General features: G+C 73.0%; 51 protein-coding genes and 1 pseudogene. 22 read left to right on the top strand and 30 right to left on the bottom strand.

The genetic code is table 11. The features are described 5' to 3' along the window. Positions 1-216: 216 nt before the first annotated feature. Positions 217-666, top strand: coding sequence for a GNAT family N-acetyltransferase (locus AB0I42_RS10665; RefSeq protein WP_357536138.1), 450 nt, complete (start codon positions 217-219; stop codon positions 664-666). Between the two features lie 73 nt (positions 667-739). On the opposite strand, the gene hemQ is transcribed toward AB0I42_RS10665, so the two are convergent. Genes hemQ through hemE form a run of 3 tightly spaced genes read right to left on the bottom strand, consistent with a single transcriptional unit; the run spans position 740 to position 3,967 of the window. Then, positions 740-1,444 carry a hydrogen peroxide-dependent heme synthase gene (gene hemQ, locus AB0I42_RS10660; RefSeq protein ID WP_357536136.1) on the bottom strand — a complete coding sequence of 235 codons (705 nt, stop codon included), beginning with the start codon at positions 1,442-1,444 and terminating at the stop codon, positions 740-742. Next, positions 1,441-2,868: a protoporphyrinogen oxidase gene (hemG, locus tag AB0I42_RS10655; RefSeq protein WP_357536134.1), complete on the bottom strand. Its 1,428-nt coding sequence runs from the start codon at positions 2,866-2,868 to the stop codon at positions 1,441-1,443. Before hemG ends, hemQ begins: the two co-directional genes overlap by 4 nt. 1 nt (position 2,869) lies before the next feature. Further along, a complete protein-coding gene (gene hemE / locus AB0I42_RS10650; protein ID WP_357536432.1) occupies positions 2,870-3,967 on the bottom strand; it encodes a uroporphyrinogen decarboxylase in 1,098 nt (365 codons plus the stop codon). 182 nt (positions 3,968-4,149) lie between these two features. On the opposite strand from hemE, the gene AB0I42_RS10645 reads away from it, so the two are divergent. After that, the gene (locus AB0I42_RS10645) at positions 4,150-4,722 is read left to right on the top strand and encodes a DUF3000 domain-containing protein (RefSeq protein ID WP_357536133.1); all 573 of its coding nucleotides are present in this window, start codon (positions 4,150-4,152) and stop codon (positions 4,720-4,722) included. 43 nt (positions 4,723-4,765) lie between these two features. On the opposite strand, the gene AB0I42_RS10640 is transcribed toward AB0I42_RS10645, so the two are convergent. Next, the gene (locus AB0I42_RS10640) at positions 4,766-5,464 is read right to left on the bottom strand and encodes a hypothetical protein (protein WP_357536131.1); all 699 of its coding nucleotides are present in this window, start codon (positions 5,462-5,464) and stop codon (positions 4,766-4,768) included. Between the two features lie 83 nt (positions 5,465-5,547). Next, on the bottom strand, positions 5,548-6,663 hold the full coding sequence (locus AB0I42_RS10635) for a trypsin-like peptidase domain-containing protein (protein ID WP_357536129.1): 1,116 nt from the start codon (positions 6,661-6,663) through the stop codon (positions 5,548-5,550). Positions 6,664-6,942: 279 nt separating this feature from the next. On the opposite strand from AB0I42_RS10635, the gene AB0I42_RS10630 reads away from it, so the two are divergent. Further along, positions 6,943-8,301, top strand: a complete 1,359-nt coding sequence (locus AB0I42_RS10630; protein ID WP_357536127.1) for a ribonuclease D — start codon at positions 6,943-6,945, stop codon at positions 8,299-8,301. 96 nt (positions 8,302-8,397) lie between these two features. Here AB0I42_RS10630 and galE read toward each other — a convergent pair whose 3' ends face one another. Beyond that, on the bottom strand, positions 8,398-9,402 hold the full coding sequence (gene galE, locus AB0I42_RS10625; protein ID WP_357536126.1) for a UDP-glucose 4-epimerase GalE: 1,005 nt from the start codon (positions 9,400-9,402) through the stop codon (positions 8,398-8,400). A gap of 151 nt (positions 9,403-9,553) precedes the next feature. Here galE and AB0I42_RS10620 point away from each other — a divergent pair, with 151 nt between their 5' ends. The 3 genes from AB0I42_RS10620 to AB0I42_RS10610 all read left to right on the top strand — a co-directional run bounded on the left by AB0I42_RS10620 (position 9,554) and on the right by AB0I42_RS10610 (position 14,403). Further along, entirely contained in the window at positions 9,554-10,750 is a 1,197-nt protein-coding gene (locus tag AB0I42_RS10620) for an acetyl-CoA C-acyltransferase (RefSeq protein WP_357536124.1), read from the top strand. Then, on the top strand, positions 10,747-12,813 hold the full coding sequence (locus AB0I42_RS10615; protein WP_357536123.1) for a 3-hydroxyacyl-CoA dehydrogenase NAD-binding domain-containing protein: 2,067 nt from the start codon (positions 10,747-10,749) through the stop codon (positions 12,811-12,813). The genes AB0I42_RS10620 and AB0I42_RS10615 overlap by 4 nt, the downstream gene beginning before the upstream one ends. Positions 12,814-13,353: 540 nt before the next feature. Beyond that, on the top strand, positions 13,354-14,403 hold the full coding sequence (locus AB0I42_RS10610) for a ricin-type beta-trefoil lectin domain protein (protein WP_357536122.1): 1,050 nt from the start codon (positions 13,354-13,356) through the stop codon (positions 14,401-14,403). A 109-nt stretch (positions 14,404-14,512) separates the two neighbouring features. On the opposite strand, the gene AB0I42_RS10605 is transcribed toward AB0I42_RS10610, so the two are convergent. The 3 genes from AB0I42_RS10605 to AB0I42_RS10595 form a co-directional block, all read right to left on the bottom strand. Next, positions 14,513-16,993, bottom strand: coding sequence for a M14 family metallopeptidase (locus tag AB0I42_RS10605; RefSeq protein WP_357536121.1), 2,481 nt, complete (start codon positions 16,991-16,993; stop codon positions 14,513-14,515). A gap of 356 nt (positions 16,994-17,349) precedes the next feature. Further along, positions 17,350-18,576, bottom strand: coding sequence for a HAMP domain-containing sensor histidine kinase (locus tag AB0I42_RS10600; protein ID WP_357536119.1), 1,227 nt, complete (start codon positions 18,574-18,576; stop codon positions 17,350-17,352). Positions 18,577-18,595: 19 nt separating this feature from the next. Next, a complete protein-coding gene (locus AB0I42_RS10595; RefSeq protein ID WP_357536430.1) occupies positions 18,596-19,267 on the bottom strand; it encodes a response regulator transcription factor in 672 nt (223 codons plus the stop codon). 142 nt (positions 19,268-19,409) lie between these two features. Here AB0I42_RS10595 and AB0I42_RS10590 point away from each other — a divergent pair, with 142 nt between their 5' ends. After that, a complete protein-coding gene (locus tag AB0I42_RS10590; RefSeq protein WP_357536117.1) occupies positions 19,410-20,735 on the top strand; it encodes a C39 family peptidase in 1,326 nt (441 codons plus the stop codon). 3 nt (positions 20,736-20,738) lie between these two features. Here the strand turns inward: AB0I42_RS10590 and AB0I42_RS10585 are convergent, their stop codons facing one another. The 3 genes from AB0I42_RS10585 to AB0I42_RS10575 form a co-directional block, all read right to left on the bottom strand. Beyond that, positions 20,739-22,400 (bottom strand): hypothetical protein, encoded by a 1,662-nt coding sequence (locus AB0I42_RS10585; RefSeq protein ID WP_357536428.1) that lies wholly within the window; start codon positions 22,398-22,400, stop codon positions 20,739-20,741. A gap of 282 nt (positions 22,401-22,682) precedes the next feature. Next, positions 22,683-24,557 carry a hypothetical protein gene (locus AB0I42_RS10580; RefSeq protein ID WP_357536116.1) on the bottom strand — a complete coding sequence of 625 codons (1,875 nt, stop codon included), beginning with the start codon at positions 24,555-24,557 and terminating at the stop codon, positions 22,683-22,685. Between the two features lie 80 nt (positions 24,558-24,637). Next, on the bottom strand, positions 24,638-26,509 hold the full coding sequence (locus tag AB0I42_RS10575) for a hypothetical protein (protein WP_357536114.1): 1,872 nt from the start codon (positions 26,507-26,509) through the stop codon (positions 24,638-24,640). 212 nt (positions 26,510-26,721) lie between these two features. Here AB0I42_RS10575 and AB0I42_RS10570 point away from each other — a divergent pair, with 212 nt between their 5' ends. After that, positions 26,722-27,909: a hypothetical protein gene (locus AB0I42_RS10570; RefSeq protein ID WP_357536112.1), complete on the top strand. Its 1,188-nt coding sequence runs from the start codon at positions 26,722-26,724 to the stop codon at positions 27,907-27,909. Between the two features lie 49 nt (positions 27,910-27,958). On the opposite strand, the gene dxs is transcribed toward AB0I42_RS10570, so the two are convergent. Beyond that, positions 27,959-29,911: a 1-deoxy-D-xylulose-5-phosphate synthase gene (gene dxs, locus AB0I42_RS10565; protein WP_357536110.1), complete on the bottom strand. Its 1,953-nt coding sequence runs from the start codon at positions 29,909-29,911 to the stop codon at positions 27,959-27,961. Positions 29,912-30,131: 220 nt separating this feature from the next. Between dxs and AB0I42_RS10560 the strand changes: the two genes are divergently transcribed. Then, positions 30,132-30,350 (top strand): hypothetical protein, encoded by a 219-nt coding sequence (locus tag AB0I42_RS10560; RefSeq protein ID WP_357536108.1) that lies wholly within the window; start codon positions 30,132-30,134, stop codon positions 30,348-30,350. Between the two features lie 172 nt (positions 30,351-30,522). Here the strand turns inward: AB0I42_RS10560 and AB0I42_RS10555 are convergent, their stop codons facing one another. From AB0I42_RS10555 to AB0I42_RS10545, 3 genes are all read right to left on the bottom strand, one after another. Beyond that, positions 30,523-31,149, bottom strand: a complete 627-nt coding sequence (locus AB0I42_RS10555; RefSeq protein ID WP_357536107.1) for a PT domain-containing protein — start codon at positions 31,147-31,149, stop codon at positions 30,523-30,525. Between the two features lie 306 nt (positions 31,150-31,455). Next, entirely contained in the window at positions 31,456-32,697 is a 1,242-nt protein-coding gene (locus AB0I42_RS10550; RefSeq protein ID WP_357536426.1) for a TRAM domain-containing protein, read from the bottom strand. An 8-nt stretch (positions 32,698-32,705) separates the two neighbouring features. After that, entirely contained in the window at positions 32,706-34,787 is a 2,082-nt protein-coding gene (locus AB0I42_RS10545; RefSeq protein ID WP_357536106.1) for an APC family permease, read from the bottom strand. Between the two features lie 179 nt (positions 34,788-34,966). Between AB0I42_RS10545 and AB0I42_RS10540 the strand changes: the two genes are divergently transcribed. Both AB0I42_RS10540 and AB0I42_RS10535 read left to right on the top strand, forming a co-directional pair. Further along, the gene (locus AB0I42_RS10540) at positions 34,967-35,629 is read left to right on the top strand and encodes a TrkA family potassium uptake protein (protein WP_357536104.1); all 663 of its coding nucleotides are present in this window, start codon (positions 34,967-34,969) and stop codon (positions 35,627-35,629) included. Further along, positions 35,626-36,321 (top strand): TrkA family potassium uptake protein, encoded by a 696-nt coding sequence (locus tag AB0I42_RS10535; protein WP_357536102.1) that lies wholly within the window; start codon positions 35,626-35,628, stop codon positions 36,319-36,321. The genes AB0I42_RS10540 and AB0I42_RS10535 overlap by 4 nt, the downstream gene beginning before the upstream one ends. A 9-nt stretch (positions 36,322-36,330) precedes the next feature. Here AB0I42_RS10535 and AB0I42_RS10530 read toward each other — a convergent pair whose 3' ends face one another. From AB0I42_RS10530 to dut, 4 genes are all read right to left on the bottom strand, one after another. Then, complete coding sequence (locus AB0I42_RS10530; RefSeq protein WP_357536100.1) at positions 36,331-37,014, bottom strand: DUF3159 domain-containing protein; 684 nt, start codon at positions 37,012-37,014, stop codon at positions 36,331-36,333. Positions 37,015-37,092: 78 nt separating this feature from the next. Next, positions 37,093-37,470 (bottom strand): OB-fold nucleic acid binding domain-containing protein, encoded by a 378-nt coding sequence (locus AB0I42_RS10525; RefSeq protein WP_357536098.1) that lies wholly within the window; start codon positions 37,468-37,470, stop codon positions 37,093-37,095. A gap of 125 nt (positions 37,471-37,595) precedes the next feature. Further along, positions 37,596-38,363, bottom strand: a complete 768-nt coding sequence (locus tag AB0I42_RS10520; RefSeq protein ID WP_357536096.1) for a DUF3710 domain-containing protein — start codon at positions 38,361-38,363, stop codon at positions 37,596-37,598. Next, positions 38,360-38,863, bottom strand: a complete 504-nt coding sequence (gene dut, locus AB0I42_RS10515) for a dUTP diphosphatase (RefSeq protein WP_357536094.1) — start codon at positions 38,861-38,863, stop codon at positions 38,360-38,362. Before dut ends, AB0I42_RS10520 begins: the two co-directional genes overlap by 4 nt. 141 nt (positions 38,864-39,004) lie before the next feature. On the opposite strand from dut, the gene AB0I42_RS10510 reads away from it, so the two are divergent. Next, the gene (locus AB0I42_RS10510; RefSeq protein WP_357536425.1) at positions 39,005-39,493 is read left to right on the top strand and encodes a DUF3093 domain-containing protein; all 489 of its coding nucleotides are present in this window, start codon (positions 39,005-39,007) and stop codon (positions 39,491-39,493) included. A 10-nt stretch (positions 39,494-39,503) separates the two neighbouring features. On the opposite strand, the gene AB0I42_RS10505 is transcribed toward AB0I42_RS10510, so the two are convergent. Together AB0I42_RS10505 and AB0I42_RS10500 are read right to left on the bottom strand one after the other, a co-directional pair. Beyond that, positions 39,504-40,286, bottom strand: coding sequence for a hypothetical protein (locus AB0I42_RS10505; RefSeq protein WP_357536421.1), 783 nt, complete (start codon positions 40,284-40,286; stop codon positions 39,504-39,506). A gap of 299 nt (positions 40,287-40,585) precedes the next feature. Continuing rightward, entirely contained in the window at positions 40,586-40,882 is a 297-nt protein-coding gene (locus tag AB0I42_RS10500) for a DUF4193 domain-containing protein (protein ID WP_121159124.1), read from the bottom strand. Between the two features lie 405 nt (positions 40,883-41,287). Here AB0I42_RS10500 and AB0I42_RS10495 point away from each other — a divergent pair, with 405 nt between their 5' ends. After that, positions 41,288-41,815, top strand: a complete 528-nt coding sequence (locus AB0I42_RS10495; protein ID WP_357536420.1) for a LytR C-terminal domain-containing protein — start codon at positions 41,288-41,290, stop codon at positions 41,813-41,815. A 97-nt stretch (positions 41,816-41,912) separates the two neighbouring features. Here AB0I42_RS10495 and AB0I42_RS10490 read toward each other — a convergent pair whose 3' ends face one another. Further along, entirely contained in the window at positions 41,913-42,734 is an 822-nt protein-coding gene (locus AB0I42_RS10490; RefSeq protein ID WP_357536092.1) for an inositol monophosphatase family protein, read from the bottom strand. Positions 42,735-42,995: 261 nt separating this feature from the next. Here AB0I42_RS10490 and AB0I42_RS10485 point away from each other — a divergent pair, with 261 nt between their 5' ends. Continuing rightward, complete coding sequence (locus AB0I42_RS10485) at positions 42,996-44,624, top strand: RNA polymerase sigma factor (protein ID WP_357536090.1); 1,629 nt, start codon at positions 42,996-42,998, stop codon at positions 44,622-44,624. Between the two features lie 247 nt (positions 44,625-44,871). Next, positions 44,872-45,105 (top strand): hypothetical protein, encoded by a 234-nt coding sequence (locus tag AB0I42_RS10480; protein WP_344141869.1) that lies wholly within the window; start codon positions 44,872-44,874, stop codon positions 45,103-45,105. 196 nt (positions 45,106-45,301) lie between these two features. Here the strand turns inward: AB0I42_RS10480 and AB0I42_RS10475 are convergent, their stop codons facing one another. The 3 genes from AB0I42_RS10475 to AB0I42_RS10465 form a co-directional block, all read right to left on the bottom strand. Then, positions 45,302-47,020, bottom strand: a complete 1,719-nt coding sequence (locus tag AB0I42_RS10475) for a DEAD/DEAH box helicase family protein (protein ID WP_357536088.1) — start codon at positions 47,018-47,020, stop codon at positions 45,302-45,304. Positions 47,021-47,314: 294 nt separating this feature from the next. Further along, positions 47,315-48,055, bottom strand: a complete 741-nt coding sequence (locus tag AB0I42_RS10470) for a trimeric intracellular cation channel family protein (RefSeq protein WP_357536087.1) — start codon at positions 48,053-48,055, stop codon at positions 47,315-47,317. Positions 48,056-48,086: 31 nt separating this feature from the next. Further along, positions 48,087-48,305 (bottom strand): DUF3039 domain-containing protein, encoded by a 219-nt coding sequence (locus AB0I42_RS10465; RefSeq protein WP_357536085.1) that lies wholly within the window; start codon positions 48,303-48,305, stop codon positions 48,087-48,089. A gap of 140 nt (positions 48,306-48,445) precedes the next feature. On the opposite strand from AB0I42_RS10465, the pseudogene AB0I42_RS10460 reads away from it, so the two are divergent. Next, positions 48,446-49,336: pseudogene (locus AB0I42_RS10460) on the top strand (pseudouridine-5'-phosphate glycosidase); the annotation flags it as partial. A gap of 92 nt (positions 49,337-49,428) precedes the next feature. Continuing rightward, positions 49,429-50,397 carry a PfkB family carbohydrate kinase gene (locus AB0I42_RS10455; protein ID WP_357536084.1) on the top strand — a complete coding sequence of 323 codons (969 nt, stop codon included), beginning with the start codon at positions 49,429-49,431 and terminating at the stop codon, positions 50,395-50,397. A 96-nt stretch (positions 50,398-50,493) separates the two neighbouring features. Here AB0I42_RS10455 and AB0I42_RS10450 read toward each other — a convergent pair whose 3' ends face one another. Continuing rightward, positions 50,494-50,847 (bottom strand): DUF3099 domain-containing protein, encoded by a 354-nt coding sequence (locus AB0I42_RS10450; protein ID WP_357536082.1) that lies wholly within the window; start codon positions 50,845-50,847, stop codon positions 50,494-50,496. Positions 50,848-50,970: 123 nt separating this feature from the next. Here AB0I42_RS10450 and AB0I42_RS10445 point away from each other — a divergent pair, with 123 nt between their 5' ends. Both AB0I42_RS10445 and AB0I42_RS10440 read left to right on the top strand, forming a co-directional pair. Beyond that, entirely contained in the window at positions 50,971-51,270 is a 300-nt protein-coding gene (locus tag AB0I42_RS10445; protein ID WP_357536080.1) for a hypothetical protein, read from the top strand. A 1-nt stretch (position 51,271) separates the two neighbouring features. Next, complete coding sequence (locus tag AB0I42_RS10440; protein WP_357536078.1) at positions 51,272-51,583, top strand: hypothetical protein; 312 nt, start codon at positions 51,272-51,274, stop codon at positions 51,581-51,583. 70 nt (positions 51,584-51,653) lie between these two features. Here the strand turns inward: AB0I42_RS10440 and rfbB are convergent, their stop codons facing one another. The 3 genes from rfbB to AB0I42_RS10425 all read right to left on the bottom strand — a co-directional run bounded on the left by rfbB (position 51,654) and on the right by AB0I42_RS10425 (position 53,580). Next, positions 51,654-52,649, bottom strand: a complete 996-nt coding sequence (gene rfbB / locus AB0I42_RS10435) for a dTDP-glucose 4,6-dehydratase (RefSeq protein ID WP_357536077.1) — start codon at positions 52,647-52,649, stop codon at positions 51,654-51,656. Between the two features lie 130 nt (positions 52,650-52,779). Further along, complete coding sequence (locus tag AB0I42_RS10430; RefSeq protein ID WP_212816535.1) at positions 52,780-52,944, bottom strand: hypothetical protein; 165 nt, start codon at positions 52,942-52,944, stop codon at positions 52,780-52,782. 48 nt (positions 52,945-52,992) lie between these two features. Continuing rightward, a complete protein-coding gene (locus AB0I42_RS10425; RefSeq protein ID WP_357536075.1) occupies positions 52,993-53,580 on the bottom strand; it encodes an HhH-GPD-type base excision DNA repair protein in 588 nt (195 codons plus the stop codon). A 152-nt stretch (positions 53,581-53,732) separates the two neighbouring features. Here AB0I42_RS10425 and AB0I42_RS10420 point away from each other — a divergent pair, with 152 nt between their 5' ends. The 3 genes from AB0I42_RS10420 (at position 53,733) to AB0I42_RS10410 (ending at position 56,284) form a co-directional block, all read left to right on the top strand. After that, positions 53,733-54,218, top strand: a complete 486-nt coding sequence (locus AB0I42_RS10420) for a BlaI/MecI/CopY family transcriptional regulator (protein WP_357536074.1) — start codon at positions 53,733-53,735, stop codon at positions 54,216-54,218. Then, positions 54,215-55,114: a M48 family metalloprotease gene (locus tag AB0I42_RS10415; protein WP_357536072.1), complete on the top strand. Its 900-nt coding sequence runs from the start codon at positions 54,215-54,217 to the stop codon at positions 55,112-55,114. Before AB0I42_RS10420 ends, AB0I42_RS10415 begins: the two co-directional genes overlap by 4 nt. Before the next feature lie 108 nt (positions 55,115-55,222). Then, a complete protein-coding gene (locus AB0I42_RS10410; RefSeq protein ID WP_357536071.1) occupies positions 55,223-56,284 on the top strand; it encodes an iron ABC transporter substrate-binding protein in 1,062 nt (353 codons plus the stop codon). Positions 56,285-56,328 lie beyond the last annotated feature (44 nt).

Genomic DNA, 56,328 nt, shown 5'->3' with positions numbered 1-56,328 from the left:
TGATCGTCTGCTGCTCCGGCAGTCGACACGCCGACAAGGCACCGCCTGGACAGCAGACGATCATGGTGCGACCGGTTGGCGGCCTCCCCCACCGGCCGGGGGGGCGCACTGGCCACCGCACGGCCGGCGGGCCGCAATGGCCACCGCACCGGCCGCGGCAGGGGCCGGCACCCACCGGCCGGCGGGAGCCGGCGCGGGCGTGCCTACGATCGCGGAATGCAGCCGCAGACGACCGAGACGCGCGTGGCGTCCTTCGCCGACCTGGACACCCGTACCCTCCACGATTTGCTGCGCCTGCGGGTCGACGTGTTCGTGGTCGAGCAGGAGTGCGCGTATCCCGAGCTCGACGGGCGGGACACCGAACCCGGCACCCGGCACCTGTGGCTGGCCCGGGCCGGCACCCCCGTCGCGTACCTGCGGATCCTCGCCGACCCGGACGGCGTCGAGCGGATCGGCCGGGTCCTGGTCGCCCGCGCGGCCCGGGGCGACGGTCTCGCCGGCCGGCTCATGACCGAGGCGCTGCGGGTGGTCGGCAACCGGCCGTCGGTGCTCGACGCGCAGGCGCACCTGGCCGGCTTCTACGCCCGCTTCGGCTACACCCCGACCGGCCCCGAGTACGTCGAGGACGGTATCCCCCACGTCCCCATGCGCCGCGACCCCCGGTAGACGGCGTTGATCTGGGCGAAAACCACCCTACCGCCAGTGAATAACGTGGTTTTCGCTCAGATCAACTTGATGGCTACGGCAGGGCGGTCACCAACTCGGCCACGGAACGCCGGCGGCCGGTGTAGAACGGGATCTCCTCGCGGACGTGCCGGCGGGCCGTCGACGCCCGCAGGTCACGCATCAGGTCGACGATGCGGTGCAACTCGTCGGCCTCGAAGGCCAGCATCCACTCGTAGTCGCCGAGGCCGAACGACGGGACGGTGTTGGCGCGTACGTCCGGGTAGGGGCGGGCCATCCGGCCGTGTTCGGCCAGCATCTCGCGGCGCTCGGCGTCGGGAAGCAGGTACCACTCGTACGAGCGGACGAACGGGTAGACGCACACATAGGCGCGGGCCTCCTCGCCGGCGAGGAACGCGGGTACGTGGCTCTTGTTGAACTCGGCCGGCCGGTGCAGCGCCATCTGCGACCACACCGGGGTCAGCGCGCGGCCGAGGGCGGTGCGGCGCAGCAGGCCGTACGCCTCCTGGAGCGCGTCCGGCGAGGCGGAGTGCCACCAGACCATGATGTCGGCGTCGGCGCGCAGGCCGGAGACGTCGTAGGTGCCGCGTACGGTGACGTCCTTGGCGGCGAGGCCGTCGAAGAGCGAGTCGACCTCGGTGGTGACGCCGTCGCGCAGGGCTGGCAGTTGACCGCTGTACCGGAACACCGACCACATGGTGTAGCGGATGGTCGCGTTGATCTCGCGGAGCCGCGCGGCGTTGGTCTGCTCGCTGGTCATGCCGGCCTTCCTTCCAGGGACTTGATGATCTCTTCGGCTGCCGTCTCGCCGGAGCGGACGCAGACCGGGATGCCGACCCCGTCGTAGCCGGCGCCGGCCAGGGCGAGGGTGGGGTGGGTGGCGCGCAGCCGGGTCCGGGCCGCCGCGATCCGGTCCAGGTGGCCGGGGGTGTACTGCGGCAGGGCGCCGCCCCACCGCTGGACCCGGCTGTCGACGGGGGCCGGCACGGCCGCCCGCAGCACGGTGGACAGGTCCCGGTGTACGGCGGCGACCAGTTCGTCGTCGGGGCGCTGGAGCAGGTGTTCGTCGCCGTGCCGGCCGACCGAGGCGCGGACGACCGCGAGCCCGTCGGCGCGGCGCTGGTGGGCCCACTTGGTGGTGAAGAAGGTTGCCGCCTTGATCAGGGTGCCCTCGGTGGCCGGTACGAGGAAGCCGGACAGGTCGGGCAGTGGCGGGTCGGGCAGGGCGAGGCTGACCAGGGCCACGCTGGCGTAGTCGAGCACGCCGACGAGGCGGGCCGCGTCGGCGTCGACGGCGGCGAGCAGCCGGGCGGCGGGCCGGGCCGGCAGGGCGAGCACGACCGCGTCAACGTCGACGGTCTGCGGGGCGGGGGTGGGGCCGACGACGAGCCGCCAGCCGGTCGGGGTCGGGGCGAGTTCGCGTACGGTCGCGTCCAGCCGCAGTTCGGCGCCGCTGTGCGTGGCGGCGGCGGCGACCAGGGTGCCGAGCCCGGTGTCGACGGTGCCGAAGACGGGGGCGCCGGTCGGTCGGGGGGCGGCCGCCTGCGCGGCGCGTACGGCGCCGACCAGGGTGCCCTCGTGGCGGGCGGCGCGGGCCAGGCCGGGCATGGTGGCGGCGAGGGACAGGGTGTCGGCCCGGCCGGCGTAGACGCCGCCGAGCATCGGGTCGACGAGCCGGTCGACGACCTCGTCGCCGAGCCGCCGCCGGACCAGGGCGCCGACCGAGACGTCCTCGTCGGGGTCGAGCAGCGGGCGGCCGGCGTCGTGGTCGAGGTCGGCGGCCGGGTGGGCGATCCCGGTCACGGCGGCCAGGTCGCCGGGTACGCCGACCAGGGTGCCCTTCGGCATCGGCCGCAGTTGCCCGCCGACGGCGATGGCGGCCTGCCCGACGGCGGGATGGGTGATCCGGTCGCCGAGGCCGAGCCGGCGGGCCAGGGTGACGGCGGCGGAGTCGCCGCCGGCGGGGTCGCGCATCAGGAACGTCTCGGCGCCGGCCTCGGTGGCCGATCCGGCGAAGTCACCGGTGCGCAGCTTGCCGCCGAGTGCGCCGGAGCGTTCGAAGACGGTGATCCGGGTGTCGCGGGGGGCGCGGTCGCGCAGCCGTGCGGCGGCGGCCAGTCCGGCGATGCCGCCGCCGACGACCGCGACGTGCCAGCCGCGTCCGTCGCCTCCCGGTGTGCCCATGTCAGCGGGCGGATGCCTGGTGCACCAGGTCGACGACCCGGGTGAGCACGTCGGGGTCGGTCTCGGGCAGGACGCCGTGGCCGAGGTTGAAGACGTGGCCGGGGGTGGCCCGCCCCTCGGCGAGGATCCGCCGGACCTCGGTCTCGACGACCGGCCACGGCGCGAAGAGCACGCACGGGTCGAGGTTGCCCTGTACGGCCTTGTCGGCGCCGATCCGGCCGGTGGCGACGTCGAGCGGCGTGCGCCAGTCGACGCCGACCACGTCGGCGCCGGCCTGCGCCATCGCGGGCAGCAGTTCGGCGGTGCCGACGCCGAAGTGGATGCGGGGTACGCCGGCGTCGGCGAGCCCGCCGAGGACGCGGGTGGAGTGCGGCTGGACGTAGGTGCGGTAGTCGGCGGCGGACAGCGCGCCGGCCCAGGAGTCGAAGAGCTGCACGGCGCGGACCCCGGCGGCGATCTGGACGCGCAGGAACTCCAGGGTGATGTCGGCGAGCCGGTCGCACAGCGCGTGCCACAGGTCGGGGTCGCCGTACATCAGGGCCTTGGTCTTGGCGTGGGTGCGCGACGGCCCGCCCTCGACGAGGTAGCTGGCCAGGGTGAAGGGTGCGCCGGCGAAGCCGATGAGCGGGGTGGTGCCGAGTTCGGCGACGAGCAGGCGGATGGCCTCGGCGACGTACGACACGTCGTCGGCGGTGATCCGCCGGATGCGTTCGACGTCGGCGTGGGTGCGTACCGGCTCGGCCACGACGGGGCCGGTGCCGGGGACGATGTCGAGGTCGACGCCGGCGGCGGCGACGGGGACCACGATGTCGCTGAAGAGGATGGCGGCGTCGACGCCGTGCCGGCGGACCGGCTGGAGGGTGATCTCGGTGACCAGGTCCGGCCGGCGACACGACTCCAGCATCGGGATGCCGGCCCGGATCTCGCGGTATTCCGGCAGCGACCGGCCGGCCTGGCGCATGAACCAGACCGGGGTGTGCGGCACCGGCTCGCGGCGGCAGGCCCGCAGGAACGCCGGCTCTTCGGTGGTGTCCTGGTCGTGGGCGGTGCCGCGGTCGGGGGCCGCGTTGCCCGGCATCGTCGTCGTCATCCCCGCCATCGTGCCACGCGCCCCGGCGGGGGTACCGGGCCGTCCGGCCCTGGCGAGCCGGGTCACCCGGACCGGGTCGCGCACCTTATGTCTGGCTTGTCGCGAAAGCGGGGTCCGGTTCCCGGTCCGGCGGCAGGGATGATCGGCGCGCCGATCATCCGGCCCGGGGGCTGCCGGCTTAGGCTGCGGACATGGCAGCCCCCACCGCGGTTCCCGAGGTGTTCGCGAACGCGGTGGCCGGCCTGCGCGCGGCATCGCCCCGGCGGGAGATCGTGCTCAAGGAGATCGGGCCGCCGCAGCGGCTGGCCCCGTACGCTTTCGCGCTCGCCGCGACCGTCCTGCGCGGTGGCGAGGAGGTGGCCACCGGCCGGCTGATCCTGCTGCACGACCCGGCCGGCCACGACGCGTGGGACGGCACGCTGCGCCTGGTCACGTACGTGTCGGCGGATCTCGAACTGGAACTGGCCGCCGACCCGCTGCTGCCGTCGGTGGGCTGGAGCTGGCTCGTCGACGGGCTCGACGCCCACCACGCCGGCCACCGGGCGATGGGCGGCACGGTGACGCAGACCATGTCGACCAGGTTCGGTGACCTGGCCGGCGAGCCGGCCGCCGCCGACATCGAGATCAGGGCGTCGTGGACGCCGGCCACCGACGACTTCACCGCCCACCTGCACGGCTGGTGCGCGCTGCTGGCCTCCACCGCGGGGCTGCCGCCGCCCGGGGTCACCGCGCTGCCCGACCGCCGGTCGACGGCCGGCCGCTGACCGCCAGCCGGGGCGCCCGTCGCAGGACGCCCCGCCGGATGGTTCAGAGGTACTTGTTGGCCTCGTCGCAGGTCTTGTCGAGGTCCTTCACCGCCGCGTCGTAGGCGGACTGGTTGCCGGCCGCCGCGGCGGTCAGCGCGGTGCTGAGCAGTTCGAGGCACTTGGAGATGATCTGCTTCTGCCGGACCTGCTCGTCACGGTCGTTCTGGGTGCCGGTCAGGTTCTGCTCGGCGGTGTCGGCCCGCTTGGTCGCCGCCGACAGGTCGGTCTTCAGCTTCTCCAGCTCGGTGTTCTTGGTGGTGATCGTGGTGTCCCGCTCCTTCACCTGGGCGGTCAGCGTGCCCCTGGTCTCGGAGAGCTCGTTGGACTTGGCGACGTAGAGGCCGGTCATCACCCCGCCGAGCACGAAGAGCAGGCCGGCGACGATCCCGAGGATCAGCACCGTCTGGCTCTTCTTCGGCGCGGCGGGCGGCGCCGGGCTGGCCGACACCGGCGGGCCGGACATCTGCTCGCCGAACGGCGGGCCGGACATCTGCGCCCCCGGGTACGGCTGCTGGACCGGCGGCTGCTGCTGGTAGCCCGGGTCGTACGCGACCGGCGACCCGAACCCGCCCTGCGGCGGCGGCGGGGAGCCCTGGTACGGCTGGTAGGGGCCGCCCTGGTCACCGGCGGGAGGCCCGTACGCGTTCGGGTCGTAGCCCTGCTGCGGTGGCCCGTCGGGGCCGGTCGGCGGGTAGGACATTGCTTCCTCCAGGTGGGTGGCCGCCGCCCGGCGGTGTCGGTAAGCGGCGGGGCGGGCGAGCGGGTGGTGGGCGGTCGAGCGGGTCAGCAGATCTGGAATCCGTCGCAGGCGGTGGCGATCGGGATGGCGAGCCCGACCCCCTCGGCATCGGCGACCTTGGCGGTGGCGATACCGACCACCTGCTTGGCGCCGTTGATCACCGGTCCGCCGGAGTTGCCGGGGTTGATCGGGGCGTCGAACTGGATCATTGATGGGCCACCGCCCGGCATGGTGCGGAAGGCGCTGACCACGCCGGTGGTGACGCTGTCCTCCAGGCCGAGCGGGGCGCCGACCACCACGACCTGCTGGCCCGACTTGACCGGCTCGGTGGCGGTCACCAGGCCGGTGAACGCGCCGGTGGTCACGAGCTGGGCGACGTCGTTGCGCTCGTCGACCCGCACGATCATGGCCGGGAAGCGCTGGTCGCGGCGCTCGATGAAGACCTCGCGGCCACCGCTGGTCCACACCGACTCGACCACGTGGTAGTTGGTGAGGAGGTTGGTGCCGCCGCCCTCGGCCGGCTTGCCGACGGCGAAGGCGGTGCCGCCGGAGTTGCCGGCGCTGACCCGGAAGACGCTGGGCAGCGCCACGGTCGAGATGGCCTCCGGGTTGAAGACGTCGCCGGCCTGCTTCTCCAGCTCGCCGGTCCGGCCCTCCAGGCCCTCGAACCGGCTGCCGTCACTGGCCTGCGCGTCGGCGAGCCGGTCGTCGGCGGCGGCCAGCTGGTCGGCCAGGTTGTTGATCTGGACCGCCTGCAACCCGGCCACCACGGCGAGGAAGAGCGCCAGGACGAGCGCGACCACGCCCGGCCAGGAGACGCGCCGGCGGGCGGCGGGCGGCGGCGCGGCGCCGGGGAAGCCCGCCGGCGGGTGCACCGGCGGCGCCGACCTCGGCTGCGGCGCGGCCACCACCGGCGAGCCCGGGGTGGGCCACGACTGGGTGGCCGGTGATCCGGGGCCGGACCATGGCTGGGGCGCCGCCGGCGGCGGCGGTGCCAGTTGCGGCGGCTCCATCTTGGGCGGCAGCGGTCCCGGCCGGGCCGGGGCGCCGGCCTCCGGGGCGGGCGGCTGTCCGGTTTCCGACCCGTCTGCCGGGGGCGGGCTCGGCGCGGGCTGCTGGTTGCCCGGCTGTCCGGCGTACGGGTCGTAGCCAGCGGTCATCGTTACACGCCTCCCAGGGACGCTGTCTCATGTCTTTTGTCTGCGTCGGCGGCGCACGGCCGACTCCACTGTCCAACGGTCGCACGACCGGACAACCCCACCGACTCGATCTCGCGGCAGGGTGGACCGTACCTGCATGAAAGGGGTTTGTCTGCCCTGATGTCCGGGCCGTGACAAACCACGCTCACCTCCGCGTGGAAGGTACCGGCGGGCGGATCACGGTCGACTCGCCGGGCCGGCTGTTCGATGCGGCGAGCGCGCGCCGACTAGGGTTGCCAGGTGACCGACGAACCACCCCTGCGCCGTCGGGCCCACGAACGCCAAGCGGGGAACGAGCCACACAGCCGCCCGGCGGGTTCGCCGGCGTCAGATGGAGCCGCCACGTCGGCGTCAGATGCAGTGGGGCCCGACCCGAAGCCTGGTGGGCCCGTTCCGCTCATCGCCCCCCGCGACGGCACCCCCGTCCCGGTCGAGACACCCGACGAATTGGCCGAACTGGTGGCCCGCTTCGCCGCCGGCACCGGACCGGTGGCGATCGACGCCGAACGCGCCTCCGGCTACCGCTACAGCCAGCGGGCCTACCTGGTCCAACTGCGCCGGGCCGGCGCCGGGACCGTGCTCATCGACCCGTTGCCCCTGGGTGACCTGCGTACCCTCGACGCGGCGATCGCCGACGCCGAGTGGGTGCTGCACGCCGCCAGCCAGGACCTGCCGTGCCTGGCCGACCTGGGGCTGCGGCCGCGGCGGCTGTTCGACACCGAACTCGCCGCCCGGCTCGCCGGATTCGAGCGGGTCGGCCTGGCCGCGCTGACCGAGTCGCTGCTCGGCTACACGCTCGAGAAGCACCATTCGGCGGCGGACTGGTCGAGCCGCCCGCTGCCGGAGTCCTGGCTGACCTACGCGGCCCTCGACGTGGAGATGCTCACGGACCTGCGCGACGCGCTCGCCGCCGAGCTGGTGACCCAGGGCAAGGACGGCTGGGCCGCGGAGGAGTTCGCCGCGGTGGTCGCGTGGGGCCTCGTGCCGCCCCGGCAGCGACCGGACCCGTGGCGGCGCACCTCCGGCATCCACCGGGTCCGCGGGGCGCGGGCCCAGGCCCGCGTACGCGCCATGTGGTACGCCCGGGACCAGATCGCCGCCCGGCGCGACTCGGCGCCCGGCCGGGTGCTGCCCGACGCGGCGATCATCGCGGCGGCCGAGACCGATCCGCGCGACGAGCGCACGCTGCTGACCCTGCCCGGCTTCGGCGGCCGGTCGGTGCGCCGGCTGGCCCGGGTCTGGTTGGAGGCACTCGGTGAGGCGCGGGGCCTGGCCGACAGCGAACTGCCGGTCAACCCGCCGGTCGACGGCCCGCCGCCGCCGCACCGCTGGGCCGAGCGCGACCCGGCCGCCGCGGCCCGGCTGGTCCGGTGCCGCGAGGCGGTGACCCGGATCGCGGCGGAGCACCGGCTCCCGCCGGAAAACCTGATCACCCCGGATTCGGTACGCCGGCTGGCCTGGACCCCGCCCGAGGAGGTCACGGTCGAGACGGTGACCCAGACCCTGCGCGGGTACGGCGCCCGCTCCTGGCAACTCGGCCTGGTCGGCGAGGACCTGGCCACCGCCCTGCAGGACCCGCCGCCACCGCCACCGTCCTGACGCCGTGCCCGATCGCCCGCGATCTTGCGGTTGTCTCCCCCCTTCGTACCGGTTCGGGGGGCGCCAAATGCAAGATCGCGGGATGAGGGGTGGCGGTCAGGAGGCGGCGAGCCGCTCGTCGCGGATCTCGGCCCACTGCAGCGAGTGGCGGATGCCCTCGGCGACGGTGAACTCCGGCTTCCAGTCCAGCAGCCGGCCGGCCTTGTCGATCCGGGTGTAGGTGCCGGCCGAGTCGCCCGGCCGGGGGCCGGTCTCGCCGACCCGCAACGGCCGGCCGGCCACCGACTGGAAGGCGGCCACCAGCTCACGCACGGTGGTGCCGTCCCCGGTCCCGAGGTTGATCACCTCGTGGGAGCGGTCGCCGCCGGCCGGCAGGATCGCGTCGAACCGGCGCAGCGCCTGCACGTGCGCCCGGGCGAGGTCCCAGACGTGGATGTAGTCGCGGATGCCGGAGCCGTCCCGGGTCGGCCAGTCGACGCCGGTGATCAGGAACTCGTCGTCGTTCTCGTGCGCGGTAATGATCTTGCCGAGGGCGTGCGACGGCTGGCGGAGTTGCAGGCCGGTACGCAGCTTCGGGTCGGCGCCGATCGGGTTGAAGTAGCGCAGGGACAGCACCCGCAGGTCGGTGGCGACCGCCGCGTCGGCGAGGATCGCCTCCATCATCGCCTTGGTGCGCGCGTACGGGCTCAGCGGGTCGAGGCCCGACGTCTCGTCGACGGAGAAGTCGTCGCTGGGCCGGTAGATCGCCGCCGACGAGCTGAAGAGCAGGCGCTGGCAGCCGTTGCGCACCACGTGCTCGACCAGGTCGACCGACTTGGCGACGTTTTCCCGGTAGTAGCGCAGCGGCTGCTCGACCGACTCCGGGACCACGATCAGCGCGGCGGCGTGCACGACGGCCTCGATGTCGGGGTGCTCGGCGAAGATCCGGTCGATCAGCGCGCCGTCGGCGATGTCGCCCTGGTAGAAGATCCGGTCGCGGGTGAACTCGATCCGCCCGGTGCACAGGTTGTCCAGCACGACGGGAACGATGCCGTCGTCGAGGCAGGCCGAGACGATCGTGCTGCCGATGAATCCCGCGCCGCCCGCGACGAGTACCTTCACGCGTCCACCCTCCGGGTTGTCCGATTACGTCCGCGCTCAACGTACCGGAAACGGGCATCTGTGGTCCGCGCCACAGACCCGACGCTGACGCCGATAGTTACCGGCGAGTAGCATCCGGGGTACACCACCGTGCCGGCAAGGAGGCTCACAAGTGCCCCGTGAAGTCCGCGATGTCGTCTTCGTCGACGGCGTCCGCACCCCGTTCGGCAAGGCGGGCGGCATGTACGCCAACACCCGCGCCGACGACCTGGTGATCCGCTGCATCCGCGAACTCCTGCGACGTAACCCGCAACTCCCGCCGGACCGGGTCGAGGAGGTGGCCATCGCCGCCACCACCCAGATCGGCGACCAGGGGCTGACCCTCGGGCGGACCGCCGCGCTGCTCGCCGGCCTGCCCAAGACGGTTCCCGGCTACGCCATCGACCGGATGTGCGCCGGTGCGATGACCGCGGTGACCACGGTCGCCGGCGGCATCGCGATGGGCGCGTACGACGTCGCCGTCGCCGGCGGCGTCGAGCACATGGGCCGGCACCCGATGGGCGAGGGCGTCGACCCCAACCCGCGCATCCTCGCCGAGAAGCTCGTCGACCCGTCCGCCCTGGTCATGGGCGCCACCGCGGAGAACCTGCACGACCGGGTCCCGCACGTCACCAAGGAGCGCACCGACGCGTACGCGCTCGCCTCGCAGCTCAAGACCGCCAAGGCGTACGCCAACGGCAAGCTCCAGGACGACCTGGTGCCGGTCGCCGTACGCGACCCGGAGACCGGCTGGGGGCTGGCCACCGTAGACGAGGCGCCCCGCGACACCTCGCTGGAGAAGCTCGGCACGCTGAAGACCCCGTTCCGCCCGCACGGCAAGGTGACCGCGGGCAACGCGGCCGGGCTCAACGACGGCGCCACCGCCAGCCTGATCGCCGCCGAGGAGGTGGCCCGCGAACTGGGCCTGCCGATCGGTATGCGACTGGTGTCGTACGCCTTCGTCGGCGTCGAGCCGGAGGTGATGGGCGTCGGCCCGATCCCGTCCACGGAGAAGGCGCTGCGGATCGCCGGACTGTCCATCGAGGACATCGGCCTGTTCGAACTCAACGAGGCGTTCGCCGTGCAGGTGCTCGCCTTCCTCGACCACTTCGGCATCGCCGACGACGACCCGCGGGTCAACCAGTGGGGTGGCGCGATCGCCGTCGGACACCCGCTCGCCTCGTCCGGCGTACGGCTGATGACGCAGCTCAGCCGGCAGTTCGCCGAGCACCCCGAGGTGCGCTACGGCATCACCGCCATGTGTGTCGGCATCGGCATGGGCGGGACCGTCATCTGGGAGAACCCCAACTGGGAAGGTGCGCAGAAGTGACCCTGAACAACCCGAACGAGGTGGTCACCAGGGCGCTGCTGCGGCAGGTCGCCGTACCCGGCCTGGAGAAGCCGGCCGCGCTGATCACCCTCGACAACGGCCACGACCACACCAAGCCGAACAGCTTCGGCCCGGCCGGACTGGCCAGCCTCGACGAGGCGATCACCGCCGCGCTCGCCGCCGACCCGGCGTTCATCGCGGTCACCGGCAAGCCGTACATCTTCTGCGTCGGCGCGGACATCACCGGCGTACCGCTGATCCAGGACCGGGAGCAGGCGGTCGAACTGGGCCGGCTCGGCCACCGGATCTTCGCCCGGCTGCGGGACTGCGCCGTACCGACGTTCGCGTTCGTCAACGGGGCGGCGATGGGTGGTGGCCTGGAACTGGCCCTGCACTGCCACTACCGCACCGTTTCCGGCGGCGCCGCCGCGCTGGCCCTGCCCGAGGTCGGCATCGGCCTGGTGCCCGGCTGGGGCGGCACCCAACTGCTGCCCAACCTGATCGGCATCGCCGGCGCCGCCCAGGTCATCCTGCAGAACCCGCTGACCCACAAGACGCTCAGGCCGGCCCAGGCCCGCGAGCTGGGCATCGCCGACGAACTCTTCGCGCCGGCCGACTTCCTGGAGCGGTCGCTGGAGTGGGCGGCCGGCGTGGTCCGCGGCACGGTCACCGTGGAGCGCCCGGAGGTCGACCGGGAGATGTGGGACGGCGTGCTGTTCTTCGCCAGACACACCCTGGACGAGAAGCTGCACGGCGCGGTCCCGGCGGCCAACAGGGCCCTCGAACTGCTGGCCCTGGCCAAGGAGACCGACTTCGCCGCCGGCACCGCCGCCGAGGACGAGGCGCTCGCCGACCTGATCATGGGTGAGGAACTGCGCAGCAGCCTCTACTCGTTCGACCTGGTGCAGCGGCGGGCCAAGCGGCCGGCCGGTGCGCCGGACCCGGCGCTGGCCCGCGAGGTCACCAAGGTCGGCATCGTCGGCGCCGGCCTGATGGCCTCGCAGCTCGCGCTGCTCTTCCTGCGCCGGTTGCAGGTCCCGGTGGTCCTCACCGACCTCGACCAGGCCCGCGTCGACAAGGGCGTGGCCTACGTCCACGCCCAGGTGGACAAGCTGGTCGGCAAGGGCCGGCTTCCCGAGGGTACGGCCGCCAAATTGCGCGGCCTGGTCTCCGGCTCGGTCGACAAGTCGGTCTTCGCCGACGCGGACTTCGTCATCGAGGCGGTCTTCGAGAACCTGGAGATCAAGAAGCAGGTCTGGGCCGAGTTGGAGAAGATCGTCTCGCCGGAGGCGATCCTGGCCACCAACACCTCGTCGCTGTCGGTCACCGCGATGGCCGCCGACCTGGAGCACCCGCAGCGGGTCGTCGGCGTGCACTTCTTCAACCCGGTGTCGGTGATGCCGCTGGTCGAGATCGTACGCGCGGAGCGCACCGACGACGTGGCGCTGGCCACCGCGTTCGCGGTCGGCAAGAAGCTGCGCAAGTCGTGCGTACTGGTCAAGGACGCGCCGTCGTTCGTGGTCAACCGGCTGCTGACCCGGTTCCTCGGCGAGACGTTCGCCGCCGTCGACGCCGGCACCCCGCTCGACGTGGCCAACACCGCGCTCGACCCGCTGGGCCTGCCGATGCGGCCGCTGACGCTGCTCACCATGGTCGGCCCGGCGGTCGCGCTGCACGTCGCCGAGACGCTGCACGCGGCGTTCCCGGACCGGTTCGCGGTCAGCCCCAACCTGGCCCGGATCGTGCAGGCGGGCAAGCCGCTCACCGACCGGGACGGCGATATCGACCCCGAGGTCGCCGCACTGCTTCAGGTCGGGTCGGCGCCGCTGACGGCCGAGGAGGTACGCCAGCGGGCGCTGGACGCGCTGGCGCAGGAGGTCCGGCTGATGCTCGACGAGGGCGTGGTCGCGCAGCCGCAGGACATCGACCTGTGCATGATCCTGGGTGCCGGCTGGCCGTTCCACCTCGGCGGCGTGACCCCGTACCTGGACCGCACCGGCACCTCCGAGTCCGTGACCGGCACCCGCTTCCTCCCGAAGGGCGCGGCCAGCCTCCCCGCCTGACCGCCCCCACTCCCCACCCCATGATCCGCGTGATCAGGGACCAGATCGCGCCGCGCGACGAGGTCCCTGATCACGCGGATCCTGCTGTTCCCCGGCAGCCGCCGAGCCGGCTGATCGGCCGAACGGTAGGCGGCTCCCAACCGGACGCCGATGCCCGAACGTCGCGGACTGTGGCAGGGTCGGTCGGGCTCGGACCTGACAGCCCGGCAGACCTCGTCGGATCAGGCACGTCCGGCATGCACAGGCACGACGGCCGGCACCGGCGCGGACCTGGCAGGCGACGGCGCAACCCCGGACGGACCGCCGGCAGGCAGCGGCGCAGCGTCGACACGGGACCTGGCCGGCGGGCAGCGGCACGGCACCGACGGGACGCCGGCGCTGACGGGATGCCGGCCCGGCCGACGGCACCACGGCACGAAGCGGATGGCACAAGGCACGGTCGGGACCGGACGCTGCGAAGCGGGGGCATGGAACGGGTGTGGCGGCGATGACGGCGGCTGTGACGCGCACTGGTGTGGCCGGACCCGGACGGGGTCGAGGATGAGCGACAGCCGCCGATGCCGGGCCTGCGACGAGCCGTCGGCCCAGCCGACCTGCGGCAGATGCACCGCCGGCAGCGACCCGCTGCTGGTCCGGCCCTACGTCGACCGGGCGGCCGCCGTGGCCGGACCGCCGAAGCCCGTCGACAGCATGACCATGACGTGGGAGTTCCCGGCCGCGGCCGTACCGGCGCTCGACCCGGTCCCGCCGGGCCACCCGCGACCGGTCACGGGTGACGATGCCGGCGCCGGGCAGGGAAACACCCCGGGTACGGCCACCGGCGGGTTGGTCGGGCGGGTCCGCGGCCGGATGACCCGGCTCCGCACCCGCGACCGGATGGTGCTGGTCGGCGCCGCCCTGGTCCTCGTGGTGGCCGCACCCGTCGCGCTGGCCCGGGGCGGCGGCCAGGATGCCCCGGAGCACGGGCCGACGATCGACGCCGGGCCGGTCTGGGTGCCCCCGACCACCGCCGACCTCCCGACCGGCGAACCGTCGGCGCTGCCCGACCCGGCCCGTACGGCCGGCCCGCGAGCCACCTCGTCGGCGATCGCCGCCAGCCCACCCGGGCGCAGCGTTACGCCGGGCCCGTCGGCGACCGCCGGCAGCGCCGGTCCGACGACGCCGGCCGCGACCACGCCCTCCGTACCGTTCACGGCCCCACGCACCGGACGGATCATCGGTACGTCCGGCTTGTGCGTCGACAACATGTACGACAACCGCAACCACGGCAATCCGATCACCATGGCGTCCTGCAACGACTCCGGCGCGCAGCGTTGGAGCTTCCGCGAGGACGGCTCGCTGCAGATGCACCGCATGTGCATGGGGCCGGCCGGCCACGGTGCGAGCAGTCCGGTTCAGCTCAGGCGGTGCGGGCGGGGCTCGCGCCCGGCCTGGCAGTTCCGGTCCGACGGGACGATCCTGCACGTGGCGTCCCGGCTGTGCCTGCACGACCGCGGCGGTACGGGTGGACCGACGGCACCCAACGGCGCACCACAGCTGAGCATCACCTCGTGCTCGGGTGCCCCCGGTCAGCGCTGGACGTTCCGCTAGGACCGGGGTCGGCGAGCACGGTCCACGTCGGCGAGCACGGTCCGCCGAGAACACGTCATCGCCCCGTCAGCACGGGCGAACCCGTGCCGACGAGGCGATGCGCGCCGGGCTACTTCTTGCCTACCGTGATCGTCGCCGATCGGTAGTTGTTGCGGTTGCCGTTCTCCGGGTCGTAGTTCTTCTCGACGTTGCCGGCGGTGTCGACCGAGAACCAGCGGAACGTGGTGGTCTCGGTCACGTGGAACACCTGCCCCGGCTCACGGAAGTCGGTCGACTCGTAGCGCGGCGACTGGAGCGTGGGCCGGCTGCCGTCCGTCGTGTAGTAGATGGTCGCCGGCTCGCTCGTCTCGAAGCGCACGTCGACCGGCCCGGAGTACTTCCCGCCGCCGGGAACGAGCTCGGACGTCGGCTTCTTCTTGTCCTTGCCCCACTCCGCCGCGATCCGGAACATCTCCATGATCCCGTTGGCGTACTCCATCGTCTCCGAGTGGCCGCTGACGAGCGCCGGATCACCCACCCACGGCGGCTGGAAGGAGCCGCCCTGCCAGTTGCCGGTGGCCGGGTTGTAGATGGAGCCACCGACCTCCCAGCCGAAGGCGTAGATCCCGTAGGTGTGGTACAGATCCTCGCGCACGTTGCCCGCGGAGGAGTAGAGGACGTCCGACGAGCCGCCGACGTTCTCCGGCGTGACGACGGTCTCCCGGTACGCCTTGACCTGCGACAGGATCCGGCCGGCCGACTGCCAGTAGAACGCCTCGTCGCCCATCGGCGGGCGCGGCGTGGTGACCCGCCCGTCCGCGATGTAGGCGCCGGGCTGCCAGAACAACTGGCCGCCGTTGGAGTGCACCGACATCATGAACTTGATGTTCGAGTACGTCTCGACCAGCCAGACGATGTTCGCCGCCTCCGGCTCGGACAGCTTCTCCGGCCCCTGGTAGGTGCCGCTGACGCAGCTGAACGACCCGCCCGCGTAGCCGTCGTGGGCCGACCCGACCCGGTAGTTCCGGTTCAGGTCGACGCCCCAGGAGTTGCGCCGGGCCGGATCGGCGTCCTCGTCCGGGCAGTGGTTCGTCAGGTTCTTACGCTGCGAGGCGAAGTTGTAGAAGCTGTAGTTCGCCCCGTCGGGGTTGTTCGACAGGATGAGGAAGATGTCGGTGTCGTTGACGATCTTCTTCGTGTCCTTGTCGGTCTTGTAGTTGCGCACCAGGCGCTCGGCGGTCTCCAGCGTGGTCGTCGCCGGCACCCACTCGCGGGCGTGGTCCTGCGCCTGGATCAGGACACCGGGGTTCCGGCCGTCGCGGTGCTTGCCGATGCGCAGGACGGGGACCGTGGCCGGGCCGCGGGGCACCTCGCCCTCCGGCGCGCCGACCCGCTTCTCGTCGAGGAAGTCGGTCAGCGCGACCGGGCCGGCCGTCGGCGCGACGATGCCGGTGCCGGCGTTGGTGCGGTACGGGTGCGCCCGGTCGATGAGGCCCTGGGACCGGGTCTCCACCGCCGCCGCCACCTCCGCGGCGGTGCTCGCGAGCGCGCCCGCGGCATCCTTCGCGAGGAGGACGCGGACCGCCCTGCCCGCCACCTCGACGGTCAGCGGGAGGTTGGCCCCCGGCCGCTCCACGAACTCGACGGTGACGTCGTTGCCGCCCTCGTGGCCCCATGCCGCCGAGCTGACGACGACCGCGGCCTGCCCGGTGCCGCCGATCGTGGCCTGCGCCTTGCGCTGGTAGCCGTTCGTCTTGTTCGGCAGGTAGATGATCTGGGCGATGTCCGGGTACTGCCGGGCGATCTCCTCGGCACGGCTGTAGAGCTGCTGCGGGTGCTTGTAGCCGTCGATGAAGTCGTACTTGTAGCCCGGGTTGTCCGTCAGCGGCGGCGGAGCGCCCTCGAGCCAGTTGGAGACGCTGCCGGTGGTGACGCCCCCGGTCGAGCTCGTGACCTTGATCTCGCTCGGGCGGGTGTCGAGTTTGAACAGGTTCCGGTGGAACATGTACTGCCCGGAGTCGACGAAGCGGCTCATCGTCCGCGCGAAGCCGAACGAGCTGCCCCGGCCCGAGTCGTTCTCGAGCTGCATCATGACGACCGGGTTGGCCTGCTGCCCTTCGGTGGTCCGCGCCTCGACGTAGAGGAAGCCCTGGCCCTTCGTGGTGAACCAGTCGGCGCGGACCACCCGTACGGTCTGCGCGTGGCTGAGCGGCTGGACGGTCCGGGCCGCGGCGGCGGCGCCGAGGCCGCCGTCGGCCTCTTCGGACCATTCGAAGCCCTCGTCGTCGGCGAGGATCTTGACGCCCATCGCCTCGAGTTCGGTGATCTGCTCGGCGGTCACCACCGCCTCGCCCTCGATGCCGTTCGGCACCCGCTTGAGGCCGTGATCGATGTCGAAGCCGGCGTCGACCACCTTGTCCAGCATGTCGGAACCGGTCAGCTCGATGCGTACGAGCTGTGCCGACTCGTCGTGCTCGTGGTGGGATCGCTCCGAGCCGGCCGGGACCGTGGCCTCCACAGGATCCGCGCCCGCGGGCGGGGGACCTATGAGGACGCTCCCCAGCAGGGCGGGTAGCGCGAGAAATGCGATGCGCATTCGTCTGCGTCGCATGCCCTCTCCTTCTGTGTGTGGCATGTGGTGGATACCGTGGCCGGCCCGGTCGCGGGCTGTGGGCAGCGGTGCGGCGAGCGTATGCGCATCCATCGCATCGAAGATCGTGCGATCCGGGGGACTTGAGCGAACCTTGAGTTTGCTGGTCGCGGCCACGAGGAACGCGCCGGCCCAGGGGCCCGGAACGTCCGGATGGGCCGCAGAGACCGGCAGCGGATCCCGGCGGTGCCGGGCCGCGGGTCAACCGCGAGCGGGTCGCCCGGGCCGACCCGTCACCGTCCCGGTCGCACCCGCCGAACGCGGGCCGGCCATGCCCGACCGGCCCGCCCTGGAGGGTCGCCGGGAAGCCGGTCGGGTCAGACCGGGTCGGCGGGCGAGGTGGTCGGTGGGCTCACCACCGCGGAGGCGGTGACGACCGGGGTGGTGTCGGCGGCCGGCAGCGTCACCGTCACCTCCAGGCCGCCGCCGGGCTGCGCGACCGCGCCGACCGTGCCGCGGTGCGCGTCGCAGACCGCCCGTACGATCGACAGCCCCAGCCCGGACCCCCGCGCGCCGGTGCGTTCCCGGCCGCCCCGCCGGAACGGTTCGAACAGCCCGGGTACGTCGGCGGGGTCGACCTCGAAACCGGTGTTGCCGACCACCAGGTAGACGTGCCCGTCGGCGGACCCGGTCCGGACCCACAGCTCGCCGTGCAGGTGGTTGTACCGTACGGCGTTCTCGACGAGGTTGCCGGCGAGCCGCTCCAGCAGGCTGGGGTCGCCGACCACCTGGGCCGGCCCGAGCGTGGCGGTGACCCGCAGTTTGAGCCGTTGCGCCTCGGCGCTGGTCGCCGACAGCGCGGCGCTGACCCCGCAGGCCAGGTCGGTCGGCACCTTGCGGCTGAGCCGGCGACCGGACTGCGCCTCGCTGCGGGCCAGCACCAGCAGCGCGTCCACCAGCCCGTTCGCGCGTTCGGAGGCGTCGCGGACCACGGTCGCCATGCGCCGGAACTCGGCGACGTCGGCCTCGTCGTCGGCCAGCGTCACGTCGATCTCGGTACGCATCACCGCGAGCGGCGTACGCAACTCGTGGGAGGCGTTGGCGACGAACCTCTTCTGCGCCTCGAACGCCTCGCCGATCCGGTCCAGCATCGCGTCGAAGGTGGCGGCGAGTTCGGCGACCTCGTCGTCGGCGCCGGTGTAGCGGATCCGTTCCTCGAGGGTCTCCTCCCGCAGCCGCTGGGCGGTGGCGGTGACCTGGTGCAGGGGGCGCAGCGCCCGGCCGGCGACCACGTACGCCCCGGCGACGCCGACGATGCTGATGGCCAGCAGCGCCACCAGCCCCTTGGCGAGCAGTTCGCCGGAGACGGCGTCGACGACGTGCTCCTGCCAGACCCGGGCGTCGAGGGTCTGCCCGTCGGCGAGCACGACCGTGGTGCCGGGCAGGAGCTGGTCGGCGGGGTGCAGCGCGTCGTCGACCAGCAGCCAGGCGAGCACCATCAGCACGGCACCGGCCCCGACCAGCAGGACGCCGTTGAGCAGGGTGAGCCGCAGCCGCAGGGTGGGCCGCAGCCGGGACCGGCGCCCGGTGAGATAAACGGTCATGGTCCTTCCCACGCCCGGGTCAGGGCAGGTAGGGGTCGGGCATCCGGTAGCCGGCGCCGACGACGGTCTCGATCAGCGGTGGGTCGCCGAGCTTCTTGCGCAGGGTCATGACGGTGACCCGTACGGTCGTGGTGAACGGGTCGGTGTTGGCGTCCCAGACCCGCTCGAGCAGTTCCTCGCTGGAGACGACGGCGCCGCGGGCCTTGAGCAGTTCTTCCAGCACACCGAACTCCTTGCGGGTGAGGTCGACCGGGATGCCACCGCGGCTGGCGACCCGCCGGGCCGGGTCGACGACCAGGTCGGCGAGGGTGAGCACGGGCGGGGCCGGTGGGGTGGCCCGCCGGCCGAGGGCCTGCACGCGGGCGACGAGTTCGTCGAAGGCGAACGGTTTGGGCAGGTAGTCGTCGGCGCCCAGGGACAGGCCCTCGACCCGGTCGGCGACCGTGCCGCTGGCGGTGAGCATGAGCACCCGGGTCAGCGCCCCGGAGGCGGCGAGGTCGGCGCAGATCTGGTCGCCGTGCACGCCGGGCAGGTCGCGGTCGAGGACGATCACGTCGTAGCGGGTCACGAACGCCATCTCGTGGCCGGTGTTGCCGTCGTGGGCGACGTCGACGGCCATGCCCCGGCGGCGCAGGCCGCGGGCGATCGCGTCGGCGAGGTTGTGCTCGTCCTCGACCACCAGCACCCGCATCAGCGCCTCCTTCCGGAACGCCGCCATCCGGCGGATTCAACCTACTGCCGCGGGACAACATGTGGCGGTACCGCGGGCGTTGCAAAGAACCTTCCGGTACGACAGACTTTCCGGCAAGGATCTTCACCGCCAGGAGTCGTTCGTGCAGCAGACCGGCCCGGACATCGCCTACCGGGGCTTCCACGGTGCGGCGCGGCTGGCCACCGGCACCATGACCGGAGCCGTCCCCCGGGGCGACGGGATCGCCTTCGACTCCCCCGCCGGCACGCTGACCCACACCGATCCGCACACCGGGGTCACCGCGACCTACGAGCTGGCCACCTGGACCTCTCCCCTGGTCGAGCCCGGCTTCCCGGTCGCCGAACTGGTGCCGTCGTGGACCGCCGACACCCCGGCCGGGAGCTGGATCCGGGTCGAGATGCGCGGCGCCGACCGGACCGGCCGACCGACCCGCTGGTACGACCTGGGCAGTTGGGCCGCCGACGACGAGGGCGTACGGCCCACCTCCCGGCCGGACCAGGCGGACCCGGACGCGCGGGTCGACGCCGACGTGCTCACCGCCGCCTTCGGCCGGGAGTGGACCGGCTGGTGGCTACGGGTGACCCTGCTGCGGCCGGCCGGCGGCGACGCCACCCCGGCGCTGCGGTCGGCCGGCGCGGTCGCCACCGCGCCGGCTCCGGCCGCGCCCCGACCGCCCGGCCCCGCACCACACGGCGCCACACCGCACCCCGCCGCACCACACCGCCCGGCGCCGCACGGCTCCTCCGCCCCGCACCCCGCGGCGGCGGCCGCCCCGGCAGCGCCCGCGCCGGCGCCGCCGGCCACCTCACCCCGCCGGTCCGGCACGGTCCCGGCGTGGGGCGTCGTGCTGGACGTACCCCGCTTCTCGCAACGGCTGCACCACGGCCACCACCCGCACCTCGACGGTGGCGGCCTGACCTGGTGCAGTCCCACCTCGACGGCGATGGTCCTGGCCTTCTGGGGCGCCGGACCGGCGGCGGCCGACCACGCGTGGGTGGGACCCGACGACCCGGCACCGTGGGTCGACCACGCCGCCCGGCGCTGCTACGACCACGCCTACCGGGGCACCGGGAACTGGCCGTTCAACACCGCGTACGCCGGCACCTTCGGGCTGGACGCGTTCGTCACCCGGCTGCGCGGCCTGGCCGAGGCGGAACTCTTCGTCGCCGCCGGCATCCCGCTGGTGATCTCGGTGTCGTTCGCGGCCGGGCAGGTGCCCGGCCTCGACTACGGCACCCGCGGGCACCTGCTGGTGCTGGCCGGTTTCACCGCCGGCGGCGACCCGGTGCTCAACGACCCCAACTGGCCGACCGACGAGGCGGTCCGCCGGACCGTGCCCCGGGCCGCGCTGGAGGCCGTCTGGCGCGGCGGCAGCGGCGGCCTGGCGTACGTGATCCGGCCCGCCGGCCGGCCGCTGCCGGCGGCACCGCCGCAGGCGAACTGGTGACGGTCAGCGGGTGGTGAGCGGGCGTACGTCCCACAGCCAGACGTCGTCGACCCGCTGTGCCGGGCCGAGGATCTCCTCCACCGTGGTGCGCAGGGGGTCCGCCCGCCGGTGCTCGACCGGCAGCACGATGATCGCCGCGTTCCAGTAGCGCAGGTCGTCCTCGACCCGCCGCCTGGTCTCCTCACCGACCGACCTGGGCTGGCCGGACGAGGCGACCCGGTTCAGCAGGGTGGAGGTGACGGTCGGCGGCGCGCCGAAGCCGCCGGGGTCGCCGTCGACACCGTTTCGCGGGCCGAGGAAGTAGCCGCGCGGGATGGCGAACTCCAGGTTCTGCGACGCCGCCCAGCGCAGGCCGTCGGAACTGCCGAGGTCGGGCAACGGCAGCGGGACCAGGGTCTGCCCCGGCGCGACGTACGGCCGCCACTGGCCGGAGGTGATGAACGCCGGTACCGGTGGCCGGCCGACCTCGCGGTAGGGCAGCGGGGTGAGCGGGACCAGCGCGATCAGCAGCGCCGCGACCCAGGCCCGCCGGCGCAGCCGGCGCTGCGGTTCGGCCACCCGGTCGGTCAGTGCCCGGTCGGTGGCCACCGCGAGCAGTACGCCGACGACGGCCGACGTGATGAGCCCGAAGCGGGTGGGCACGACCGAGTCGAGCAGCGGTACGTGCACCAGCAGCGCCCACGGGCCGGGGAAGAGGTCGTGCCCGCGCCAGCGCAGTTCCTCACCGAGCGACAGCACCGCGAAGATCAGCCCGGTCGCGGCGAGCGAGCGCACCAGCACGTCCCGGCGCAGCCAGGCCACGGTGACCACGAGCAGGACGACCAGCGGCCAGCCGAAGAACGCGTTCTCCTCGGAGTAGTTGGGCGCGAGCCCCTTGTTGGCCTCGGCGTCGCCGCCCAGCGTGGTCGAGCCGGCGTTGAAGTAGGCGGCGATGTCGTTGCCGTGGTCCGGCACCGCCTCCTTCAGCCCGCTGTAGCTCTGCGGCCCGGAGAACTGGACGTAGAGCGGGTAGGCCAGCAGCGCGCCGGCGACGACGGCGCACACCGCCAGGCCGGCGAGCAGCGGCTTCCAGGCCGGGCGCAGCAGTTCCCGCCGCTGCGCGACGTAGATCAGCAGGAAGACGCCGCTGGCCAGCGCGGTGAAGAGCAGGATCTCCTCGTTGATGAACACCTGGTAGACCACCAGGGCGGCGAGGATGAGCCCGTCGCGTACCGGGCGGGTGCCGGGCCGGCACATGACCAGGACCCGCCACACGATGAACGGCACCAGGAACTGCGAGACGATGTTCGGGTGCCAGTTGCCGTGGCTGAGCATCGCCGGGCAGAAGCCGCAGAAGGCGCCGCCGACGGCCGCCGCCACCCGCGACGACACGATGTGCCGGGAGAGGACGAAATACCAGGCGGTGGCGGTGCCGGCCAACCCGAGGGTGATCATGACGGCGAACGAGACCGGCGGCCCGAGGAGCATGGTCACCGGCACCATCGGCACGGTCAACCCGTACATCGACGTGTTGGCCATCAGGTTGACGCCGTCGGGATAGTTCATCAGGTCGGTGAAGAACGGGTAGCGGCCCTCGGTGACGACGCGTACGGCGTGGGCGAGGAAGAACTGCCCCTGGGCCGGGTCGCTGGCGTGCTCCGGCCCGACCCGGCCGGCCGGGTCCATCCAGAGCCGGCCGGTCACCCACACCGCGGTGGCCAGGTAGATGCCGACGACGAGCAGGTCGGCGTACCGGCGGGCGTAGGTGGTCAGGAGGCGGCCCAGCGGCCCACCGGTCGCCGGGCCGGAGCGCGATCCCGGCGCGGATCCGCCGGCCCGGCCCGCGCCCTCGGCGTCCGGCGAGGCATCGACGTCCACGGCGGCGCGGGCAGGATCGTTCGGGGAGGCCATGATGGCTCGAATCGTAGTCGAGAAGGGGATTAGTCCGGATTACTTAGCTCTAGTCGATCATCGGACTGTTTCGTCCCGGCGCGGCGTGGCGAGTTCCCGGACGTCCCAGACCCAGACGTCGTCCACCCGCTGCCCGGGTCCGAGCAGGTCCTCGACGGTGTGCCGGAGCGCCGGCGCCTGGTCGTGCCGGACCGGGAGCACCACGATCGCCGCGTTCCAGTAGCGCAGGTCGTCGCGGAACAGCCGGCGCTGCCGGTCGTCGACCTCGACGGGCACCCCGGACGACGCCACCCGGGCGAGCAGTCCGGCGCCGTGGCTCGGCGGGGCGCCGAACGCGGCCAGGTCGCCGTCCTGGGCGTTGCGCGGCCCGAGGAAGTAGCCGCGCGGCACCGACATGTCCAGCCGGGTCGCGGCGGCCCAGCGCAGCCCGTCGGCGTTGCCGTTCTCGGTGACCGGGACCGGGACGACCGTCTGCCCCTCGGCGACGTACGACCGCCAGGTGCCGGAGGTGACGAAGTCCGGCACCGGCGGGCGGTTGTGGGCCGGCAGGGCGACCGGGATCAGCGGCACCAGCGCCATCGCGAGGCCGAGCGCCCACGCCTGCCGGCTGATCCGTGGTACGCCGACCGCCTGGCCGCGCAGCACCCGGTCGGTGGCGATCGCCAGCATGACGCCGACCACGGCCGACGCGATCATGCCGAACCGGGTGGGTACGACGAAGTGCAGCAGCGGCAGGTGCACGAAGACGGCCCACGGCCCGGGGCCGATCTCGGTCCCCTTGTACGACACGACGGTGCCCAGCGACAGCAGGGCGAAGAAGAGGCCGGTGAAGGCGAGTGCCCGGACGACCGCGTCCCGCCACAGCCAGACGGTGGTGACGACGAGCAGCAGGACCAGGGGCCAGCCGAAGAATGAGTTCTCCTCCGACGGGTTGGGGGCGAGGTTCTGGTTGGTCAGCTCGTTGCCGCCCAGCGTCGGCGTGCCGAAGCTGGTGAAGGCGGCCAGGTCGTTGCCGAAGTGGGCGACCTCGATCCCCTGGTAGTTCTGCGGCCCGGAGAACTGCACGTAGAGCGGGTAGGCGAGCAGCGCGCCGGCGATGACCGCGCAGACGGCGAGCCCGCCGAGCAGGCGGCGCCACGCCCCGGCCCACAGTTCCCGCCGTTGCAGGACGTACGCCAGCAGGAAGACCCCGCAGGCGATCGCGGTGAAGAGCAGGATCTCCTCGTTGATGAAGGCCTGGTAGGTGACCAGCAGGGCGAGGATGATCCCGTCGCGGACCGGTCGGGCGCCGGGCCGGCACAGCACCAGCACCCGCCACACGATGAACGGGACCAGGACCTGGCCGATGATGTTCGGGTGCCAGTTGGCGTGCGCCAGCATCGCCGGGCAGAAGCCGCAGAACCAGCCGCCGACCGCGGCGGCGACCCGGGACGAGACCAGGTGGCGCGACAGCACGAAGTACCAGGCCGCCGCGGTCAGCGACAGCATCAGCGTCACCAGCGCGACGAACGAGACGGCCGGCCCGAAGAGCATGGTGACCGGCACCATCGGCACGCTCAGCCCGAGCATCGGCGTGTTGGCCATCAGGTTGACCCCGTCGGGCACGTTCATCCGCTCGGTGAAGAGCGGGTTCTCGCCGTGGGTCACCACCCGCACCGCGTGGGCCAGGAACCACTGCATCAGCGACGGGTCGCTCTCCAGCGTCGGGGCGACCCGGCCGGGCGGGTAGGCCCACAGCCGGCTGGTCACCCACACCGCGGTGAGCAGGTAGAACCCGACGACCACGAAGTCGGCGTGCCGGCTCGACCACCGTCGCAGTCGCGCTGTCACCGACCTGACCCGGCCGGGTGCGATGCGGTCGGAGACGTCGTCCGCCGGGGGTGACTTCGGCCGGTCGAGCAGGAATTCAGGTGAACTGTCCGCGACGGTCATAGTGCCTCGGATCGTACTCATCGGCGGGGCGACGATCTGGACCAGCCGCCCATTCCATACCCCTGGCGCAGGATCTGTCATCAATCGCGCGGCGGAACCGGCAGGTCGCGTACGTCCCACAGCCACACGTCGTCGACCCGCTGCGGCGGTTCGCCCATGAGTTCGGTCATCGCCGTCCGCAGCGCGTCGACCCGGCGCTGCTCGCCGAGGACCACGACGGCCGCCCGCCAGTAGATCAGGTCTTCGCGGGCCGCCTGCCGTTCCGCCTCGCCGATCGGCGGGACCACGCCGTTGCGGTAGACGTCCTGCAACAGCGCCGAGGTGGGCCGCTGCGCCTGCCCCCAGGATCCGTCGATGTTCCCCGGCGGGTCGGCCGGGCCCATGAAGTAGCCGCGCGGCGCCTGGAACTCCAGATCGGACAGTGCCGACCAGCGCATGCCCAGCCTTCCCCGGGTGACGTCGGCCAGCGGCACCGGCACCAGGGTGCGGCCCTCGGGGACGTACGGCCGCCACTGCCCGGAGGCGATGAAGTCGGGCAGCGGCTCCACCCCGCGTACCGGGGCGGGCAGCGGGGCGACCGGGACGAACGCGGCGACCAGGGCGACCCACCAGGCGATCCTCGCCGGCCGGGCGACGCGGTGCCCGGCGACGGTGGTGTCCGGCGCGAGGCTCATGATCCGGTCGGCGGCCAGCGCCAGGACCACGCCCGCGGCGAACGTGGCGACGATCGCGAACCGGGTCACGCTGACCAGGTCGATCACCGGCACGTTGCTGATCAGCCAGAACGGCAGCTTGATCCCGGTGTCCTCGCCCTTGTAGACCAGCGTCGGGCCGAGCGAGATCACCGCGAAGAACAGGCCGGTGATCAGCAGCGCGCGGGCCGCCACCGAGCGCCAGAGCAGCGGTACGGCGACCGCCAGCAGGATCAGCACGGGCCAGCCGAAGAACGAGTTGTCCTCGGTCGGGCTGTTGCTGAGCCCCTCGACGGTCGCCGGGTCGCCGGCGAGCGACTGGCGGGCGAACGCCGGGTAGGCCGCCAGGTCGGTGACGAAGGCGTCCGGGTCGTACGGCAGGCCGCGGTAGTGCCCGGGGCCGAAGAACTGCCACCACAGCGGGTAGGCCAGCACCACGAACGACAGCGCGGCGGCGACGCCGAGCCCGGAGAGCATCGGCCGGAGCGCCGCCTTCGCCTCCGCCGGCCGCATCGCCGCGTACGCCACCACGAAGATGCCCAGCGCCATCGCGGCGAACAGCAGCGCCTCCTCGTTGATGAAGATCTGGAGCACGATGAAGACGGCGAGGATCGCCCCGTTGCGCACCGTCCGGCCGGGTTCGCGTAGCTTCAGCGCACGCCAGACGATGAACGGGATGAGGAAGTGCGCGACGAAGTTGATGTGCCCGTTGGCGTGCGAGATCATCGTCGGCGCGAACCCGCACCACAGACCGCCGATGTAGGCCGCCGCGCGGGACCGGACGAAGTGCCGGCTCAGCACCCAGTACCAGGCGGCCGCGGTGCCGGCCAGGCTGAGGGTGAGCAGCAGGACGACCGAAACCGCCGCGCCGAAGAAATGGGTGACCGGCGAAACGGGGATACCGAGTGCCATCATCGACGTGTTGGACATCATGTTCACGCCGTCGGGCACGCCGAGCCGTTCGGACCACAACGGATTCTCGAAGTGGAAGACCACCCGCTCGGAGTGCGCGATCAGGAACATGTGCAGCCCGTGGTCGTCCTCGTTACCGGTCAGCACCCGGTTGTACGGGTCGAGCCACAGCCGGCCCATCACGAGCACGCCGAGCGCGAGATAGGTGCCGTACGCGACCAGGTCGACGAGCCGCTCGCGGCTGATCCGCAGGAGCTGGAGGAAACGACGGGAATGGTCCGGGCTGTGGGACGCGGTGCCGCCATTGCGGCCGGCAGCGGCGTCCACGTTGGGTTCCGCGGAGGTCATGATGGCTGGCATGTTAGCCGATCCGATCGGTCGCCGAGCCGGGCGGGAAGATATCCGCCGGCCGCCGTCCTGACCCGCACTTATACCCGTCGAGACAACGGAACAACGCGAAACGAATTGATGAACGTCTTATTCAGATGTGCCGCCTCGGCCCACCTTCCGGGTCCCGTACGATGTGGCACCGGGCATCAGGGTCGACAGGGGGACCTCACATGATCTCGCTCCGGCGCGGTCTGCTGGGCATCGGCCTGGCGGCCGTCATGGTGGGCGGCGCCGCCTGCGGCGGCGCCGAAGAGGTGCCGCCGGAGCGGGCGCTGCCGGTGGGTCACTACACACTCGACGGTGGGCTCCAGGTCTGGCCCGCGCGCGGTGGGCTGTCCGGCGACGAGGAGGCCCACCGGGCGGTGGCGCAAGCCGTCGACGCCTGGCGCACCCCCGCCGGTGACCGGCCCCGGCTGGAGACCTCCGGCATCCTCTGGCTCGGCGAGACCGACGGGCGGACCCTCGCCGTGGTCGCCGCCGACGTGCCGGTCTACGGCGCGTCGTGGCTGCTCCAACTCGACGGCGCCGGCGACGGGCTGGCGGTGACCAGCGCGGCGCAGTACACCGACCCGGGCTACCTCGTCTATTCCGACCTGCTCCCGGTCCGGCTGGGCAGCACCACCCGCTACCTGACGTCGGCCCGGGTCGAGCAGGTCACCGGCCCGAACGGGCGCCCGGTGCGGGTGAGCGAAGGGCTGACCGACCCGGTCGACGTGGCGCGGTGCACGGCGAGCCCGATCGCCCTGCGGCTGCGGGCCACCGAGTCGCAACCCCGCGGCACCGCCAACGACGAACTGCTCGACCTCGGCACCGCAGTCGAGCAGCCCCGCTACCCGGTCGTCCCGGACCGGGACGGGCGCGGCGCGACCGCGCTGGAGGACCTCGACACCTGCGCGCTGGCCGGCGAGGACATCGCCTTCGGCAGCATCGACCCGAGCCCGGCCGACGGCCGCTCCTACCCCCAGGTGCCGACCTCGTGGCCGATCGAGTCGATCTACCAGGTCAACCTGGGCGAGGTCGGGTCCGGCCCGCTCGCCGGGCGGTTCGACCGGCTCACCTGGCGCAGCCAGGAGGGCACCACCTACGCGGCGGTGTTCCGGCCGGACAACGGCACGCCGGCGGTCTCGAAGGCCGACCGGGTCGCCGCAGTACAGGCGTACGAGATCGACATCCAGGGCCGCGAGTACGTGGTGCTGAGCTGGGACGACGAGGACGACGACGCCGTGCTGCAACTGCCCGAGGGGGTCCAGCCGGTGCTGGAGCAGCGAGGGCTGGCGGTGGTGCCGAAGGCCGACCGGTCGCAGACCTACCGGGTGAGCGTCGGCGGCCGGCTGGAGACCCGTACCGTCGAGAAGTAGACCGCGCGAGAGCCCCGGACCCTGCGGTCCGGGGCTCTCGGCCACGGGATCACTTCGCCTTCACGCCCCACGCGTCGGGCACCGGCAGCTCCCGGTCGCCGGCGTCGTCGAGCCGGGACACCCAGCCGGTCACCTGGCGGGCCACGTCCTGGGCGGTCAGCCCGATGTCGGCGAGGATCTGGGCACGGGTGCCGTGCGGATGCCACTGGGCCGGCACGCCGAGGTCGCGCAGCGGCACCCGGACGTCCGCGTCGCGCAGCTCCTTGGCCAGCGCGTCGCCGACGCCACCGTTGCGTACGCCGTCCTCGACGGTGACCACCAGCCGGTGGCCGGCGGCCAGGGTGACCAGCTCGGCCGGCACCGGCCGCACCCAGCGCGGGTCGACCACGGTCACGCCGTAGCCGTGCTCGGCGACCCGGGCGGCGACCTGCGTGCCGAGCTGCCCGAAGGCGCCGACCGCGACGAGCAGGACGTCCTTGCGCTCGGCCTCGGCGAGCACGTCGACCGGCCCGACCCGGCGCACGGCCGGCAGGTCGGCGGCGACCGAACCGGTCGGGAAGCGCAGGATGGTCGGTCCGTCGTCGACGGCGACCGCCTCGCGCAGTTCCTCGCGCAGCGTGGCGGCGTCACGGGGGGCGGCGATACGCAGGCCCGGCACCACCCCGAAGACCGACATGTCCCAGATGCCGTAGTGGCTCGGCCCGTCCGGTCCGGTGATGCCGGCCCGGTCGAGCACGAAGGTCACCGGCAGCTTGTGCATGGCGACGTCGAGCAGCACCTGGTCGAAGGCCCGGTTGAGGAAGGTGGCGTAGACGGCCACGACCGGGTGCAGGCCACCGAGCGCCAGCCCGGCCGCCGAGGTGGCGGCGTGCTGCTCGGCGATGCCGACGTCGTACGTGCGCTCGGGATACTTGCGGGCCAGCGCGGCGATCCCGGTCGGCTCGGCCATCGCGGCCGTGATGCCGACGACGTCGGGGCGCTCGTCGGCGATGTCGACCAGTTCCTCGGCGAAGACGTGGGTCCACTTGACGCTCGGCTTCGCCAGCAGCTTGCCCGTCTCCGCGTCGAAGGCGCCCGGGCCGTGCAGGCAGTCGGCCTCGTCCTCCTCCGCCGGCCGGTAGCCGTAGCCCTTGCGGGTGACCGCGTGCACGATCACCGGGCCACCGAAGCCCTTGGCCTTGCGCAGCGCCGACTCGACGGCGGCGACGTCGTGGCCGTCGATCGGGCCGACGTACTTCAGGCCGAGGTCCTCGAACATGGTCTGCGGGGAGACCGCGTCCTTGATCCCCTTCTTGACCGCGTGGAGCACCTCGTACATCGGCTTGCCGACCAGCGGCGTCGAGCCGAGCGACTCCCGGACCAGGTCGAGGACCTTCTCGTAGCCGGGGTTGAGCCGCAGCGCCGACAGGTGGTCGGCCAGCCCGCCGATGGTCGGCGCGTAGGAGCGGCCGTTGTCGTTGACGACGATGACCAGCGGGTTGCGGGCGCCGGCGATGTTGTTCAGCGCCTCCCAGCACATGCCGCCGGTCAGTGCGCCGTCGCCGACCACCGCCACGACACTGCGCTGCTCGCCGCGCAGGGCGAACGCCTTGGCGAGCCCGTCGGCGTAGGACAGCGCGGTCGAGGCGTGCGAGTTCTCGATCAGGTCGTGCTCGCTCTCGGCCTGGCTCGGGTAGCCGGACAGGCCACCGCGCTGACGGAGCTGGTCGAAGCCCTCCTGCCGGCCGGTCAGCATCTTGTGCACGTACGCCTGGTGGCCGGTGTCGAACAGGAACTTGTCGCGGGGCGAGTCGAAGACCCGGTGCATCGCGATGGTCAGCTCGACGACGCCGAGGTTGGGTCCGAGATGGCCGCCGGTGCGCGAGACCTTCGCCACCAGGAAGTCCCGGATCTCCGCGGCGAGGATCTCCAACTCCTCGGCCGACATGCGTTTGACGTCCTGCGGGCCGTGGACCGTGCTCACCAGACGACCGTCGCCGGCCGGACCTTCTTCAACGCTCATGACCGGACAGTCTATCGGTGCCGGCCACGCGCGCAGCCTGAGACAAGATCGACGGATGGCCCCCCGGCCGGGCCCGGCGCCGCCGGGCGCCAGTTTCGACAAGGCTGTCGTTCCGGGGTGATTCCACCCACGGGCCGTCACCCGATCGGTCAACAAAAACGGCGGAATGCCGCGACCGCCGTACGCTGAGGGTAACTACGCCCTTCCCGAAGGTAACGCCATGTCGTCGCTGCCGTCCGTCCCCCGGCACCCCGTCCGTCCCGGCGCCGCCGCCGCCGGCCAGGTTCTCGCCCTGGCCGTCGTGGCCCTGGTCGCCCTGCCCCTGTTGCCCGTGGTCCTGCTGGTCGCCGCCTGGATCAGGCTGCGGGACCGGTTCGACCGCCCGGCACCCGCAGTCCGGCCGGTCTCCGCCCCGCCCTCCGCGGCCCACGCCGCCTGACCGCCGCCGCGCGGCCCCGCGGACCGGCCCGCCGCCAGCCACTGACGGTCCGGCCGCGGACCGGCCCGCCGCCAGCGCTGTCGGTCCGCCGGCACCGGTCCAGGTCCGCCGCCGGACGCCGCGGGTCCCGCGGGCGCGTCGCCCGCGGGACCCGGAAACGCCCGGCTACGGGTCACTCCACCCGGCGCCGGAAACGGCCGAGGAGCAGGACGACAGCGCCCGCCCCGAGCAGGGACAGCCCGACACCCGCCACGGTCGCGGTCGAGTCACCGGTCTTCGGCAGCTCGTCCTTCTGCGTCGGCGTGGCGGTCGGCTTGTGCGTCGGCTTGTGGGTGGGCGTGTGGGTCGGCTTGTGCGTGGGCTTGTGGGTCGGTTTGTGGGTCGGCTTGTGCGTGGGCCGGTGGGTCGGCTTGTGGGTCGGCTTGTGGCCCAGCGTCTCGCTGTACTTGAAGCCGGCGATCCACAGCGTCCAGGTCGTACCGGGCTCCCACTTGACCCGCTGGTAGTCGTAGTCGTCGGCCCGGACGTAGCCCTCGATCTTCTTGTCCTTGTCCTTGTCGCTGGACAGGACGTAGCGTTCGCCCTTCTCCGATCCGTTGCGGATCCGCAGGACGGCGTACTCGTCACCCTTGTCGTGCTTGACCGACAGACCGTAGTCCTTGCGGTCGGGCCGGCAGCGCTCCCGCTCCTCGCCGCCGGTGGTGCTGTTCTCGCCTCCCTCCCACGGCCTGCACGTGGGCGTCGACGCGACGTTCACCTCGGCCCCGTATGCGGCCGGCGCGGCAGCCAGCCCCATCATCCCGATGGCTCCCAACAGACCCGCCGTGACGGCGGCTGACAACGTACGAAGCACAACGTCCTCCAAGGAAGTTGCAAAAAAAGGACCCCATTGTCGATGGGCTTCACCGGCGGACGGTGGGCACGATGTGCGTCCCGACCAGCTAACGAGGCATCCATCAACGGGGCGCGCCCACCGGACACAACTACGTCCGGTGGGCCTGGCGATGACACCGGGTAGTCGCGGATGGCCGGCCGATCGGACCACCCCGGGCGCTGTCCGGCCGAGCCGGACATCGATAGATCCGCCGCGACGGCGGGTGGGGGGTCAGCCCGGGAGGAGCAGGCCGACGCACTCCACGTGCTGCGTCATCGGGAACAGGTCGTACGCCCGCAGGGCCGCCAGCCGCCAGCCGGCGGACCGGAACGTCGCCACGTCACGCGCGAAGGCCGCCGGGTCGCAGGCGACGTACGCGACCGCCCGCGGCGCCGCCCCGACCAGGGCGCGCACCACCCCGGCCCCGGCACCGGCCCGGGGCGGGTCGAGCACCACCAGGTCGACCGGGCCGGTGATCCGGCGCCGGGCCAGCGCGGTCTCGACCCGGGCCGCGACGATCTCGACCCCGGGCAGGTCGCCCAGGTTGTCCCGGGCCGCCGCCACACCCACCGGCGCCGCCTCGACCAGGGTGATCCGGGCCGCCGGCCCGACCCGGTCGGCCAGCGCCGCGGCGAAGAGCCCGGCACCGCCGTACAGGTCCCACGCCGACTCCCCCGGCGCCGGTTCGAGCAGGTCGACCACGGCCCCGGCCAGCGTGTCGGCCGCCGCCGGGTGCACCTGCCAGAACGCCTCCGCCGGCAGCCGCCAGTCCCGGCCGACGGCCCGTTCGGTCACCGTCGCCGGACCGTCCACGACGGTCGCGGCGCCGTCTGCGAGGGCGCGTACGGTCACGTCGCCGCCGGACGACGCGACCGTCTCCACCACCTCGGCCGCCGGCCAGCGCCGGCCGCCGGCCGCCAGCACCGGCAGGTCCCGTACGCCGGGGTGCGCGATCAGGCAGCGGTCGACGGGTACGACCTGGTGGGTGCGGTGGCGCAACAGCCCGGCCCGGCCGGCCGCGTCGACGGCGTACCGCACCCGGGACCGCCAGCCGAGCGGCCCGCCCGGCAGCGCCTCGACGGTCACCCCGAGGTCGGCGACCTCGTCGGGGCTCAGCCCGCCGAGCCGGTGCAGTTGCTCGCGTACGACGTCGGCCTTCCACACCAGCTGCGCGGCCGGTGCGACGTGCTGCAGGTCGCAGCCGCCGCACAGCTGCGGCCGGGCGTACGGGCACGGCGGCGCGACCCGGTCCGGCGCCGGGTCGAGCACCTCCACCGCGTCGGCGCGCAGGTAGCCACGGTGCAGTTCGGTGATCTCGGCGACCACCCGCTCACCGGGCAGGGCGTGCCGCACGAAGACCACCCGGCCGTCGAGCCTCGCCACGCAGTGGCCGCCGTGCGCGACCGCACCGACCACGAGTTCGACCCGGTCGCCCTCGACCGGGTCACCGGCCGCCGCCGTGGTGTCGACCATCTCCACGTTCACCCCTCCCCCCGGGCCGGGGCGGCGCCGCCCCGGTCCGCCACAGTGTCACCGGCCGGATCCCCGTCCACCGACGGGTAGGGGTCGCGACGGGCGGCCCGCGGCCCGCGCGCCGGCCCGAGGGTCAGCGTCGCGTCGTACCGCGCCAGGTTCTTGTTGGCGGTCGACGCGAGCTGCCAGGGAACGCTGGTCACCATGACACCCGGCTCGAAGAGCAGCCGGCCCTTGAGCCGGAGCGCGCTCTGGTTGTGCAACAGGTTCTCCCACCAGTGGCCGACGACGTACTCGGGGATGAAGACGGTGACGACGTCGCGGGGCGCGTTCCGGCGCGCGGACTTGACGAAGTCGATGACCGGCCGGGTGATCTCCCGGTAGGGCGAGTCGATGACGGTCAGCGGCACCGGCACCCCGTGCCGTTCCCAGTCGCGCTGCAGCTTCTGGGTGTCGGTGTCGTCGACGTTGACGGTCACCGCGGTCAGCGTGTCGGGCCGGGTCGCCTGCGCGTACGCGACCGCCCGCAGCGTCGGCCGGTGCAGCTTGCTGACCAGTACGACCGCGTGGTTGCGGGCCGGCAGGACCGGCCGGCCCTCGTCGGGTTCGAGTTCGGCGGCGATCCGGTCGTAGTGCCGCCGGATGGTCAGCATCAGCAGGTAGATGACCGCCATCGCGGCGATGGCGATCCAGGCGCCCAGCAGGAACTTGGTGATCAGGACGATGACCAGGACGGTGCCGGTCAGGCCCATGCCGAAGCCGTTGATCGCCCGCGAGCGGAGCATCCGCCGCCGGGCCTGCGGGTCGCGTTCGGTCCGCAGCCGCCGGTTCCAGTGCCGGATCATGCCGGCCTGCGACAGGGTGAACGAGACGAAGACGCCGACGATGTAGAGCTGGATCAGCCGGGTCACCTCGGCCTGGAACCCGACGATCAGCACGATCGCGAAGACGGCCAGGAAGACGATGCCGTTGGAGAATGCCAGCCGGTCGCCACGGGTGTGCAACTGGCGGGGCAGGTAGCGGTCCTGGGCGAGGATCGAGCCGAGCACCGGGAAGCCGTTGAACGCGGTGTTGGCGGCCAGGAAGAGGATCATCGCGGTCGCGGCGACGACCAGGAAGAGCAGCACCGACCCGGAGCCGAAGATCGTCTCACCGAGCTGGGCGGTGACCGTCTTCTGCACGTAGCCGGCCGGCCCCGACTCGATCTGCTGGGCCGGGTCCTCGACGAACTGCAGGCCGGTCAGCCGGGCCAGCCAGATGATCCCGACGATCAGGCCGACCGCGACCGAACCGAGCAGCAGCAGCGTCGTCGCCGCGTTGCGGCTCTTCGGCGGCTTGAACGCGGGTACGCCGTTGGAGATCGCCTCGACGCCGGTCAGCGCCGCACAGCCGGACGAGAACGCCCGCAGCAGCAGGAACACCATGGCCACACCGGTCAGGTCGTGCCACTCCGCGCTGATCACCAGGTCGGCGCTCGGCGCCCGCAGGTCGTGGCCGAGCACCACCACCCGGACCAGACCGGTCAGGATCATGCCGCCGACGACGATGATGAAGCCGTACGTCGGGATGGCGAGCGCGGTCCCGGACTCGCGCAGGCCGCGCAGGTTGATCGCGGTGAGCAGGACGACGGCACCGACCGCGATACCGACCTTGTGGGTGGCGACGAACGGCAGCACCGAGCCCAGGTTGGCGACCCCGGAGGAGACCGACACGGCGACGGTCAGCACGTAGTCGACCATCAGCGCGCTGGCCACCCCGACCCCGGCCTTCTGGCCGAGGTTGACGGTGGCCACCTCGTAGTCGCCGCCCCCGGACGGGTAGGCGTGCACGGTCTGCCGGTAGCTGGCGACCACGGTCAGCATCACCACGACGACGGCCAGCCCGACCCAGGGCGAGAAGATGAACGCGGACGCGCCGGCGATCGACAAGGTCAGCAGGATCTCGTCCGGGGCGTACGCGACGCTGGACAGCGCGTCGGAGGCGAACACCGGCAGCGCGACGCGCTTCGGTAACAGGGTGTGTTTGAGCCGGTCCGACCGGAACGGTCGGCCCAGCAGCAGCCGCTTCATCAGGGCGGTCGGACGGGCCACAAGGGCTAAGCGTACGGCCGGCCGGCCCGGTCGCACGTCGCGGAGGGTGATCACGCCCGGCGCGCCGTACGGCCGGTCCGCCCGCGCCGGGCGTGCCGGGGCGTGGCACGCTCTTGGATGACGCGGGCGGCCCGGCCAACGGGGCGGGCGGGGCGCGGCACGGTAGCGGGAGGACCGGCGTGCACATCGTGATCATGGGCTGTGGCCGGGTCGGCTCGACCCTCGCCCAGCGGCTGGAGGCCCTCGGGCACTCCGTCGCGGTCATCGACCAGAACGCGGACGCGTTCCGGCGGCTCGGACCGGACTTCGGCGGGGTCACGGTCACCGGCATCGGCTTCGACGGCGAGGTGCTGCGGGCGGCCGGCGTCGAGCGCGCCGACGCGTTCGCCGCGGTCTCCAGCGGCGACAACTCCAACATCATCTCGGCCCGGCTCGCCCGTGAGACGTTCGGTGTCAACCGGGTGGTCGCCCGGATCTACGACCAGAAGCGGGCCGAGGTCTACGAGCGGCTCGGCATCCCGACGGTGGCGTCGGTGCGCTGGACTGCCGACCGGATCCTGCACCACGTCGTACCCGAGGGCATGGAGATCTTCCGCGACCCGACGAGCACCGTGTCGATCATCGAGGTCCCGACCCACCGGGACTGGGTCGGCCGGCCGCTGCGCGGCCTGGAGGAGGCGACCGGGGCCCGGGCCGCCTACCTGATCCGGTTCGGGATCGGCACGCTGCCCACCGCCTCCACCGTCGTGCAGGAGGGAGACCAGATCTTCATGCTGGTCACCGACGACATCGCCGAGACCGTGACGGCGGTCGCCGCCGGCGCGCCGGAAGGGGGGCGGTGACCGTGCGGGTCGCCATCGCGGGAGCCGGCAACGTCGGCCGCTCGATCGCCCAGGAGCTGATCGAAAACGGCCACCAGGTGATGCTGATCGAACGGCAGCCGAGGATGCTGCGCCCCGAGCGGGTGCCGCAGGCCGAGTGGATACTCGCCGACGCCTGCGAACTGGCCAGCCTCGAGGAGGCCGACGTCGCGAGCTGCGACGTGGTCGTCGCGGCGACCGGCGACGACAAGGTCAACCTGGTGGTGTCGCTGCTGGCCAAGACCGAGTTCGCGGTCGCCCGGGTGGTGGCCCGGGTCAACCGGGCCGAGAACGAGTGGCTGTTCACCGAGCAGTGGGGCGTCGACGTGGCGGTGAGCAAGCCGCGGGTGATGGCCGCCCTCGTCGAGGAGGCGGTCACCGTCGGCGACCTGGTGCGGCTGATGACGTTCCGGCAGGGCGAGGCGAACCTGGTCGAGATCACCCTGCCGGCCACCGCGCCGTACGTCGGGCAGCCGATCCGCGACGTGCCGCTGCCCCGCGACGCCGCCCTGGTCGCCATCCTGCGCGGGCGGCGGGTGCTGGTGCCGACCCCGGACGACCCGCTGGAGGCCGGCGACGAGCTGATCTTCGTCTGCACGGCCGACATGGAGGACGCCGTACGCCAGGTCGTGCTGGGCGCCGACAGCGTCGAACGGACCCGCAACGGGTCCTGACGCGCCCGGTCAGGCGGAGGCGGGCGTGGCCACCTCGGTACGGGTGACCCGGCGCACCACCCAGATGGTGATCGCCAGCAGCAGCGCGTACGGCGGGTAGCCCAGCGCCAGCCGGGCGACGCCCAGCGCCGTCTCCATGTCGGCCAGGTAGAGGGCGGCCTGCACACCCACCTTGGTCAACCACACCACGCCCCACAGGATGGTCAGCCAGTTGAAGGTGCGGACCAGCACCGGGTTGTGCCGCCAGTCCGACTTGCCGCCGCCGACGATCACCGACCACAGCCAGCCGACCAGCGGCTGCCGGATCGCCACCGAGGCGAGCAGCGCCACCCCGTACGCCACGCCGTAGAGGATGCCGGGCAGGTAGAAGTCCCGGGCCTCGCCGGAACGCAGGGCGATGAAGGCGCCGATCCCGACGCCGAACAGGCCGTTGACCGCGTGCCGGACCGGCTTGCGCTGGGTCAGCCGGAAGACGGCGATCGCCACCGCCACGCCGACCGCCGCGATGATCGCCGGACGCAGCTCGAAGATGACGTTGACCAGCACGAAGACGAGCACCGGGATGCCCGACTCGACCAGCCCGCGCCAGCCGCCGAGCTGTTCGGCCATCTGCTCGGCGAAGGTCGGCATCCGCTCCTCGTCGGGCGGGCCGGCCGCGTCGGTCTTGGCCGTCGGGGGCTGTCCACTCGTCATCTGGGGCCGTCTTTCACTCGCGGTCACACCGGCGGTGGCACCTGGGCCGTCGTCTGCGGCCGGTTCCACCCCGGTCGGTCACCTGGGCGGTTCCAGCTCGTAGTAAGGGTTGTAGATGACTTTACGGTCATCGCGTACGGCTACACGACCCCGCGCGGTCAACTGCCGGCCCGGCTCGATGCCGGTGATCTGCCGCCGGCCCAGCCAGACCAGGGTCACCACGTCGGTGCCGTCGAAGAGGTCCGCCTCCAGGGTCGGCAGGTTGGTGCGCGGCGTGTAGACGACCGTCCGCAGCCGGCCGGACACCGAAGCCAGCTCGCCCCGCCGGCACTGCCGGGCCGGCACGCAACCGGACTCGGCGCTCTCCCGTTGCAGCTCCTGCGCGTCGAGTTCCGCCTCGCTGGCGGTCAGCCGCTGGAAGAAGCGGCGCAGCGACGGCCGCTCGTCGGTCGCCATGACCTGGTGTCATCCTCCTCGGCGGGCCCCCGCTGGACCCGCCCGGCCCGGTGCGGGCCGTGCTGCCAGCGTACGCCGGCCGGTCCGGTCGCCGGGTCGGCAACCGGACCGGCCGGGTCGCCTGGTCAGTCCGCGCGGCGCGGGCGGGGCGACGGCTTGCGCTTGTGTGGCTGCTGGTCGCCCGGCGCGGCACCGTTGGCCGCGGGGGCGGCCGGCTGCTGTTGGGCGGCCTGCTGCTGGGCGGCCTCCTGCTGGGCGGCCTGCTGCTCGGCGACCTCGCGCGGCAGGCGCAGCGGCAGCGGCTCACGCACCGGCTTGGCCTCGCCGCCCCGGTCGACGACCAGCCCCTCGAACGCCCGCGTCAACCGGTCGCTGACGCCGGGATCGGCGGCGACCGGCCCCTGGAAGATGCCGCGCACCATCCACCGCGGCCCGTCGACGCCGACGAAGCGCAGGTCGGTCAGGCCCTCCGGGGTACGGACCCGGGCCCGCAGCTCGACGCCGTGCTCGCCGTCGCTTTCCTGCGCCGCGACGCCGTCGTTGAACAGCGAGGTCCGGATCTCCTCCCGGAACTCGGCCCAGATGCCCTCGCTACGCGGCGCGGCGAACACGGCGAGCTGCAGCGCGTTTCCGCCGTCGACGAGTACGACCTGCTGCACGCTGCCGTCGGGGTTGGCCTGCACCCGGACCTCGACGCCCTCGACCGCCGGGATGTGGAGGCTGCCCAGGTCGAGCCGCTGCACCCCCTCCGGCGCCTCCGAGCTGTCGTACGGGCCGTGCTCGGGAGCCGCGTTCTCCTCGGCCGGGCTGTCGCGCGCGACGTCGGCCGGACCGCCGGACCGCTCGTCGCGGGCGTGCCGTCCGGAGCCGCCGCGTCGCCGGGAAAAGATCACTGGCTCAACCTCTCGTCCACAAGATCCGCCTTGACAACCTGCTCGACCAGGCCGGCGTGGCCGCCGGTGGAACCGTGCCCGCCAACCCCGCGACTGGAGTCGGGCAGCTCGTCGACGAGCAGGAAGTCTGCCCGCTCCACACGCTGCACCACAAGCTGCGCGATCCGGTCGCCGCGGGAGATCTTCGCCGGGTGCACCGGATCATGGTTGATCAGGTTGACCAGGATCTCCCCCCGGTAGCCGGCGTCGACCGTACCGGGCGCGTTCAGCACCGTGACCCCCAGCTTGGCGGCCAGCCCGGACCGGGGGTGCACCAGGCCGACGTAGCCGTCCGGCAGGGCCAGCGCGACCCCGGTACGGACCAGCGCCCGAGCGCCCGGGGCCAGCTCCACGTCCTGCGCCGACACCAGGTCCGCGCCGGCGTCACCGGGGTGGGCGTACGTCGGCGGCGGCAGGTCCGGGTCGAGCATGCGCAGCGGTACGGGCACGGCGTGGGTCACGGTCTCACTCTTCCGCTCGGGGCGTCGATCGGTCGGTCCGGTCCGCCGGCCGCCGGCCGGCGCCCTCCATCCTGCCGTGTGCCGCCGGCGCCGCGCGCCGTACCCTCGGACAACGTGGAACCATCACCATCTGGACAGAAGGTGGCGCCGGACCCGACCGGACCGGGTGGCGCCGTCGACGGGTACGCCGAGCGGCTGAGCCTGCCCTGGTGGCTGTGGCTGGCCGGGATCGCGGCCGGCGGGCTGTTCGCGGCCGAGATCTGGATGGGGGCCGGCGGCGTACGCGCCTGGCTGCCGTTCGTGGTGATACCGCCGCTGGTGCTCGGCACGCTGTGGTGGCTGGGCCGGATCCGGATCGCGGTGACCGACGGCGAGCTGCGGGTCGACGACGCCCGGCTGCCGGTGCGCTTCGTCGCCGACGCGATCGCCCTGGACGCGACCGGCCGCCGGGAGGTGCTCGGGGTGGGTGCCGACCCGCTGGCGTTCGTCGTACAGCGGCCGTGGGTGCCCGGCGCGGTGCAGGTGGTCCTCGACGACCCCGACGACCCGACGCCGTTCTGGGTGGTCAGCTCGCGGGATCCGGTCCGGCTGGCCGAGGCGATCCTCGCCGCGCGCGACGCCCGCGCCTGACCGGTCCGGCTCAGGAGCGGGGCAGGCCGGGGCCACCGAGTGCCTTGCGCCCACCGCGCAGGTCGTCGCGGATCCGGTCGCCGAGGCTGCGGGTCGCCCGCCGGTTGAGCAGGCTGGCCACGGCGGCACCGGTGAGCATCGGGCCGAGCGTGGTGAGGTTGCGGCCGAACCTGCGCAGCAGCATGTCGCGCAGCTCCTTGCGGGCCGCGGTGCCGAGGATCGCGGCCATCCCGCCGCCGGGCAGCAGCGGGTTCACGCCCCGCCCGCTCGACCAGGCCTGCAGCAGCGCCACGGCGCGTTCGGCGCCGCCGCCCTCGACCGGCACGCCGTACACCTCGTGGAGTTCACCGATCAGCTTGACCTCGACGGCGACGACCGCGATCGTCTCGGCGGCCAGCAGCACGGGCGCCGAGAGCAGGGTCGGCGCGGCGACCCACTGGATCGAGCCGACGCTGCCGCCGGCGGCGCCGATGCCGGCGGTCGTCCGCGAGGCGTTGCGGACCAGGCGCTCGGCAAGGGCCTCGCCCTCGATCCCGCCGTAGTGCCGGCGCAGGGTCTCCAGGTCGCGGATCGGGACGTGTGGGGCGATGTCGCCGATCGCGTCGGCCATCCAGCGGATGGCGGCCCTCGGCTTGAACAGGTCGCCGACGCCGCGCCCGCGGAACTGGTTGATCATCCGGCCGAGCAGCCGCTTGCGCTGGGCCGGTTCGAGGTCGTCGGCGGTCAGCTCGACGACGGTGCCGCTCAGGTCCTCGACGGTGCCCGGCTCTTCGCCGGTGCCGGCCTCGACCATCGCGGCGTCGCCGGAGGTCCCGGGCTTCCCGGCGGCCGGCTTCGGCTCGCCTGTCGAGCCGGCGGGACGGCCGGACTCGGCATTCGGCGCCGGCACATCCGACGGGACGTCCGGCGCCGGGTCTGGGCGGCTCATGGTCTGCCCTCCAGCACTTCGTTGGTCCAGTTCGCTCGGCCGGGGACGCGGGCACCGCACCACCGGGCGCTACGAGTCAAGCAGGGCCCCGCCACCCGCGCACCTCGAACTGAACGCGGCGACCCCGGTCCGAGGCCGCCGCCTCCCCCCTCGTGCGTCGGAACTCAGGCGCACTCCCGGCAGATCAGCTCGCCGTTGCGTTCCACGGCCAACTGGCTCCGGTGGTGCACAAGGAAGCAGCGCGCGCAGCGGAACTCGTCCGACTGCATCGGCAGCACCTTGACCGTGAGTTCCTCGTCAGCCAGATCGGCACCGGGCAGCTCGAAGCTCTCGGCCACCTCGGCCTCGTCGACATCCACCGCGCCGGACTGCGAGTCGACGCGTCGTGCCTTGAGCTCTTCCAGGCTGTCCTCGCCGAGGTCAACCTCGTCGCGACGCGGAGCGTCGTAGTCGGTGGCCATCGGTTCACTCTCCCGTATCGATGAGTCGTTGCCGGTTTGTAACGCCGGACGACAGTGTTTCGGTACCCACGGTCGCCGGGATGCCGCCCTTCTCGAAAGAACTGCCCCGGCGAGCGGGGTACCTTACCCCCTCACAAGCGAGGCATGTATACCGCCCTCGTCGGATGGATGTACGCCTGGACGCGAGAAGTTGTTCCCAATGTGACTCAGGCGACACGAAGATAGGGGCCCGGGTCGGCTGATCATCGTCGCCGCGCCGGCAGGTCCCCCCTTGTTTCCGCGCACCGGCCGGACAACCGCTAACCTCGGCGGCATACTCGGTAGCCACGGGGCCGACCACGGGTCGGCCGACCGGTCACCGGCCCTCACTCAGTCACCGGGAGCAGTCTCATGAGCTTTGCGCGGGTGCGGGCACTCGTCGTCGTCGGCGCGCTGGTCGTGTTCGCACTGATCTTCGTGGTCTTCGCCCTCGTCCGGGACACCCAGGGTGGCCAGAACACGGCCAACTCCTGCCCGGAGGGCTGGGCACTGGCGAACCTGACGCTCCGCGAGCCCAAGGACGTCAAGATCAATGTCTACAATGCGACAGATTCGGTCGGGCTGGCCACGAGCGTCGCGGGCGACTTCTCCAACCGTAAGTTCCAGGTCGACAAGACCGGCAACGATCCGCTCAAGAAGGGCGTCGACGGGGTCGCCGTCCTGCGCTACGGCCCGAAGGCCGTCGGATCGGCACACCTGCTGCGGGCCTACTTCCTCGACGAGGCCCGCCCCGAGTACGACCCCGCCCGCGAGGACGACGTCGTCGACGTGGTCATCGGCACCGGCTTCAAGCAACTCGCCACGACCACCGAGGTCAACCAGTCGCTGGTCGAGCTCGGCGGCCGGCCGGAGCTGCCGCCGCAGACCTGCGCGGCGCCGACCGACCAGACCTGACCGGTCCGGTCCCGGGGCACCCCGGGACCGGTCACGACACCACCGCCGCCACCGGCCGTCCCGGCCCCGCCAAGGGTCGCCGGGGCGGCCGGGGGCGTCACGGGCCGCCGGCGGCGTCCAACTCGACGAGCAGGTCGTGCAGCGGGCCGAAGAGCGCCGGCGGGGCCGCCACGACCAGGTCGGGGCCGGCCGGCTGCCCCTTGAGGCCGCCGAGCACCAGGCCGGCCTCGGTGGCGACCAGCCCGCCCGCCGCCTGGTCCCAGGCGTTGAGCCCCTTCTCGTAGTACGCGTCGATGGCCCCCTCGGCGGCCAGGCACAGGTCGATGGCGGCGGCCCCAGCCCGCCGGATGTCGCGCACCCGCGCGATCAGGCCGAGCAGCACCCTGGCCTGGTGCAGGCGCCGGGCCGGGTCGTAGCCGAACCCGGTGCCGACCAGCGCCTGGGCGAGGTCGGTCTCGGCCGAGCCGTGCAGCCGGTGGCCGTCGCGGTAGGCGCCGCCACCGAGGGTGGCCGTCCACTCGGTGCCGGTGGCGATGTTGCGCACCACCCCGGCGACCACCACCCCGTCGACCTCGGCGGCCAGCGAGACCGCGTAGTTGGGCAGCCCGTACAGGTAGTTCACGGTGCCGTCGATCGGATCGAGGATCCACCGTACGGCCGGACCGGCCGCCGGCCGGTCGCCGGAGACGCCGTACTCCTCGCCCAGCACGGTGTCACCGGGGCGGGCGACCTGCAGGTCGGCGATGACCTGGCGCTCCACCGCCCGGTCGGCGGCGGTGACCACGTCGGTCGCCGTGCTCTTGGTCGCCACCGCGCTGACGCCCTCGTCGCGCATCCGACGGGCCGTCGCGGCGCCGTCGCGGGCCACCCGTACCGCGATTTCCAGCAGATCCTGCGGCTTCGGTGCCGTGTCCTTCACGCCTACCTCCCTCACCACCGCTATCATCCTTACAAACTCCACGTTCGCTCCCATTCGGCGGCCCTGTGCCGCCGTTGCGGCGTGCGACGCGGGATGATCGCTGCCGGCGGAGTTACAATTCACGCCTACCCTCGTGCAACGGCCCGCCCGCCAGCGGCCGGGCCGGGACTCGGGGGTCACCCACCACACCGCCCGGCAGGTCGCTCCGCGCTGCGCTGGACGGTCCGGCCGTGCTCGCTCATCGCCTCCGGAAGGTCATTCGTGACAGAACCCCGCCACGTCGGCGCTGACGTCCGCTCGCTCACCGACACCCTGATCGCCCACGCCGAGCGCGCGGGTGGACAGCTAACGTCGGCGGAGGTCGCGCGCACGGTCGAGTCCGCCGAGGTGACTCCGGCCCAGGCCAAGAAGATCCTGCGCGCCCTTTCCGACGCCGGGATCACCGTGGTGGTGGACGGCTCGGCGAGCACTCGCCGCCGGGTCGCCGCCGCCCGGTCGGTCACACCCGCATCGCGGGCGACGACCGCCAAGGCGACCAAGAAGCCGGCGCCACCCGCGCCGGCGCCGAAGCAGGCTCCCGCGCCCGAGGAGGCGGCCGCGCCGGCCAAGAAGGCCGTGCCGCGCAAGGCCGCCGCCGGTGGCGAGGCCGCGCCAGCGCCCACCAAGGTGGCGGCCAAGGCCGCCCGGACGGTGAAGGCGGCGGCCGGCGGCACCGGCCCGGCGAAGGCGACCGGTCCCGCCAAGGCCACCAAGGCGACCAAGGCCAAGGCCGAGGGCGAGCCGGGCGCCGAGGGCGAGATCGATCCGGAGGAACTGGCCGCGATCGAGGACGTCGTCGTCGAGGAGCGCGCCGAGCTGACCAAGGCGGCCGAGGCGGACGCGTCCGCGTCGGCGTCCGACAACGACTTCGAGTGGGACGACGAGGAGTCCGAGGCGCTCAAGCAGGCGCGCCGGGACGCCGAGCTGACGGCGTCGGCCGACTCGGTCCGCGCCTACCTCAAGCAGATCGGCAAGGTTCCGCTGCTCAACGCCGAGCAGGAGGTCGAGCTGGCCAAGCGGATCGAGGCCGGCCTCTACGCCGCCGAGCGGCTGCGGGCGGCCGACGAGGGCGAGGAAAAGCTCGTCATCCAGCTCTCACGGGACCTCGGCTGGATCTCGCGCGACGGCGAGCGGGCCAAGAACCACCTGCTCGAGGCCAACCTCCGGCTCGTGGTGTCGCTGGCCAAGCGCTACACCGGGCGGGGCATGGCCTTCCTCGACCTGATCCAGGAGGGCAACCTCGGCCTGATCCGCGCCGTCGAGAAGTTCGACTACACCAAGGGCTACAAGTTCTCCACCTACGCCACCTGGTGGATCCGCCAGGCCATCACCCGCGCCATGGCCGACCAGGCCCGCACCATCCGCATCCCGGTGCACATGGTCGAGGTCATCAACAAGCTCGGCCGTATCCAGCGCGAACTGCTCCAGGACCTGGGTCGTGAGCCCACTCCGGAAGAGCTGGCGAAAGAGATGGACATCACACCTGAGAAGGTGTTGGAGATCCAGCAGTACGCCCGCGAACCGATCTCGCTCGATCAGACCATCGGTGACGAGGGCGACAGCCAGCTCGGCGACTTCATCGAAGACTCCGAGGCCGTGGTCGCGGTCGACGCAGTGTCGTTCTCGCTGCTGCAGGACCAGCTCCAGCAGGTGCTGCAAACGCTCTCCGAGCGCGAGGCGGGCGTCGTACGGCTGCGCTTCGGGCTCACCGACGGCCAGCCGCGCACCCTTGACGAAATCGGTCAGGTCTACGGCGTGACCCGGGAGCGGATCCGCCAGATCGAGTCGAAGACGATGTCCAAACTGCGGCACCCGTCGCGGTCGCAGGTGCTCCGCGACTACCTGGACTGACCCCGCCGCGTCAACTGATCGTGTCGCTTTGATCACCAGTCGTATATCCGACTGCGGTAATTGGTCGGTTACGCGATTGTGATCGTTGACGTGGCACCCTTGGTACACGGCAAACTGTCCCAACGATGTGTGACCTCGGTCCCCCGAGGGCACGTTGGGAAGGCCGCACCCACCATGGGTGTTGCACGATAGGTGAGAGCAACGACCGAAGAACGTGTTCATCGGTGACGACCCGAGGAGGAAGGCGATGACCCCGACCCTCACGCCGCCGCCCGAGACGGTGGCTCCCCCAGCCGCCGATGAACGGTGCGACCGCTGCAATGCCGCCGGCAAGCTCCGGATCACCCTGTCGGGTGGCAGTGAGCTGGTGTTCTGTGGACACCACGCGAACAAGTACGCCGAGGATCTTGTCAAGATCACCGTACGGTTCGTGGCCGACCCGGAGTTCAACTGGCGTGGCGCCGACCTGATGGCGAACTGAGACGTTCCGGTTCCGCCCGGCAACCACCGGGCGGGACCGGACGTCCGATCCAGCGAGACGCGAAAGCGGCCGGAGTTTCCCGTAGCGGGAGCCTCCGGCCGCTTCGTGTATCCGGCGGCATGTCGCCGCCGTCCGGTATGGCGGTGCCAGGCCGCCGCTGTCCGGGGTGTCCCTGCCGTCCGGCGCGGCGCCGGGCTCAGAGCGACTGCATCGTCGCGATCCGCTCCTCGAGCTGCTCGATCGTGGCCTGGGCGCTGGGCGGCCCACCACACAACCGGCGCAGCTCGGCATGGATCTTGCCGTGCGGCAGCCCGGTGCGGTGGTGCCGGGCGGCCACCAGGGCGTTGAGCTGCCGGCGCAGCCGGATCCGCCGCTCGGCGGCCGTCGGTGGCGCGACCACCGGCTCCCGCGGTTCCGGTGCCGGATCCGCCTTCCGGCGGCGCTGGGCGGCCAACTGCTCCGCCTGGCGCTTGTTCAGCAGCAGCGCCACCTGGTCGGCGGTGAGCAGGCCGGGCAGGCCGAGATAGTCCTCCTCCTCGGGGGTGCCGGCCTGGGCGCCGGTGCCGAAGGACGCGCCGTCGAAGATCACCTGGTCGAGCTCGGCGGTCGCGGACAGCGCCTCGAACCGCTTCTCCAGCTCGCCGCCGGCCTTCTCGTCGCGCTGGGCCCGCTCCAGCAGTTCGTCGTCGAAGCCCTCCTTCTTCGGCCCACCGAGGATGTGGTCGCGTTCGGCCTCCATCTCGCTCGCCAGCCCGAGCAGGTGCGGCACGCTCGGCACGAAGACCGAGGCGGTCTCCCCCGGCAGGCGGGCCCGGACGAACCGGCCGATCGCCTGGGCGAAGAACAGCGGCGTCGACGCGCTGGTGGCGTACACGCCGACCGCCAGCCGGGGGATGTCGACCCCCTCGGACACCATCCGCACCGCCACCAGCCACCGGTCCTCGGAGGCGGCGAACGCCGCGATCCGGGCCGACGCCCCCACGTCGTCGGAAAGCACCACGACGGCCTTCTGGCCGGTCAGCCGCTCGATCAGCCGGGCGTACGCCCGCGCCGACTGCTGGTCGCTGGCGATCACCAGCCCGCCCGCGTCGGCCATCCCACCCTCGCGCAACACCTGCAGGCGGGCGTCGGCGGCACGCAGCACCTGTGGCATCCAGTCGCCGGCCGGATCGAGTGCCGTACGCCACGCCTGCGCGATCAGGTCCTGCGTCATCGGCTCGCCCAGCCGGGCCGCCAGCTCGTCACCGGCACTGGTCCGCCACCGGGTCTCCCCGGAGTAGGCCAGGAAGATCACCGGCCGTACGACGCCGTCGCGCAGCGCGTCGGCGTAGCCGTAGACCGAGTCGGCACGGGACCGTTGCAGGCCGTCCCCGCCACGCTCGTACGTCACGAACGGGATCGGGTTGTCGTCGGACCGGAACGGGGTGCCGGTGAGCATCAACCGCCGTACGGCCGGCTCGAAGGCGGCCTTGACCCCGTCGCCCCACGAGCGGGAGTCACCGGCGTGGTGCACCTCGTCGAGGATGACCATGGTCCGCCGGGTCATCGTGCGCCGCCGGTGCACCTGGGGCGCGATCCCCACCTGCGCGTACGTCACCACCGCCCCGTGGAAGTCCCGGGACGAGTGCACGTCGGCGTTGCGGAACGACGCGTCGAGCTGGATGCCGACCCGGGCCGCCGCCTGCGCCCACTGCGACTTCAGGTGCTCGGTCGGGGCGACGACGGTGACCGCCTCGACGGTGCCGTCGGCGATCAGCTCGGCGGCGATCCGCAGCGCGAACGTCGTCTTGCCGGCGCCGGGTGTGGCGACCGCCATGAAGTCCGGGGACCGGCGCCGCAGGTACTCCACCAGCGCCTTGCGCTGCCAGGAGCGCAGCGCCGGAAAGGACTGCGTCGAGACCGGTTGGCTGACCACGCGGAGGCCCCCTTCCGATGGTTACGGCCACGGGCGTCGCACCGCCACGAGCCCCATGAAAACGCCTCCGCGACCGGTGGCCGGCGAAGGCCGTCCCAGCATAACCACGACCGTTCCCGCCCGCCCCGGACGACACCACCACCCCCGGACACCCACCGGTAACAGCACCCCGTCAGGCCCCGCCCACGCCATCCACACCCGCGCCGTCCGTCCGCGCCGTCCGTCCGCCCGCGCCCGTTGATCAAGGAGAAACCGTGGGCGTTTCGCCGGAAGTCGCCGGCAACTACTCCTCGATCAACGCGGCGGGCCGGGCGGGGACGGCGGGGACGGCGGGGCGGGCGGGGACGGCGGGGCGGGCGGGGGCGAGGGGGGCGGGGCAGGTGGGGAGGGGGGTGGGGCAGGTGGGGTGGGCGGGAAAGGGCGGGTGGGGGCGATCGGGGCGGACCACTTGCGGCGCAGGGCGATCAGGCGTACCCCGAAGATGAACGCCGCGGCGGTGACCAGCGGGACTGGGCCGGTGAGCCCGACCGCGTCGACCGCGACCACGGCGACCGCGCCGCCCAGCGCGGCCACCGCGTAGATCTCGCGCCGCAGGACGACCGGGATCTCCCCGGTGAGCAGGTCACGCCCGAGCCCGCCGCCGATGGCGGTGAGCATGCCGATCACGCATGCGCCGACCGGCGGCACCTGGGCGTCGAGGGCCTTCACGGTGCCGGTGACGGTGAACAGGCCCAGCCCGGCGGCGTCGAGGACGAGCACCGTACGGCGCAGCCGGGCGAGTCGCGGGTGCAGGTAGAAGACGAAGCCGGCGGTGACCGCGGCGACGGCCACGTAGCGCCAGTTGGCGAAGGCCAGCGGCGGCACCTCGCCGATCACCACGTCACGGATGATGCCGCCGCCGAGGGCGGCCACGAAGCCGACGAAGACGACGCCGAAGAGGTCGAGGCGTTTGACGATCGCGGCCGACGCCCCGGACGCGGCGAAGACGGCCACCCCGACCAGGTCGGCCAGGAGCAGCACGGTCGAGGTGTTCACCGCGCCGAGGCTACGGGTGCCGGATCAGGGCTCAGCCCCGCATCGACTCGTAGATCTCCTTGCAGCGGGGGCACACCGGCGAGCCGGGCTTCGGGCTCTTGGTGACCGGGAACGTCTCACCGCAAAGGGCGATCACGAAGGTGCCCATCACGGCACTCTCGGCGATCTTCTCTTTCCGGACGTAGTGGAACATGTCCGGCCCGGTATCGGCGTCCTTCAGCTCCGGACGCTCGAGAACCTCTGTGCTCACGCGACAACACCTCCGACAAACCAGTTTGACAGGTCACCATCCCACGGTCCACCGCGGCCGACGCGGGCGCGGGCCGTACCGTGGTGATCGTGACCGATCCTGCCAACCGCCCCGGCCTGCCCGAACACCCGACCCATCCGATCCGGTACGGCGAACACGTCGCCGAGGCGCGGCGCACAGGTCGGCCGATCGTGGCCCTGGAGAGCACCATCGTCTCGCACGGCCTGCCCCGACCGGACAACCTGCGGGTGGCCCGCGAGATCGAGGCGACCGTACGCGAGGCGGGCGCGGTGCCGGCCACCATCGGCATGGTCGGCGGGCAGCTCGTCGTCGGCCTCGACGACGCCCAGCTCACCCACCTGGCCGGCGCCGACGGCGTCACCAAGCTGTCCGTACGCGACCTCGCGGTGGCCGCCGCGACCGGCGCGGACGGGGCCACCACGGTCGCCGCGACCAGCGCGGTCGCCGCGGCCGCCGGGCTCGGGGTGTTCGCCACCGGCGGACTGGGCGGGGTGCACCGGGAGGCGGTGCAGACCTTCGACGAGTCGGCCGACCTGACCACCCTGGCGCGTACCCCGATCGCGGTCGTCTGCGCCGGCGTGAAGTCGATCCTCGACGTCGGCGCCACCCTGGAACGGCTGGAGACGCTGGGGGTGGCCGTCGTCGGCTACCGCACCCGCCGGTTCCCCGGCTTCTTCATCACCGACGGCGGCTTCGACCTGGACTGGTCGGTCGACACCCCGGAGCAGGTGGCGGCCGTCCTGGCCGCCCGGGCGGCGCAGGATGTGCACCACGGCGGGCTGATCGTCGCCAACCCGCTGCCGGTCGACGAGCAGCTCGACCCGGCGCTGCACGACCGTACGCTGGCCGAGGGCCTGGCGCTGCTGGCCCGCGACGGGATCACCGGCAAGGCGGTCACCCCGTTCCTGCTCTCGCACCTCCACTCCGCGACACAGGGCGCGAGCCTGGCGGTCAACGTACGGATCATCCTGAACAACGCCCGGCTGGCGGCCCGGATCGCCGCCGCCGCGCCGCCCGGCGCCGACTGGACCGGGGCGGGCCCGATCGGTGCCGGCGGCCTGACCGGCGCCGGACCGGGCGGTACCGTGCCGACCGTGGCCGGATGACCGGCGAGCCGTCGCCCGCCGGTGCCGGCGGCGTCCGGCCCCGGATCGTCGTGCTCGGCGACGTGGTCACCGACGTGCTCGCCGTGCTCGGCGGCCCGCTGGCCATCGGATCGGACGCCCGGGCCGGGATCAGCGTCACCGGCGGTGGCCAGGCGGCGAACACCGCCGCCTGGCTGGCGGCCGGCGGTACGCCGGTCACCCTGGTCGCCGCGGTCGGCGCCGACGACGCCGGCCGGGCCCGGGTCGCCGAACTCGCCGGCCTCGGCGTCGACACGGCGGTCCACGAGAGCCCGGACGCGCCGACCGGCACCGTGATCGTGCTGGTCCACGACGGCGACCGGACGATGGTCACCGACCGGGGCGCCAACCTGCGCCTTCCTCCCGGGCACGTCGATGCCGCGCTGGCCGCCCGGCCCGGGGCACGGCACCTGCACCTGTCGGCGTACCCGCTGCTGGACGCCGGGTCGCGCGACGCCGGGCTGCGGGCGCTGGCCGCGGCGCGCGGACGCGGCATGTCGACCAGCGTCGACGCGGCGTCCGCCGAACCGCTGCGGCAGGTGGGCGCGGCGGCGTTCCTGGACTGGGTACGCGACGTCGACCTGCTGCTGGCCAACGCCGACGAGGCGGCGGTGCTGGCCGGTGACCGGAGCCCGGCCGAACAGGCGCGGGTGCTGTCGGCGGGGGTCCGGCACGCGGTGGTCAAACGTGGCGGGGCCGGGGCGGTGTGGGCGCGACCGGACGGCGGGGTGGTCAGCGAGGCCGGCCGGCCGGTGCCGGTGGTCGACGCGACCGGCGCCGGTGACGCGTTCGCGGCCGGCCTGCTCGGGGCGTGGGTCGCCGGTGACGACCCGGCCGCCGCGCTGCGCGCCGGGGCGGCACTGGGCGCGGTGGCCGTGGCGACGGTCGGCGCCCGACCGGCGACCGCCCGGTCGCGGGCCGCCTCCGCCGCCGGTCCGGTCGGCTGACGCCCCGCCGCCGGCCCGGCCTGCTGACACCCCGCCGCCGGCCCGGCCTGCTGACACCCCACTGCCGGGCCGGCTGACGACCGTCCGGCGGCCTCGTCAGTCGGCGTCGATGATCCGGGGCTGCTCGGCGGCGGTGAGGGTGCGTGGCGCGGGCTCCTCCCGCGTCCGGTGCCGCATCCGGTTGACGAAGCGGTGCTCGTCCTTGGGCGGCCGGTCGTTGGCCAGCAGGACGGCCAGCCACGGTACGAGGACCATGCCGATACCGCACAGCGACAGCCAGATCCACAGCAGTGGCACGTCGAGGGAGATCAGGACACCACCGGCGATCAGGCAGGCGACCCGGATCAGCATCATCACGATGTAACGCACCTGGCGGCTGTGCAACTGGTCGTTCTGGCTGCGTGGGGCGTCGGTGATCAGGATCGGCCGGTGGCCCGTCTGCTTGACCATGGCACTCCTCACTTGACCATGGTTCTCCTGGTGGGTCCGATCCCATCCTGCCACCTCCCGCGCCGGCCGTTCGGACAACCTCTGTCGATCTTGGACGTACCACGCACGTGGTACGCTCCCGCGGTGGGCAACCGGTTCAGCTTCACCGATGAAGCGCTTGGCAACCTGGAGGTCTACGCGGTCAGCCCCACCGAGGTCTGGCAGGCCCTGCGGGCCCCGCACCGGGTCATCCGGCACCTCGGCGACGACGCGATGGTGGTCTACTCGACCACCCGGCGGGGCCGGCGACTGGCCATCCTGCTCGCCGAGGCCGACCACACCGACAACGACTGGGACATCCTCTCCGCCCGCGAACTCAGCGACAGCGAGGCGAAACGCTACGACGAGGCGGTGGGGCGATGGCGAACGCGAGGGGGCGGATGAGATGAGCCGGCACGACGCGATCAAGCGGTTCCACGACGGCGGCGACGGGCTCGCCGACCTGATCGGCGAAAGCCAACCGGTCGGACTGCCGACGCCGGACACCGACGAGCCGATGGTCAGCCGGTCGATCCGGCTGCCGGTCGAGACCTACGAACGGATCCGGGCCGCGGCGGACGCGCGCGGCATGGGCGTGACGACCCTGATGCGGCAGTGGATCGAGGCCGGCCTGGCCGACCTCGACGACTCGGCGACGGTGTCGCTGGCCGACGTACGCCGGGCCCTGGCCGCCCTGGCCCAGCCGAACGCCGCCTGAACCGCCCGGACCCGGCGCCCAGTCGGCTTCGCCGACCCGGCGGCCGGGTTTCGTCGGGTGCCGGGCGGCGTCAGCGGCCCAGTTCGGCGTAGCGGCGCTCGGTCTGCTCCTTCTTCGGCCGCCACCACGCCTCGTTCGCCCGGTACCAGGCGACGGTCTGCGCCAGCCCGTCGCGGAAGCTGGTGTAGACCGGCTTCCAGTCGAGTTCGGCACGCAGCTTGCCCGGGTCGATCGCATAGCGCAGGTCGTGGCCCGGCCGGTCGTCGACCAGGTCGAACCAGTCGCGCGGGCGGTCGAGGAGTTCGAGCAGTTCGGCGACGACGGTCAGGTTGTCGACCTCGCACTCCGCGCCGATCAGGTAGGTCTCGCCGATCCGGCCGCGTTCGAGGATCGCGAGCACCGCGCTGTTGTGGTCGTCGACGTGGATCCAGTCGCGCACGTTCCGCCCGGTGCCGTAGATCTTCGGCCGTACGCCGTCGATGATGTTGGTGATCTGCCGGGGGATGAACTTCTCGACGTGGTGGAACGGTCCGTAGTTGTTCGAGCAGTTCGAGATCGTCGCCCGGACGCCGTAGGACCGGACCCAGGCCCGGACCAGCAGGTCGGCGCCGGCCTTGGTCGACGAGTAGGGGCTCGACGGGTGGTAGGCGGTGTGCTCGGTGAACCGGGCCGGGTCGTCGAGTTCGAGATCGCCGAAGACCTCGTCGGTCGAGATGTGGTGCAGCCGTACGTCGTGCCGGCGCACACTCTCCAGCAGGTGGTAGGTGCCGACGATGTTGGTCTCCACGAACGGCCACGGCTGCGCGACGGAGTTGTCGTTGTGCGACTCGGCGGCGAAGTGGACCACGGTGTCGACCCGGGAGACGAGGTCGTCGACCAGGGCGGCGTCGGTGACGCTGCCGGGCACGAACGTGATCTGGTCCTCGACGGCCGCGAGGCTGGTCCGGTCACCGGCGTAGGTCAGCGCATCGAGCACCGTCAGATCGACGCCGGGCAGGCGCTCGAGGGTCTGGTGTACGAAGTTCGCTCCGATGAAACCGGCTCCGCCGGTCACGAGCATCCGCATCGCGTCACGATAACACCGGCGCCGGAACGCCCGGTGTCTCGAACAGCCCTGCCCGGCCCTTGTGCCAGCTATCGGCGCAACCCTTGACGACGGGTCGGCCGGGCACCTCGACGGCGCCCCGGCCGGTGGCTCAGTCGGGCCCCTTGACGACCGCCGACGGTCCCGAACAGGTCGGGCAGGTCGTCCACACCTCCCGGGTCCGCCCGTCCATCACCGCCCAGCGCAACACCCGGCCGGCACCCAGACAGGTGTGGCACGGAGTGCGGCCCGACTCACCCCGCTCCCGCTCCGCCATGGCGAGAGCCTAGCGCCGTCCGCCGCACCCGGGTGTGGTCGCGCCGCGTCACCGCGCCGGGCCGGCCGCTTTCGCCGCCGCCTTCATCTGCTTCTTGTACTCCCGCACCCTGACCAGGCTCGCCGCGTCGACGATGTCGGCCACCGACCGCAGCGAGCCCTCCTCGCCGTAGACGCCGGCCGCCTCCCGCCAGCCGGCCGGCCGTACGCCGAACTGCTTGCCGAGCAGGGCGGTGAAGATCTGCGCCTTCTGCTTGCCGAAACCGGGCAGCGCGCCGAGCCGGCGCAGCAGGTCGGCACCGTCGGCCGCCCCGGTCCAGATCGCCGCCGCGTCACCGTCGTAGTCGTCGACGACGGCCCGGGCCAGCTTGCGGCTGCGTTCGGCCATCGATCCGGGGAACCGGTGGATCGCGATCGGGGTGGCGAAGATCCGGGCCAGGTCGTCGGCGTCGTGGTCGGCGATCGCCGCCGGGTCGAGCCGGGTCACCGCCAGCCGCTCCGCCAGCCGGTACGGGCCGATGAACGCCTTCTCGAGCGGGATCTGCTGGTCGAGGAGCATGCCGAGCAGCAGGGCGAACGGGTCGGCGGCGAGCATCTCGTCGGCGGCGGGCTCCTGCGCCAGATAGAGCTGCGACATGCGTACAGCCTGCCAGAACCGCCGGGCGGGCGGTGCGGTACGGCCGTCGGGACCGTCGATCCGGTGCCGGCGTACCGTCGGCCACCCCGCGGCCGGCGGCGCCGGTCGCGGCCGGGAACCCGGGGGTGCCCGCCGGTCGATATTGTCGGCCCATGCCTGCGGGTTCAGACGACAACACCGTGGACCACCCCGGAACCGGCACCGACGACGACCGCCGGCGGCGGCGGGCGCCGGGCTCGTTGGAGGGCGAGATCCTGGCGGTCCTGCACGACTCCGGCACGCCGCTGTCCCCCGGCGAGGTACGCGAACGGCTGGCCGCGCGCGACGACCACGAACTGTCGTACAGCGCGGTCGTGACGACCCTGTCCCGGTTGCACGCCAAGGGTGTGGTGACCCGCGGCCGCAGCGGCCGGGCCTACCGCTACGCAGCGCCGTCCGACCCGTCCGGGCTCGTCGCCTGGCGGATGAGCCGGCTGCTGGACGCCGAGGCCGACCACGCCCCGGCGCTGACCCACTTCATCTCGGGGTTGTCGGCCCGCGACGAGGAACTGGTCCGCCGGCTGCTGCTCGGCGACACCACCGGGGACGGGACGCCGGAGGGCGGACTACGAACAGGTGGCCCCGGGGCCGGCGGGTGATCGGGCACCTGCTGCTGTCGGCGGGGCTGGCCCCGCTGGTCGGTGTCGCGGTGACGTACCTGCTCGTCGACAGGCTGCGACCGGCGGTCGCGACGGTCGCGTTCACCGTCGCGGCGGTGCTGCTGGCCCTGTCGAGCACGGTGACCGTGCTGACCGCCGCCGCGCACGCGGCGACCCGGTTGAGCGGAGGGCATCCGGTCGGCTGGGCGTCGTGGCTGGCGCTGGCCCTGCTGGTGGCGGGTGCCGGTGCCGTGACGGTCGCGGCCCGCCGGGAGGCGGCGGGGCTGCGTTCGGCCCGGCGGGAGGCGGCGGGGCTGCCCGGCGACGACCGTCTGGTGGTGGTCGAGGACGACCGGCCGGCCGCGTTCACGTTGCCCGGCCGGCCCGGTCGCATCGTCGTGACCGACGGCATGCTGTCCGCGCTCGGCCCCGCCGAGCGGGCCGCGGTGCTGGCCCACGAGCAGGCACACCTGACCGGCGCGCACCACCGCTGGCTGCTCGGCGTACGGCTGGCGGCGGCGGCCAATCCGCTGCTGCGCCCAGTCGCGGCGCTGGTGGCGTACACGGTGGAGCGGTGGGCCGACGAGCGTGCCGCGGACGAGGCCGGCGGGCGGTCGGTGGTGGCCCGGGCGATCGGCCGGGTCGCGCTGGCCGGGCCGGCGGTGCCGGGCCGGGCCACGGGCCGGCTGCACCTGTCGGTCGCCGGCTGGCCGGTGCCCCGGCCGGGGCCGGTGCCGCGCCGGATCGCCGCGCTGCTGCGGCCGGTGCCGGCCGGGCGGCACCTCACCCTGCTGGCCGCGCCCGCGCTCGTCGTCGCCGGATCGTGCTTCTGGACCGGTGAGGCGGTCGTCGATCTCGGGGAGTTCGTCCGGCTGTCGCGGGCCCGGGGCCGCTAGCGGGGCACCCACCCCTGTTGCCTGAGGTTAGGCTCTGCTAACTTCTACATCGTTGTAAATGAGCCGGGCCCGGCTTTTCGCTTGCCGTGACGTTCTAAGGAGCACGCTGTGCCCACCTCTCCCCGGAAGGCCGCGCTCGCACTGGCGGCCGCCAGCCTCCTCGTGCTCGGGCTCGCCGCCTGCGGCGCCGAGGATGACGCTCCGGCGCAGGCCGAGACCCCGACCTCCGACAAGAAGATCACCGTCTACAGCGGCCGCAGCGAGTCGCTGGTCAAGCCGCTGCTGGAGCAGTTCACCCAGGCGACCGGGATCGCCGTGGAGACCCGGTACGGCAACACCGCCGCGATGGCCACCCAGCTTCTCGAAGAGGGCGACAAGTCCCCCGCCGACGTCTTCCTCGCCCAGGACGCCGGAGCGCTCGGTGCCGTCGCCAAGCAGGGCCTCTTCGCCACGCTGGACGGCGCGGTCACCGACAAGGTGCCGGCCGCCTACCGGGCCCGCAGCGGCCAGTGGGTCGGCGTCACCGCCCGCGCCCGCGTGCTGGTCTACAACCCCGACCTGGTGCCCGAGGCCGACCTGCCCGCGTCGGTGTTCGACCTGACCGGGCCGGCGTGGAAGGGCAAGGTCGGCGTCGCCCCGACCAACGCCTCCTTCCAGACCTTCGTCACCGCGATCAAGGTGCAGCACGGCGAGGCGAAGGCCAAGGAGTTCCTGGCCGGACTCAAGGCCAACGACCCGCAGGTCCGCGACGGCAACGGCCCGATCCTCGACGAGGTCAACAGCGGCAAGCTCCCGGCCGGCCTGCTCAACCACTACTACCTCGGCGAACTGGCCAAGGAGCAGGGCACCACGCCGGACGGCCTGAAGGCCAAGCTGCACTTCTTCCCCGGCGGCGACAGCGGCGGCCTGGTCAACGTCTCCGGCGTCGGCGTGCTCACCAAGGCCGCGCAGGACCCGGACGTCAAGGTGTTCGTCGACTACCTGCTCGGCGCCGACGCGCAGAAGTACTTCGCCGAGCAGACCTACGAGTACCCGGTCGTGGCCGGTGTCGAGGGACCGGCCGGCGTACCGGCGCTGAGCAGCCTCGCCGTGCCGGACATCGACCTCAACGACCTCGACGCGCTGGAAGCGACCATCGCGCTGATCAAGGAATCGGGACTCGTCCCCTGAGTACGACACTTCCGCCGACGGGGCGGGCGCGCGACCGCGCGCCC

The organism is Polymorphospora sp. NPDC050346 (assembly GCF_040655695.1).
Classification (GTDB): domain Bacteria; phylum Actinomycetota; class Actinomycetes; order Mycobacteriales; family Micromonosporaceae; genus Polymorphospora; species Polymorphospora lycopeni.
This window is presented reverse-complemented; position numbering and strand designations above follow the sequence as displayed.

What these genes read in the sequence shown, in the direction of transcription:
- AB0I42_RS10665 (WP_357536138.1), top strand. Translation starts at nt 217, where the DNA reads ATGCAGCCGCAGACGACCGAGACGCGCGTGGCGTCCTTCGCCGACCTG.
- hemQ (WP_357536136.1), bottom strand. Translation starts at nt 1,444, where the DNA reads ATGACCAGCGAGCAGACCAACGCCGCGCGGCTCCGCGAGATCAACGCG.
- hemG (WP_357536134.1), bottom strand. Translation starts at nt 2,868, where the DNA reads ATGGGCACACCGGGAGGCGACGGACGCGGCTGGCACGTCGCGGTCGTC.
- hemE (WP_357536432.1), bottom strand. Translation starts at nt 3,967, where the DNA reads ATGGCGGGGATGACGACGACGATGCCGGGCAACGCGGCCCCCGACCGC.
- AB0I42_RS10645 (WP_357536133.1), top strand. Translation starts at nt 4,150, where the DNA reads ATGGCAGCCCCCACCGCGGTTCCCGAGGTGTTCGCGAACGCGGTGGCC.
- AB0I42_RS10640 (WP_357536131.1), bottom strand. Translation starts at nt 5,464, where the DNA reads ATGTCCTACCCGCCGACCGGCCCCGACGGGCCACCGCAGCAGGGCTAC.
- AB0I42_RS10635 (WP_357536129.1), bottom strand. Translation starts at nt 6,663, where the DNA reads ATGACCGCTGGCTACGACCCGTACGCCGGACAGCCGGGCAACCAGCAG.
- AB0I42_RS10610 (WP_357536122.1), top strand. Translation starts at nt 13,354, where the DNA reads ATGAGCGACAGCCGCCGATGCCGGGCCTGCGACGAGCCGTCGGCCCAG.
- AB0I42_RS10605 (WP_357536121.1), bottom strand. Translation starts at nt 16,993, where the DNA reads ATGCGACGCAGACGAATGCGCATCGCATTTCTCGCGCTACCCGCCCTG.
- AB0I42_RS10600 (WP_357536119.1), bottom strand. Translation starts at nt 18,576, where the DNA reads ATGACCGTTTATCTCACCGGGCGCCGGTCCCGGCTGCGGCCCACCCTG.
- AB0I42_RS10595 (WP_357536430.1), bottom strand. Translation starts at nt 19,267, where the DNA reads ATGCGGGTGCTGGTGGTCGAGGACGAGCACAACCTCGCCGACGCGATC.
- AB0I42_RS10585 (WP_357536428.1), bottom strand. Translation starts at nt 22,400, where the DNA reads ATGGACCCGGCCGGCCGGGTCGGGCCGGAGCACGCCAGCGACCCGGCC.
- AB0I42_RS10580 (WP_357536116.1), bottom strand. Translation starts at nt 24,557, where the DNA reads ATGACCGTCGCGGACAGTTCACCTGAATTCCTGCTCGACCGGCCGAAG.
- AB0I42_RS10575 (WP_357536114.1), bottom strand. Translation starts at nt 26,509, where the DNA reads ATGACCTCCGCGGAACCCAACGTGGACGCCGCTGCCGGCCGCAATGGC.
- AB0I42_RS10570 (WP_357536112.1), top strand. Translation starts at nt 26,722, where the DNA reads ATGATCTCGCTCCGGCGCGGTCTGCTGGGCATCGGCCTGGCGGCCGTC.
- dxs (WP_357536110.1), bottom strand. Translation starts at nt 29,911, where the DNA reads ATGAGCGTTGAAGAAGGTCCGGCCGGCGACGGTCGTCTGGTGAGCACG.
- AB0I42_RS10560 (WP_357536108.1), top strand. Translation starts at nt 30,132, where the DNA reads ATGTCGTCGCTGCCGTCCGTCCCCCGGCACCCCGTCCGTCCCGGCGCC.
- AB0I42_RS10555 (WP_357536107.1), bottom strand. Translation starts at nt 31,149, where the DNA reads ATGATGGGGCTGGCTGCCGCGCCGGCCGCATACGGGGCCGAGGTGAAC.
- AB0I42_RS10550 (WP_357536426.1), bottom strand. Translation starts at nt 32,697, where the DNA reads ATGGTCGACACCACGGCGGCGGCCGGTGACCCGGTCGAGGGCGACCGG.
- AB0I42_RS10530 (WP_357536100.1), bottom strand. Translation starts at nt 37,014, where the DNA reads ATGACGAGTGGACAGCCCCCGACGGCCAAGACCGACGCGGCCGGCCCG.
- AB0I42_RS10525 (WP_357536098.1), bottom strand. Translation starts at nt 37,470, where the DNA reads ATGGCGACCGACGAGCGGCCGTCGCTGCGCCGCTTCTTCCAGCGGCTG.
- AB0I42_RS10505 (WP_357536421.1), bottom strand. Translation starts at nt 40,286, where the DNA reads ATGGTCGAGGCCGGCACCGGCGAAGAGCCGGGCACCGTCGAGGACCTG.
- AB0I42_RS10500 (WP_121159124.1), bottom strand. Translation starts at nt 40,882, where the DNA reads ATGGCCACCGACTACGACGCTCCGCGTCGCGACGAGGTTGACCTCGGC.
- AB0I42_RS10480 (WP_344141869.1), top strand. Translation starts at nt 44,872, where the DNA reads ATGACCCCGACCCTCACGCCGCCGCCCGAGACGGTGGCTCCCCCAGCC.
- AB0I42_RS10455 (WP_357536084.1), top strand. Translation starts at nt 49,429, where the DNA reads ATGACCGGCGAGCCGTCGCCCGCCGGTGCCGGCGGCGTCCGGCCCCGG.
- AB0I42_RS10450 (WP_357536082.1), bottom strand. Translation starts at nt 50,847, where the DNA reads ATGGTCAAGCAGACGGGCCACCGGCCGATCCTGATCACCGACGCCCCA.
- AB0I42_RS10440 (WP_357536078.1), top strand. Translation starts at nt 51,272, where the DNA reads ATGAGCCGGCACGACGCGATCAAGCGGTTCCACGACGGCGGCGACGGG.
- rfbB (WP_357536077.1), bottom strand. Translation starts at nt 52,649, where the DNA reads ATGCGGATGCTCGTGACCGGCGGAGCCGGTTTCATCGGAGCGAACTTC.
- AB0I42_RS10430 (WP_212816535.1), bottom strand. Translation starts at nt 52,944, where the DNA reads ATGGCGGAGCGGGAGCGGGGTGAGTCGGGCCGCACTCCGTGCCACACC.
- AB0I42_RS10425 (WP_357536075.1), bottom strand. Translation starts at nt 53,580, where the DNA reads ATGTCGCAGCTCTATCTGGCGCAGGAGCCCGCCGCCGACGAGATGCTC.
- AB0I42_RS10420 (WP_357536074.1), top strand. Translation starts at nt 53,733, where the DNA reads ATGCCTGCGGGTTCAGACGACAACACCGTGGACCACCCCGGAACCGGC.